Below are 57,092 nucleotides of genomic sequence, written 5' to 3' on the forward strand. Positions count from 1 at the left end.
ACTGGGTTGATAGGCCAGATATGGAAGCGCCGTAAGGTGTGGAGTTGACTGGTACTAATAGGCCGAGGGCTTGTCCTCAGTTGCTCGCGTCCACTGTGTGGTTCCCGGGTTGCGAACAGTCGCACCGGTTGAACCAAGTTTCACTTCAATTAACTGAAGAGTGTGCTTGTTCGCTCGAACCCGATAGGGTTTCGGTGGTCATAGCGTTAGGGAAACGCCCGGTTACATTCCGAACCCGGAAGCTAAGCCTTTCAGCGCCGATGGTACTGCAGGGGGGACCCTGTGGGAGAGTAGGACGCCGCCGAACAATCTTTCAGGACCCTTGGTCCCAGCGTGCATGCTGGGACCAAGGGTCCTTTTTGTTTTTGCCGAAGCGCGCCGAAGTGGTCGGTGCGCGAGAATGAATGCAGTACCGAAGACAGGAGTCACGTCGATGTCCACCAACTCTTCCGACGATCGTTCGGAGCGCCGGCCGCAGCGGCGCGACGACGGCGACCGCGGTGGTTTCCGGCGTGATGACCGGGGGGACCGGGGCGCCCGTGGCGACAACCGTGGCGGCGACCGTGGTGGTTTCCGGCGTGATGACCGTCCGTCCGGTGGTGACCGGGGCGGGTACCGCGGCGGTGACCGTCGTGACGATCGTGGTGGCGACCGTGGGGGGTTCCGCAGGGATGACCGTCCGTCCGGTGGTGACCGGGGCGGGTACCGCGGGGGCGACGGTTCCGCAGGGACGACCGTCCGTCGGGCGGCGATCGCGGGGGCTTCCGCAGGGACGACCGTGGCGGTGACCGTCGTGACGATCGTGGTGGCGACCGTGGGGGGTTCCGCAGGGATGACCGTCCGTCCGGTGGTGACCGGGGCGGGTACCGCGGGGGCGACGTGACGATCGTGGTGGCGACCGTGGGGGCTTCCGCAGGGATGACCGTCCGTCCGGTGGTGACCGCGGCGGGTACCGCGGGGGCGACCGTCGTGATGACCGCGGTGGCGACCGTGGCGGGTTCCGCAGGGACGACCGTCCGTCGGGCGGCGACCGTGGGGGCTTCCGCAGGGATGACCGCGGTGGTGACCGTCGGGACGACCGTGGTGGATTCCGCCGTGATGACCGTCCGTCCGGTGGTGACCGGGGCGGGTACCGCGGCGGCGACCGTCGGGACGATCGCGGTGGCGACCGTGGCGGGTTCCGCAGGGACGACCGTCCGTCGGGCGGCGACCGTGGGGGCTTCCGCAGGGACGACCGTGGCGGTGACCGCCGGGATGACCGGGGTGGATTCCGCGGTGGCGACCGTGGTGGGTTCCGCAGGGACGACGAGCGTGGCGGGCGTCGGCCGTACGGCGGTGGCCGTGGGCGGGACGACCGTCGGGACGACCGGCGTGACGACCGTCGGGACCGGGAGCCGATCAAGCGGCTGCCGATTCCGGACGACGTCACCGGTGACGAGATCGACAAGGACGTGCGGCAGGAGCTGCTGAGCCTGCCGAAGACGCTCGCCGAAGACGTCGCCAAGAACCTGGTGATGGTCGCCAAGCTGCTGGACGAGGAGCCGGAGAAGGCGTACGGGTACTCGCGGGTGGCGCTGCGGCTGGCGTCGCGGGTCGCCGCGGTGCGGGAGGCCGCGGGCTTCGCCGCGTACGCGGTCGGCAAGTACAGCGAGGCGCTGGGCGAGTTCCGGGCGGCGCGGCGGATGACCGGCGGCGTGGAGCTGTGGCCGGTGATGGCCGACTGCGAGCGCGGCATGGGCCGGCCGGAGAAGGCGCTGGCGATGGCCGGCGAGCCCGAGGTGCAGAAGCTGGACCGGGCCGGGCAGGTCGAGATGCGGCTGGTCGCGGCGGGTGCCCGTCGGGACATGGGGCAGGCGGACGCCGCGGTGGTGACGCTGCAGAGCCCCGAGCTGGCGTCCAGCGCCGTCCACCCGTGGACCGCGCGGCTGCGGTACGCGTACGCGGACGCGCTGCTGGAGGTCGGGCGTGCGGACGAGGCGCGTGACTGGTTCGCCCGGGCGCTGGAGGCCGACCAGGGCGGTACGACGGATGCGTCGGACCGGCTCGCGGAGCTGGACGGCGTCGAGTTCACCGATGTGCTGGAGGAGTCCGACGAGCCGGAGGAGAACGGCGACGCGGACGACGCGGACGGCGGTGAGCGGCCCGAGAAGGGCTGACGCGCGCTGAGCGAACGGTGAAGGGCGGGACCCCGTGCGGGGTCCCGCCCTTCGGCGTTTGTGGGGGTGGGTCAGGCGGTCGGTGCGTAGGGGGCGATGGGGTTCTGGAGGGTGCCGATGAGCTGGAGGGCGCCCGCGGGGTCCTGGAGGTCGACCATCTGCTGGTTGTTGCGCAGCTGGAGGCGGTTGAGGCAGGAGAGCGCGAACTCGTCGGTGAACATGTCGTACCGGGCGAACTTGTCGGCGAGCTGCGGGTTCGACTTCTGGTAGTCGGTGACGCAGGCGGCGACCGTGCGCCAGAAGGTGTCCTCGTCGAGGATGCCGCGGTCGGCGAGGGTGCCGGACAGGAAGCGGAAGAAGCAGTCGAAGACGTCGGTGAAGACGGACAGCAGCTTCTTGTCCTCGGGGACGTCGGCGCGGATGCGGGCGACGGCCGGCGGCAGGACCGCGTCCGGGTCCATGACCGCGATCTCCTCCGCGATGTCCTTGAAGATGACGCGGTCCACGGCGCCGTCCTGGAGGACCAGGATGGCGTTCTCGCCGTGCGGCATGAAGACCAGGTCGTAGGCGTAGAAGGCGTGCAGGACGGGGGTGAGGTAGCCGTCGAGGTAGCGGCGGAGCCAGACGGCCGGGTCGAGGCCGGATTCCTCGATCAGGGCGGCGGCGAAGGAGCCGCCGTCGCGGTCGGTGTGGAGCAGCGAGGCCATGGTGGCCAGGCGCCGGCCCGGTTCCAGGGTGGGGACGGGGCTTTCGCGCCAGAGGGCGGCCAGCATCTTGAGGTAGGGGGAGCCCTTTTCGGTGGCGGCCTCGTACTGGCGGTGGTGGTAGCCGATGGCGGCGCGCTCGCGGATGATCGAGAAGCGGGCGGCGCGGAAGGTGTCGTCGGCGTCGATCAGGCGGGCGAGCCAGTCGTTGATGGCCGGGGTGGCCTCCATGTACGAGGCGGACAGGCCGCGCATGAAGCCCATGTTGAGGACCGAGAGCGCCGTTTTGACGTAGTGCTTGGCGGGGTCGGTGGTGTTGAAGAAGGTGCGGATGGACTGCTGGGCGAGGTAGTCGTCGTCGCCGGGGCCCAGGCACACCAGGCGCTGCCGGGCGACCTCGGCGGCGAAGGTGACGGAGAGCTTGTTCCACCACTGCCAGGGGTGGACGGGGAAGAGGTAGTAGTCGTCGGGGGCGAGGCCGAGGCCGGTGAGGGTGGCGGCGAAGCGGGCGCGGGTGGCGTCGCCGAGCTCCTCGCGTATGAGGGTGTCGTAGTCGAGGCCGGCGCCGGCGGTGAAGGTGGCGTGGTCGCGGCGGGCGGCGAGCCAGATCAGCTTCAGGGGGCTGGCGGTCTCGGGCGCGTAGGCGTGGTACTCGTGGATGCCGAAGCCGAGGCGGCCGTTGTTGGCGACGAAGCAGGGGTGGCCCTCGGTCATGCCGGTCTCGACGGCCTGGAAGTCCGACGCGGCCAGCTCGGCGGCGGTGGGGGCCGGTCCGGCGAGTTTGTAGGCGGTGCCGGAGAGGGTGGAGCTGATCTCCTCCAGATAGACGGGGAGGATGCCGGCGGTCAGGCCCAGGGATTCGCGGAGTTCGATGAAGAACTCCAGTGCGTCCAGGGGGAGTTCGGCCTGGTCGCGGTGGCGGGTGAGGCTGTCGGGGTCGACCTGCCAGTGGTCGAGGGCCTGTCTGCGGGCGGTGAAGCGGTACTCGGTGGCGCCGTCGTCGCTGCGCACCACGTAGTGGCCGTCCTGCGGCAGGCGGGCGGGGGCGAGCAGCCGCTCATGGGCGAACTCGGCGAGGGCCTTGCGGATGAGCAGGCGGTTGGCGCGGGCCCACAGTTCGGGGGTGAGGTGGGCGACGGCGTCCTGGGCGGTGGGCCGGGTGGCGGCGGCGGTCATCGGTGGTCTCCTCGGGTGGCCAGGAACTGGTCGCGGGTGCAGGTGCTGAGGTGTGCCTCTTTGGAGGGGAGCGAGACGGTGCGCTGGACCTCGAAGCCGACGGCCTTGTTGAGGGCGTGGACGCCGGTGTTGCGGGCGTCCGGTTCGACGACGACGCGGTGGTTGGCCGGGTCGGCGAAGAGCATCTCCATGACGGTGGTGATCACCGCGCGGGTGAAGCCGTGTACGGGGGTGCCGGTGGGGGCGCACAGGAAGTGCATGCCGACGTCGCCGGGCTCGGCGGTGTGGATGCCGACCAGCTCGCGGTGGGCCGGGTCGTAGCGTTCCATCAGGAAGGCGGGGGTGCCGTTGTGCAGGCCGAGGAAGGCGTCGTGGAAGGGGTCGGCGGCGATCCGCGCGAACTCCTTCTCCACGGCGGCCAGGTCGCAGTCCTGCATCAGCCAGAAGACCGCTTTGGGGTGGGTGACCCAGGAGTGCAGGAGCGCGGCGTCCGCCGCGGGGTCCACCGGGCGGAGGGCGAACTCGCCCAGCGCGGGGTCGGTGCGGGTGAAGACGGGGGCGGTCATGCGGATATCTCCATGGGGTGGTGCGGGCCGGCCGGGGCGGCGAACTCCTGGAAGGCGATGGCCTTCTCGACCGGGTAGTACTCGCGGCCGAGCAGCTCGCGGATGATGCAGGAGTTGCGGTAGGCGGCCATGCCGAGGTCGGGGGTGACGAAGCCGTGGGTGTGCAGCTCGGCGTTCTGCACGTAGATGCCGTGGCCGGTGGTGTCGATGCTGTAGTTGCGGGCCACGTCGTAGCGGCCGGCGTCGTCCCAGGCGATGCGGTCGCGGACCGGCTCCAGGAAGTCCGGTACGCGGTAGCGGTAGCCGGTGGCGAGGATCAGGCCCTGGGTGTCCAGGGAGAAGTCGGTGCCCTGTTCCTCCTGGCGCAGGCCGAGGGTGTAGGTGCCGCTGGTCTCGTCGTAACGCGCCGTGTGCAGGGCGGTGTTGGTGAGGAGGCGGGTGGGCACGGGGCCGGCGAGGTTCTTCTGGTAGAGCAGATCGAAGATGTCGTTGATCAGCTCGGAGTCGATGCCCTTGTAGAGGTGCTTCTGGGTGGCGTTGAGCCGGTCGCGGGTGGCCGGGGGGAGGGCGTGGAAGTAGTCCACGTACTCCGGTGAGGTCATCTCCAGCGTCAGCTTGGTGTATTCGAGCGGGAAGAAGCGCGGGGAGCGGGTCGCCCAGGTCAGGTGGTAGCCGTGGCTGTCGATGTCCTGGAGGAGGTCGAAGTAGACCTCCGCGGCGCTCTGGCCGCTGCCGATGAGGGTGAGGGAGTCCTTGGCCTGGAGGGTGGCCTTGGCGTCCAGGTAGTCGGCGTTGTGCAGCAGGTCGCCGCCCAGGCCGCGGCAGGCGTCGGGGAGGTGCGGCGGGGTGCCGGTGCCCAGGACGAGCTTGCGGGTGCGGAAGGTGTGGCGGTCGCCGGTGGGGAGGTGCTCGGCGTGGACGACGTACACCTCGTCGCGCTCGTCGTACTCGACGGTGGTGACCTGGTGGGCGAAGCGGACGGAGTCGAGTTTGCCGGCCGCCCAGCGGCAGTAGTCGTTGAACTCGGCGCGCAGCGGATAGAAGTTCTCGCGGATGTAGAACGGGTAGAGCCGCCCGGATTCCTTGAGGTAGTTGAGGAAGGAGAACGGGGAGGTGGGGTCGGCGAGGGTGACCAGGTCTGCCATGAAGGGCACCTGGAGGTGGCTGCTCTCCAGCATCATGCCGGGGTGCCAGTCGAAGGACGCCTTGTTGTCCAGGAACAGGCCGTCGAGGCCGTCGATCGGCTCGGTCAGGCAGGCCAGACCCAGGTTGAACGGGCCCAGGCCGATGGCGATGAAGTCGTAAGGGGCGGACACAGGGGTCTCCGGGGTTCGGCTCAGGGGACGGGGAGGGGCGCGCTCGCGGACGCCGGTGCGGCGCGGGCGGCGGGCTGCGCGCGCGGGGTCAGTGCGCGCTGAGCGCCGGGCGGGGCTGCGCGGCGAGGAAGGTGCCGGCGTGCTCGGCGATCAGGTCGAGGACGGTGGCGATGTCCTCCAGCGTGGTCTCCGGGTTGAGCAGGGTGAACTTGAGGTAGTGGCGGCCGTCGACCTTGGTGCCCGCGACGATCGCGTCGCCGGAGGCGAACAGCGCCTCCCGGGCGTGCAGGTTGACCCGGTCGGCGAGCTCGGGGTCCGCGTCGCCGGCGGGGACGTAGCGGAAGACCAGGGTGCTCAGGCTGGGCTCGACGACGACGTCGAAGCGGGGGTCGTCGTGGAGGAGTTTCCAGGCGTCCGCGGCGCGGTCGATGACCTCGTCGAAGAGTTCGCCGACGGCGCGGGCGCCCATGATGCGCAGGGTGAGCCAGAGCTTGAGGGCGTCGAAGCGCCGGGTGGTCTGGATCGACTTGTCGACCTGGTTGGGGATGCGCTGCTCGGCCATCCGGCGCGGGTTGAGGTAGTCGGCGTGGTAGGTCACGTGCCGCAGGGTGGTCCGGTCGCGGACCAGGAAGGCGCTCGAACTGACCGGCTGGAAGAAGGACTTGTGGTAGTCGACGGTCACCGAGTCGGCGCGCTCGATGCCGTCGAGCAGGTGGCGTCGGCGGGAGACCAGCAGGCCGCAGCCGTAGGCGGCGTCGACGTGCATCCAGGCGCCGTACCGCGCGCACAGCTCGGCGGTCTCGGGCAGCGGGTCGATGGAGCCGAAGTCGGTGGTGCCGGCGGTGGCGACGACGGCCATGGGTATCAGGCCGTCGCGCCGGCAGCGGGCCAGTTCGTCGGCCAGGGCGTCGGCGCTCATCCGCTTGTGCTCGTCGGCTGACACGGTGATCACGGCCTCGGCGCCCATGCCGAGGAGGGTGGCGGCCTTGCGGATGCTGAAGTGGCTGCACTCGGAGGTGAGGATGCGCAGCCGGGGCAGCACGTCGGTGAGCCGGGCGTCGGAGGGGGTGCCCTCGCGGGTGAGTTCGCGGCGGCACGCCTCGTCCCGGGCGAGCAGCATGGCCTGGAGGTTGGACTGGCTGCCGCCGCTGGTGAAGATGCCGTCGGCGGATGCACCGAGGCCGATCCGGCCGGCCGTCCAGTCGATCAGCCGGCGCTCGATGAGGGTGCCGCCGGCGCTCTGGTCCCAGGTGTCCAGGGAGGAGTTGACGGCGGAGAGCACGGCCTCGCCGACGAGTGCGGGGATCACCACCGGGCAGTTGAGGTGCGCGAGGTAGCGCGGGTGGTGGAAGTAGACGGCGTCGCGGAGGTAGACCTCTTCGAGTTCGTCGAGCGCGGCGGCCGCGTCGTGCAGCGGTGCGTCGAGGTCGACGGCGTCGACGGTGGGGGTGAGGCCGTCGACGGAGATGCCGGTGAACGGGCGGGTGGTACCGGCGATTTTGGCGCTGACGCGGCTGACGCTCTCGGTGAGCGCGCGGTGGTAGCGCTGGGCCGTGCTGTTGTTGAGCAGATATGTCCGGCTGTCGGCCGGGTCCTCGGCGGCGTGCGCGAGGAGAGTCATGAAGGTGTCCTCCCTGGTGCGGACTTGACCACGTCCTGCGCAGGGTGAAATGTGCGCAGAGGCAGGGAGACCCGCCCGCATGACGTAGTGAGGTAAGCCTAACCTAACTATCGCCCTGAGGGTGAGAGTGGGGTGCCGTTCGGCGGCACCCCGGTTCAGTTGTCGTCGTCCAGGGTGCGCAGGACGAGGCCGGTGGCCGGCTTGGGGCCGAAGGACGTGGACTTGCGCGGCATCGTCACGCCCAGCTCGGCGAGTTGACGGACCGTCTCCTCCGACGTGGCGCGCATCAGCACCGCCGTCCCGCCGTGTCGGGCGGCCTGCTCCACGGCGGCCTCGGCGTGGTGCAGATAGCTGATGTCGGACGGGTGGTCAGGGATGTGCCAGACCTCGTCGAGCAGGACGGAATGCAGCACGGTGGCGTCCAGCCGGCGCCACTCCTCGGGGCGGTCCCGGCGGATCGTGCGGTCCAGCAGCCCGGGCTCGGGACGGTCCAGGAGGTGGAAGGTCTCCGGGCCGCCGGCGAGGACGAAGGCCGTACCGGGCGTCTCGTCCAGCGTCTCCAGGGCGGCGGACAGCCCCCCTTGGAGCGTACGGGCGCGGAAGGCGCCGGCCAGGTCCGCCAGTGCCTTGGCGGTCGGCAGGTGCGGCAGGACCCGGTGGATCGCCCGGACCTGGAGCGGGTAGCGGGCGGTGTCGACGAGCAGCACCAGGCCGGAGGCCCACGGCGAGGCGGCGGTGGCGCCGGGCTGCTGCTCGTACAGCCGCCGGTAGGTTGCCCAGCGGTGGTGGCCGTCGGCGATCAGGGCCTGCCGGCGGGAGAGGTCGTGGTTCACGGCCGCGAGGTCGCCGGGGTCGGTGACCGCCCACAGGCGGTGGGTGACGCCGTCCTCCGTGGTGGTGGCCAGCAGCGGGGGGCTCGCCACGGTGCGTTCGATGACCGTGGTCGCGCCGTTCCCGCCACGGTAGGAGAGCAGCAACGGCTCGAAGTTTGCGGCCGCCGCGCGCATCAGGGCCGCCCGGTCCTCGACGACCTCGGGGATCACGTCCTCGTGCGGCAGCACCGGCCCGTCCAGGCACAGCGCGCCGATCAGCCCCCGCTGCAGCACGGCGCCGACGCGCTGCTCGTAGACGTACAGCGCGGGCTCGGGGTCCTGGGTCAGCACGCCCTCGGCGCGCCAGTGGCGCAGGGTGTCGGCGGCCTGCCGGTGGCGGGTGGCGGGATCAGCGGCGTGCGGCAGGATCAGCCGGACGATGTTGTACGGATCGGCGGTCTCCAGATGGCGCACGCCCTCCGGCCGGACCACCACGTCGTACGGCGGTGAGGTCACGGCGGTCAGGCTGCCGACCCGTTCCGGGGCGTAGCGCAGTCCGCGGAACGGGAGGAGGCGGAGGCCCTCGGCACTGGTCATTGAAGAATGCTATGCCGCCGGGCCGATGAGGGAAGATCGGGGGACAGCCGGAGGTTGGCTGGAAATATCGGTAGGCGCGAGGTGGCGGCCGGGGAGCCCCGGCGGCACGGCGTGTGCGCCCCTGTGGTGTGCGCCGGAGCCTTCGTGCGACACAGGGACGCGAGGAGCGAGACGGCATGAACGAGCAGGTGCGCAGTCGGCCCGACGGGTGCCGGCGCCCGCTGAGCGAGGCGTACGACACGGCGCTGCTGGATCTGGACGGGGTCGTCTACGCCGGCGGGCAGGCCATCGCGCACGCCGTGGAGTCGCTGACCGCCGTCCGCGACGGCGGGATGCACCTGGCGTACGTCACGAACAACGCGGCCCGCACCCCGCAGGCCGTCGCCGACCAGCTGACCGGATTCGGGCTGCCGACCGGTGCGGACGACGTGATCACCTCGGCGCAGGCGGTGGCCCGGCTGATCGCCGAGCAGGTGCCGGCGGGCGCGCGGGTGCTGGCCGTCGGGGGTGAGGGGCTGGTGGTGGCGCTGCGTGAGCGGGGTCTGGAACCGGTCTTCTCCGCGGACGACGAACCGGCGGCCGTGGTGCAGGGCTTCGACCCGACGCTGGACTGGGAGCGGCTGGCCGAGGCCGCGTACGCGGTGCAGCGCGGGGTGCCGTGGTTCGCGTCCAACACCGATCTGACCATCCCCAAGGAGCGCGGGATCGCTCCCGGCAACGGGGCGCTGGTGGAGGTGGTGCGGACCGCCGCGGGCGGGACGCCGCAGGTGGCCGGCAAGCCGCTGCCGCCGATGCACCGCGAGACGGTGCTGCGCACCGGCGCCCGGCGGCCGCTGGTGATCGGTGACCGGCTCGACACGGACATCGAGGGCGCCTGCAACGGCGGGGTCGACTCGCTGCTGGTGCTCACCGGCGTCACCTCGCCCGCCGCGCTGCTCGCCGCCCCGCCGCAGCACCGCCCGGCGTACGTGGACGCCGATCTGCGCGGGCTGCTCGCGCCCCAGCCGGAGGTGACCGCGGACGACGGCGGTTTCCGGTGCGGCGGCTGGCGGGCCGAGGCGGCCGGGGACGCCCTCGTCGTGGACGGCGAGGGCGCGCCGCTGGACGGGCTGCGGGCGCTGTGCGCGGCGGCCTGGACGGCGGCGGGCACCGGCAGTTGCCGCGCGGACGCGGGGAAGGCGCTGGCGCGCCTCGGGATGTGAGGAGGGACCGGGGCCCCAGGCCGTACGGGGCCCCGGCGCGGGGGACCGCGGTGCGGTGCGGCGGTGGACGGCTCAGTCCTCGGCGGCCGCCGCCGCGCCGGCCGTCAGCTCCGCGAGCAGGTCCTCCTCGCAGGCGCCGCGGCGCCAGTAGCCGGTGAACTTCACCGCCCGGCGGTCGAATCCGCGCTCGCCGACCAGGTGCCGGCGCACCGCCTTGACGGTCCCGGCCTCCCCGGCGATCCAGGCGTAGGGCGTGCCCTCCGGCAGCTCGGCGGCGCGCACCGCGTCGAGCACCGGGGTGCGGTGTGCCGCGTCCGCCCCGTCCCGGACCAGCCAGGTGATGTCGGCGTCGGCGAAGGTCGGCAGCTGCTGGCGGTCGCCCTCGTGACCGGTCTCGATCCAGACCTTGGCCCGGGTGCCGGGGGAGAGCCAGGCCAGGATGCCGGCGATGGCGGGCAGCGCCGTCTCGTCACCGGTGATCAGGATCCAGTCGGTGCCGGGCGGCGGGCGGAAGTCGACGCCGCCGTTGTCCTCGACGGCCGGGGCGAGGACGGTCAGCCGGTCGCCGGGACGGGCCTGCGCCGCCCAGCGGGAGGCGGGCCCGCCGGTCGTCACGGCGGCCCCCGGCTCGGCGCCGTGCAGCGCGAAGTCCACGTCGAACTCGCCGAGGTGCGGGCGCTGTTCGCGGATCGTGTACGAGCGCATCACCGCGCGCTCGGCCGGGTCCTGGGCCCGCCAGGTGGTGTACCAGCCGTCGCCGGTGTCGTGGAAGACCGGCCGGTCCTGGTGGGGCTGCGGGAGGAACAGCTTGAACCGCTGGTCACGACCGCCGGACGCCAGCTCCGCCAGCCGTTCGCCGCCGAAGGTGACCCGCAGCATGGAGGGGCCGAGCCGTCGGGAGCGTACGACGTGCACATCGAAGAAGCGGAACGGTGCGGTGGCGGGGGCGGCGGTCGTGGTCATGCGGAGAACCTCCCGAGGCGGTGGTGGGGTCGGGGAGCCGCGGTGGGAGGCGTGGGCCCGCCCTCCGCCGCGGCCGTTGTGGCGTGTGTCAGTTGACCTTCTTGGCCGTCTCGACGGCCTTGGCCAGCGACTCCAGGAGCGGTGCGGCGCCCGCGTAGGAGAAGCGCGGCTCGCTCGACCAGGGGGTGATCTGGCCGGCCTTGACGGCGGGCAGCTTCGCCCAGGAGGGCTTGGCGGCCAGGTCCTTGGGCTGGAGGGTGGCGGTCCGGTTGTCCAGCAGGAGCACGTCGGCCTTGTACTTGTCGGCGTTCTCCCAGCTCAGGCTCTCGAAGTAGCCGCCCTTGTCCAGGTGGTCGGGGACGATCAGGTCGACGCCGAGCGACTTGTAGTACATGAGGTCGGCGTTGATGCCGGGGTTGGAGGCGTAGAAGAGGTCGGGGCTGCCGGAGCAGGCGAGCACCTTGACGGGGTGGGACTTGGCGGCCTTGCGCAGTGCCTCGGACGCCTTCTCGAAGCGGGCCTTGGCGTCGGTGACCTTCTTGGCCTTGAGGTCGGCGCCGAGTGCCTGCGCCAGCTCGGCGTAGCGCTCGATGATCCTGGCGAGCGGGACCCGGGAGGACGTGATCGCGACGGACTTGGCCAGTGCCGTGATCTTGTCCTTGCTGTCGTCCGGGACGAACCACAGGGCGCCCGGCTCGTACATGTTGGTGACGAGCAGGTCGGGGCGCAGCGCCGCGTACTTCTCCACGTTGAACTGGTTGTAGGCGTTGCCGATGACGGTGACCTTGTCGACGTCGAGGTCACCGGCCTGCGGGTCGGGCTTGCCGTTCTTGAGCTTGGTGGGGCCGAAGACGCCGACGATCTGGTCGTCGATGCCGAAGTCGTGCAGGGCGGCCGCGGTGCCCGTGAAGGCGACGATGCGCTGCGGGGTGCTCTTGAGGGAGACCTTCTCCTTGCGGTCGTCGGTGAAGGACCACGGGCCGCCCTTGGCACCGCCGTTGGCGCCTGCCGAGCCCTTGTCCCCACCGCACGCGGCGAGCAGTGCGCCGATGCCGAGGGCGCCGCCGGCGGCCAGGATGCCGCGACGGGAGGGGGATACGCTTCGGGAGGTGCTCATGGTGGATGCGCTTCTCTCTGGGAGGAGGGCCTGCGGTCGAATGTGAGGGTAGGCTAACCTAACCAACGTGTTGGTTGACAGTCCCCCCGAAGCAACAACTGCCCCGGCCCCTGCGGCACCCCGACGGCGGCACGTCCTGCGCTCCGCCGGACTGGTCGCCTCCGTGGCCGCACTGGCCGTCATCGCCGTCCTCGGCATCGCCGTCGGCGCCAAACAGATCCCCCTCGACCAGGTGTGGCACGGGGTGTTCCACTACTCCGGCAACGACACCGACGTGGTCGTCCACGACGTGCGCGTCCCCCGCACCCTGCTCGGGCTGCTCGCCGGCGCCGCGCTGGGACTGGCCGGCACGGTCATGCAGGCGCTGACCCGAAATCCCCTGGCCGACCCCGGAGTTCTCGGCATCAACGCCGGCGCCTCCGCCGCGGTGGTCTCCGCCATCAGCTTCTTCGGCGTCACCTCGCTGACCGGATACGTCTGGTTCGCGTTCGCCGGCGCCGCGGTCGTCTCCGTCGCGGTGTACGTCCTCGGCGGCACCCGCAGCGCCACCCCCGTGCGGCTCGCGCTGGCCGGCACCGCGCTGACCGCCGTCCTCGTCGGCTACATCAACGCGGTCAACCTGATGGACACCGCCGCGCTGGACAAGATGCGCTTCTGGACGGTCGGTTCGCTGGCCACCGCCACCATGCCGACGGTCGACCGGATCGCTCCGTTCCTGACCGTCGGCGGCGTCCTCGCGCTGCTGATCGCCCGTCCGCTGAACGCCATCGCGCTCGGCGACGACCAGGCGCGGGCCCTGGGCGCGCGGCTGACCCGCACCCGGGTGCTGGCCATGGTCGCCGTCACCCTGCTGTGCGGCGGGGCGACCGCCGCCTGCGGCCCGATCGTCTACGTCGGCCTGATGGTCCCGCACGTCGTACGGGCCGTCACCGGGCCCGACATGCGCTGGATCCTGCCGTACTCGGCGGTGCTCTCGCCGGTCCTGCTGCTCGGCGCGGACATCCTCGGCCGGATCGTGGCCCGGCCCGGCGAACTCCAGGTCGGCATCGTCACGGCCGTCGTCGGCGGCCCGGTCTTCATTCATCTCGTACGGCGTCGGAGGATGGCCCAGCTGTGAGTGAGCGGAACGAGCGCACCAACCAGAGGTACCTGGCGAGCGCATGCGAGGCGTCGGCATGAGGACGACCGTGAAGCCCGGGCAGGGCACGAAGCAGGCCGGGGCGCTGCGCACCCGAGGCGGACTCTCGCTGCGCCTGGACCGGCGCGCCGTCGTCGTCGGACTGGTGCTGCTGGCGCTCGCGCTGGCCGCCGGTGTCGCGCTGATCGGCTCCGGCGACTACCCGCTGACCCCGGCCGAGGTGCTCGCCACACTGACCGGCGGCGGCGACGCCGGACAGACCTTCATCGTGCAGGACCTGCGGCTGCCGCGGGTGCTGGTGGGGCTGCTGGTCGGCGCCGCGTTCGGCACCGCCGGAGCGGTCTTCCAGACCGTCTCCCGCAACCCGTTGGGCAGCCCGGACGTCCTCGGCTTCGCCCAGGGCTCGTCCGTCGGCGCGCTGGTCGCCATCGTCTACTTCCAGGCCGGGACCGTCGCGGTCGCCGCCGGGGCGGTCGTCGGCGGCCTGGCCACCGGCCTCGCCATCTTCCTGCTCGCCTGGCAGCGCGGCATCCACGGCTACCGCTTCGTACTCGTCGGCATCGGCGCCAGTGCGATGCTCTACGCGATGGTGCTCTACCTCATGACGAAGGCGAACATCGTCGAGGCGACCCGGGCCACCACCTGGATGACCGGCTCCCTCAACGGCCGCGACTGGGACCAGGTCTGGCCGCTGGCCGCGGTCTGCGCCGTCTGCCTGCCGCTGGTGCTGCTGAACGGGCGGCCGCTGCGCATGCTGGAGATGGGCGACGACGCCGCGTACGCGCTCGGCGTACGGGTCGACCGGGTGCGCGTGCTCGTCCTGCTGGCCGCGGTCGTGCTGGTCGCCGCCGCCACCGCGGCGGCCGGACCGATCTCCTTCGTCGCGCTCACCGCACCCCAGCTGGCCCGCCGGCTCACCCGCTCACCCGGCCCCAACCTGCTGCCCGCCGCCCTCATGGGGGCGCTCCTGCTGGTGGCCGCCGACTGGGCCTCGCAGCGGCTCTTCGGTGCCGACCAGCTGCCGGTGGGCGTCCTCACCGGCGTGCTCGGCGGCGGCTATCTGCTGTGGCTGCTGGCCACCGAGCGGAAGGCGGGCCGGGTATGACGGCGGCCCGCCGATGAACGGCGCGCCGCGGCGTCCGGCCGCCCGGCACCGGCCGGACCACACCGGCACCACCACAACCCCAGGAGTCCTTGAAGTGAGCCGTCTCACGGCCGAGAACGTCACCCTCGCCTACGACCAGCGGGTCATCGCCGAGAACCTCTCGGTCGCCGTCCCCGACCACTCCTTCACCGTCATCGTCGGCCCGAACGCCTGCGGCAAGTCGACGCTGCTGCGGGCCCTCTCGCGGATGCTCAAGCCGGCCGCCGGCTCGGTACTGCTGGACGGTGCCGCGATCTCCTCGCTGCCGGCCAAGAAGGTCGCCAGGACGCTGGGGCTGCTGCCGCAGTCCTCGATCGCCCCGGACGGCATCACCGTCGCCGACCTGGTGGCGCGCGGCCGCTATCCGCACCAGGGGCTGCTGCGGCAGTGGTCGGCCGACGACGAGCGGATCGTGCAGGAGTCGATGGCGGCGACCGGCGTCGGCGAGCTGGCCGACCGCTACGTCGACGAACTCTCCGGCGGCCAGCGGCAGCGGGTGTGGATCGCGATGGCGCTCGCCCAGCAGACCCCGCTGTTCCTCCTCGACGAACCGACGACATACCTGGACATCCAGCATCAGATCGAGGTGCTGGACCTGTGCGCGGACCTCCACGAGGAGCAGGGGCGCACGCTCGTCGCCGTGCTGCACGACCTCAACCACGCCGCCCGGTACGCCACCCACCTCATCGCCATGAAGGGCGGCGAGATCGTCGCGCAGGGCGCGCCCGGCGACATCGTCACGGCCGAGCTGGTGGAGCGGGTCTTCGGCCTGAAATGCCAGGTCATCGACGATCCGGAGACCGGGACGCCGCTCGTGGTGCCGGCCGCCCGGGCGCCGCGCGGCAGCCGGCGGCCGGCGGAGCGGACGGCCACCGCGGCGACCTGAGGCGTGGGGGAGCGGGCGGCTACAGCAGCGACCGGAGCCGCAGCAGGTCGCGCAGCCCGGCCTCCAGCTTGACCCGGCCGCCGCCCCAGGCCCGGGCGAAGTTCAGCTGCCCGTCGACCAGCGCGATCAGATCGTCGCCCGTCATCGTCAGCCGGATCTCGGCCTTGTGCGGCGGCGGCCCGGGGACCGAGGTCACCTCACGGAGGGTGCCCCCGGCCAGCCGCCCGAGGAACGTCACGTCGAGGTCCGTGATCCGGCAGCTGAGCGAACGGTCGAGGGCGGCGGCGCCGCGGGCCTCACCGTCGGCCGAGGACAGATTCTGGGCCAGCCGGTCGAGCGCGGCGCGGCACTGTTCGAGGGTTGCCATCGTGAGCGACGATACGCCAGGTCGCGGGCGGCTCGTTCGCGCCCGGTGCCGCCCGCCGGGGTAGCGTCGGGGACATGGAAGAGCCGACGTCCGGACCGGAGCCGGAGACCCCCGCGGAGCCCGGGCCCGGGCCCGCCGACGACCCGCGGTCCGCGGAGCGGGCCGGGCCCGACGAGCCGCGGCCGCTCGGGGTCGGGACGACGCCCACCGGACAGGCCGCGGTCGACGCCCGGCTGCGGCGCCTGGCCGATGCCGACCACCTCCCGTCGAGCGGCCACCTCCAGGTGTACGAGGATGTGCACCGGGGGCTGCGCGATGTGCTGGCCGGTCTCGACCAGCACCCCGGGCCGCCCGCCCCGTCCCCGACCCCGCAGACGCACGACAACAGGAGCTGAACCACAGGTGGCAGGTGTGGCACGACGCCGACTCGACGCGGAGCTGGTGCGCCGCAAGCTGGCCCGTTCGCGCGAGCACGCGAGCCAGCTGATCGCCGCGGGCCGGGTGACCGTCGGCGGCGCGACCGCGACCAAGCCGGCCACCCAGGTGGAGACCAGCGCGGCCGTGGTCGTCCGCGCGGACGAGAGCGACCCCGACTACGTCTCGCGCGGCGGCCACAAGCTCGCCGGGGCGCTCGCCGCGTTCGTCCCGCTCGGCCTGAAGGTCGAGGGCCGGCGGGCGCTGGACGCGGGCGCCTCCACCGGCGGCTTCACCGACGTCCTGCTGCGCGCCGGCGCGCAGCACGTGGTCGCCGTCGACGTCGGCTACGGGCAGCTCGCCTGGTCGCTGCAGAGCGACGAGCGGGTCACCGTGAAGGACCGCACCAACGTCCGCGAGTTGACGCTCGACCAGATCGACGGGCAGCCCGTCGACCTCGTCGTCGGCGACCTCTCCTTCATCCCGCTGGGCCTCGTGCTGCCCGCGCTGGCCGGCTGCACGGCCCCGGACGCGGACCTCGTCCTGATGGTCAAGCCGCAGTTCGAGGTCGGCAAGGAGCGGCTCGGCAGCGGCGGAGTGGTGCGCAGCGCGGCGCTGCGCGCCGAGGCGGTGCGCGCCGTCGCGAGCCGGGCGGCCGAACTGGGACTTGGCGTACTTGGAGTAGTTGCCAGTCCGCTGCCTGGACCTTCCGGGAATGTCGAGTACTTTCTGTGGCTGCGCGCCGGGGCGCCTGCACTCGACCCGGCGGATGTCGACCGTGCAGTGGCGGAGGGGCCTCGTTGACCACTAACCAGGCAGTTGAAGGCAGCGCAGCACACGAGAACACCGGTGCCGCGCGGACGGTTTTCCTGCTCGCACACACCGGCCGCCCCGCGGCCATCCGCAGCGCCGAACTCGTCGTCCAGGGCCTGCTGCGCAGCGGGATCGGGGTGCGGGTGCTGGCGGAGGAGGCCGCGGACCTTCCGCTGCCGTCGTCGGTCGAGCGCGTCGCGACCGAGCCGTGCGCCGCCGAGGGCTGCGAACTGCTCGTCGTCCTGGGCGGGGACGGCACGCTGCTGCGGGGCGCGGAGTTCGCCAGGACGTCCGGCGTCCCCATGCTCGGCGTCAACCTCGGCCGGGTCGGCTTCCTCGCCGAGGCCGAACGCGACGACCTCGACAAGGTGGTCGACCGCGTCGTCACCCGCGCCTACGAGGTCGAGGAGCGGATGACGCTGGACGTCCTCGTCCGCACCAACGGCAACGTCGTGCACACCGACTGGGCCCTCAACGAGGCGTCGGTGGAGAAGGCGGCGCGGGAGCGGCTGCTGGAGGTCGTCACCGAGGTCGACGGCCGGCCGGTCTCGCGCTTCGGCGGCGACGGCGTGGTCTGCGCGACGCCGACCGGGTCCACCGCGTACGCCTTCTCGGCCGGCGGCCCGGTCGTCTGGCCCGAGGTCGAGGCCCTGCTGATGGTCCCGATCAGCGCCCACGCCCTGTTCGCGAAGCCGCTGGTCACCTCGCCGCGCTCGGTCCTCGCGGTCGAGGTCCAGCCCAGTACCCCGCACGGGGTGCTGTGGTGCGACGGCCGCCGCACCGTCGAGCTGCCCGCCGGCGCCCGCGTCGAGGTCCGCCGCGGTGCCGTACCCGTACGGCTCGCCCGGCTGCACCACGCCTCCTTCACGGACCGGCTGGTCGCCAAGTTCGCCCTCCCGGTGGCGGGGTGGCGCGGGGCGCCGCACTAGGGGCCGTCCGCACCTCAGCGGTCCTGATCCGCGGTCGCCGCGCCGCGGGTCAGCAGGTCACGGGCGCGGGTGAGCGCGGAGTCGCGCCGGCCGGAGAGCTCCTCGTCGGTGAAGACGGGGGTGGCGACGGCCGGGGAGATGCCGGTGCCGTCGAAGGTGCGGCCCTCGGAGGTCAGGAACTCCTCGTTGGGCAGCCCGAAGGACCAGCCGTTGGGGAGGGCGCGGCCCAGGACGTCGGAGAACACGCCCTGGGTGTTCTCCCCGATCCGCAGGGGCGCGGGGGAGCGGCCCATCAGCGCCTGGGTGAAGGTCTCGCCCGCGCTGATGGTCAGCCGGCCGGTGAGCACCGCCACCGGCCCGGTGTAGACGGCGCCCCGGTGGGGGCGGACCGGGGCCGGCTGCGGCGTGGTGAAGGCGGCGGGGTCGCGGGGGTCGTTCCGCGCCTGCTTGCGGTACGCGGTGTAGGGGCGGCCGGTGAGCCGGGAGGCGATGCGCAGACCGAGCGGGTCGGCGCCGCCGCCGTTGAGCCGTACGTCGATGATCAGGCCGCGCAGCTTCGCCGGGCCCCGGGTGCGCGCCGTGGTGAACACGGAGTCCAGGGCGCGGTCCAGCGCGGCGACGTCCCCGGCGTAGTCGTCCTTCGCCGTGTAGTGGGCGAACTGCGTGACACGGAGGTAGCCGAGGCGGCCGGGCAGGTCGGCGTACGTCAGCTTGCCCTGGGCCCAGTGCCGCTGGACGGTGCCGCCGCCCAGGTTGGCGGCTATCGCTTTGTCGATACGGGCGGTCGATTGCGGGGTGGGCAGGACCGTGCCGGGGCGCTTGCCCGCGAACCAGCGGTCGGGGCCGGCGACGACCCGGGTGTGCGCGTCGTGCAGCGGCTCGATCATCTCGCGGAGCACCGTGAAGAGTTCGGCGTCGGTCGTGCGGGCCGTGATGCGGGGGCGGTAGCGGTCGCGGACCGCCGCCCAGTCGGTCTGCTTCGCGCGGAAGAAGGGGTAGTTCTCGGCAAAGGTCTGCCAGAACACGTCGAAGACGGCCCGGGGGTCGCGGGACGGACGCCGCCCGCAGCGGTCCGGCAGGGCGGCGACGCGGTGCAGGGTCCGCCGGCCGACGTTGTCGTCGAAGGCGAGCCGGGCCCGGTCGGCGCCGTCCGGGCGCACCGTGACCGGGGCCGAGTCGGGCACCGTGAAGCGGCTCGCGCCGTGTGCGTCGGGGGCGCCGGCGCGGGTGCCCGTGACGGCCCCGGGCAGGCAGCTGACGGCGGTGGTCTCGTACGTCCGCAGGCTGCGGCCCTTGATAGTGACGAGGGTGCCGTAGCCGTCCATCCGCCAGACGCCCGCCAGTGAGCCGCCGGGGGCGCCCGCGGTCCGGGACGGGCCGGCGCAGGCGGTGGCGGCGGTGAGCGTGGTGGCGGCGGCCACCGCGGCGAGCAGCAGGCGCGCGGCGCGCGGGCGGCGGCGCCCGCGGCGGGCACCGGGGTCGTTCCTGAGGTCTGCTGCCGCAGGCTGTCGCGACGGCACCCGTCGCAGCGCCGCACGCGCCGAATCGGACATGAGCCCACCTTTCGCTTTGTTCGGTGCTCAGCCTGACGGCCGGGCGGGACCGGGCACCATGAGGACTTCCTCCGTCCTGAGGTGGGGTTTTCCGCAGTTCCGCGCGGGGGTGGGGAGCAGCCCGGGGCGGGGGAGTCGGGGGAGGCCGTCGCGGGGCGGGCCCCGGACCTCGTAAGGTCTTATCCGTGTTGGAGGAGATGCGGATCCGGTCCCTGGGCGTCATTGACGACGCCGTAGTCGAGCTGTCCCCGGGCTTCACGGCGGTGACCGGCGAGACCGGCGCGGGCAAGACCATGGTCGTCACCAGCCTCGGCCTGCTGCTCGGCGGGCGCGCCGACCCCGCCCTGGTACGGCTCGGCGCCAAATCGGCGGTCGTGGAGGGCAGGATCAGCGTCGGCCCGCAGACCCCCGCCGCGGTTCGGGCCGAGGAGGCCGGCGCCGAGCTGGACGACGGTGCCCTCCTGATCAGCCGTACGCTCTCCGCCGAGGGGCGGTCCCGCGCCCACGTGGGCGGCCGCTCCGTACCGGTCGGCCTGCTCGCCGAGCTGGCCGACGACCTGGTCGCCGTGCACGGCCAGACCGACCAGCAGGGGCTGCTGCGGCCGGCCCGCCAGCGCCAGGCCCTGGACCGCTACGCCGGGGACGCGGTCGCCGTCCCGCTCGCCAAGTACACCGCCGCCCACCGCCGGCTGCGCGCCGTCGCCGCCGAGCTGGAGGAGCTGACCACCCTGGCCCGCGAGCGCTCCCAGGAAGCGGATCTGCTGCGCTTCGGCCTGGACGAGATCGCGGCGGCCGAGCCGCAGCCCGGCGAGGACACCGAACTCGCCGCCGAGGCGGAGCGGCTCGGCCATGCCGAGGCGCTGGCCTCCGCCGCGACCGCCGCGCACGCCGCGCTGGCCGGCAACCCCGAGGACCCCGAGGGCGTCGAGGCCACCACCCTGGTCGCCGGTGCGCACCGCGCGCTGGAGGCCGTGCGCAGCCACGACCAGGATCTCGCCGCGCTCGCCGAGCGGCTCGGCGAGATCGGCATCCTGATGGCGGACGTGGCGGGCGAGCTGGCCAGTTACGCCGACGGCCTGGACGCCGACCCGCTGCGGCTCGCCGCCGTCGAGGAGCGTCGCGCCGCCCTGAACCACCTCACCCGCAAGTACGGCGCGGACATCGCGGCGGTTCTCGCGTGGTCCGAGCAGAGCGCCGCCCGGCTCGCCGAACTGGACGGTGACGACGACCGGATCGGCGAGCTGACCGCCGAACGCGACGCGCTGCGCGCCGAACTGGGCGACCTGGCGCAGACCCTCACCGACGCCCGTACGGCCTCCGCCGAGCGGTTCGCGGACGCGGTCACCGCGGAGCTCGCCGAACTCGCCATGCCGCACGCCCGGGTCACCGTCGAGATCCGCCAGACCGAGGTCCCCGAGGACGCCGACGGCATCGTGGTCGGCGGCCGCACCGTGGCCTACGGGCCGGCCGGCGCCGACGAGGTCGAACTCCTGCTGGCCCCGCACCCGGGCGCCCCGCCGCGGCCGATCGCCAAGGGGGCCTCCGGCGGTGAGCTCTCCCGGGTGATGCTCGCCGTCGAGGTGGTCTTCGCCGGCTCCGACCCCGTACCGACGTACCTCTTCGACGAGGTCGACGCGGGGGTCGGCGGCAAGGCGGCGGTCGAGGTCGGCCGCCGGCTGGCCAGGCTCGCCAAGTCGGCCCAGGTCGTGGTCGTCACGCACCTCCCGCAGGTCGCGGCGTTCGCCGACCGGCAGCTGCTGGTGGCGAAGACGAACGACGGCTCGGTCACCAGGAGCGGCGTCACCGTGCTGGAGGGCGAGGAGCGGGTCCGCGAACTCTCCCGGATGCTGGCCGGCCAGGAGGATTCCGAAACGGCGCGCGCGCACGCGGAAGAGCTGCTGGAGACGGCGCGCACCGGACGGTAGGGCGCGCGCCGGCGGCCTCGTACGCCGTGGCGAAGGCGTGGCGCCCCGCGGGCCACACGGGCCGGCGGCGCCGGCGGTAACGGGACGGGAGCCGGGCACGCAGGGTGCCGGGCGCGGGGAGGACGTGATGACGGTGGCAGGCGGCACGGTGCGGGGACGGATCACGGCACTGCTCGGGGCGGCAGCGGCGACCCGCGCCGTGTACCGGGCGCTGACGAAGCGGCCGCCGGGCGGTGCCGTCCTGTGGGAGCGCAAGAACCACGCGGGGCGGACGGTGCATCTGCACGCGGGACTCGCCACCGCCACCGGTACCGCGCTGGCCGCCGCCGGCGCCCCGGGCCTGCCCGCCCGGGCCCGCACCGCGACCGCGCTGGCCGTGCTGGCCGCCGGCGGCTGCGGGGCGTACGACGACGTCTTCGGAGCCGACGACGCCCGGCGCGGATTCCGGGCGCACCTGTCGGCGCTGCGGGACCGGGAGGTCACCAGCGGCGCGGTGAAGCTGTTCGGGATCGGCGCGGCCGGGCTGGCCGCGGGGTCCCTCCTCAAGGAGCACCCGGCCGACAAGGTGCTGGCCGGCGTGGTCATCGCCGGTTCGGCGCACCTGGTGAACCTCCTGGACGTCCGGCCCGGCCGGGCCGCGGGCGCCGTACTGGCCCTCGGGGCGCCGGGGTTGCTGCGCGGCGGACCGGCCGGAGCGCTGGCGGCCGCGCCCGTGGGGGCCGCGGCCGCCGTCGTCGGGGACGACCTGGGGGAGCGCACGATGCTCGGCGACGCCGGGGCGCACGCGCTGGGCGCGGCCCTCGGGCTGGCCGTCGTCACCGCCTACGGCCGCCGTGGTCTGGCCGCGCACGCCGCCGTCCTGATCGCCGCCGCGGCCGCCGGGGACCACGTCAGCCGGGCGGCGGCGCGGGACCGGCGGGACGGGCGGAACTGAGGGCCCCGGGGGGGCCGGAGCCGCGGCGGCCCGGAACCGTTGTCCACGGCCGGAGTCCTGGACGGCGGGCACCTGGCGGATGGCGCCCCGGGGAGCGGCGTGCGCGCCCCGCGTCCCGGTGGCGGGTGTGCTCCGGGGGCCGGGTCACCCGAAGGAACCGTTGGCTCGCGCGGGCGGATTGTCGCCCATGTGGGTGATCCGGTGAGCGCTGGGGTGAGACTTCCCACCGGAACGGCGGTCCGACGGTGCCGAATTGGCGTCGCCGGGCTGGCATCCTGGGCGCGTGCCCGGTTCCGGGTGTACTCGCCGTGTGCCGCCCGTCACCGGGTGGGACGGTGGTCGCCCGCACCGTGCGCCGCAGTGCCCCGCAGCGGCGGACCGCGCCGCGGTGTCCCGCAGTAGCGGACCGACCTCCCGGTACGGTCCGTCCCGCCCCCGACCCAGGAGCTCCGACCACGTGATCTGCACCCCGGCCTCGACGCACGGGCTGTCGCCGCTGCGCACGGTCCAGGTGCTGGGGCACGGCAGCGCCGGCAGCGCGGCACACGTCCGCTCGCTGGCCGAAGGGCTGGTCGCGCGCGGCGTACGGGTCACCGTCTGCGCCACCCCGGAGCTTGAGGAGATCTACGACTTCACCGGCGCCGGCGCCCGGTTCGTCCATGTTCCGCCGCGTACGGACCCGGCGAGCGTGGCCGTGCTGCGCAGCGCCTGCTGGGACGCCGACCTGGTCCACGCGCACGGCCTGCGGGCCGGTCTGCGCGCCTCGACGGCGTTGCGCGGACTGCGCTCCCCCCGGGGCGGGCGCCGGGTCCCCCTGGTGATGACCTGGCACACCAAGACGCACACCGAGGGCGCCCGGGCCGGACTGGTGCACCTGATGGAGCGGCGGGTGGCCCGGGCCGCCGCCGTCGTGCTGGGTGCCTGCTCCGATCTTGTGGACCGGGCACGGGAGCGGGGTGCCCGCGACGCGCGGCTCGCGCCCGTCGCGATTCCCCGGCCCCGGGCCGCCGGCCCGCCCTCCGGGACCGAGGACGACGACCGGGCGCGCCACAAGGAGCGGGCCGAGCTGGGCGCCGTGGACCGCCCGCTGCTGCTCGCGGTCGGCCGCCTCCACCCCGCCCAGGGCCACGACCTGCTGCTGGACGCGGCGCACGCCTGGTGCGCGCTCGATCCGCGGCCGCTGGTCGCCATCGCGGGGGAGGGCGAGCAACGGGCCGCGCTGCAGCGGCGGATCGACACCGAGCGGCTGCCGGTCCAGCTGCTCGGCCGACGCGACGACGTGCCCGAACTGCTCGCCGCCGCCGATCTGGTGGTGCTGCCCAGCAGATGGGAGGCGCGTTCGCTGATCGCCCAGGAGGCGCTGCGGGCCGGCGTACCGCTGGTTGCCACCGACACCGGAGGCACCCGCGAACTGGTCGGCCACGCCGCGGAACTGGTCCGCTACGGCGACGCCGCCGCCCTGGCCCGTGCCGTGCTCGGGCTGCTCGCCGATCCGGTACGCCGGGACGCGCTCGCCGAGGCGGGCCGTCGCCAGGCGGCCGGCTGGCCGACCGAGAACGAGACCGTGGCGCAAGTCCTCAGCGTTTACGACGAGTTGACGCGCCCCGTCGAGTCGGTCCCGCCGCTGTAGCCACCGCGCCGGCCGCTCCGCGCGGGCCCGGCCCGGAGCACCCGGGCCCCGGGCGATACGTTTCCTGTCATCGGATCTCGGCCGACCGGAGACAGGAGTGTGCCATGACGGCTGCGGTAGCGGGCTTCGCGTTGTTCGCCCTGCTGGTGACGATGGCGCCCGGGCCGGACACCCTCCTCGTGCTGCGCAACTGCGTGCGTGGCGGCCGGCGTACGGGCGCGGCCACCGCCGTCGGTGCCGCCGTCGGCTCGCTGGCCTGGGCGGTGGCCGCGGCGTTCGGGCTGGCGGCGGCGCTCCAGCGCTGGGACGCGGCGTTCACGGCCGTACGACTGGTGGGCGCGGCGTATCTGGTGGTGCTCGGCGGGCAGGCGCTGTGGGCCCACCGGCGGTCCGCTCCCGCGGCGGCGAGCGGCCGGGTCGTGGGAGCCGACGACGCCGGGCACACCGCCCCGGTGCACGGGGAGGCCGGGCCGCTCGCGCCCGTACGGGCCTTCCGGCAGGGGCTGTTGAGCTGTCTGCTCAATCCCAAGGTCGGCATCTTCTTCGTGGCCGTGGTGCCGCAGTTCCTCCCCGAGGGGCACTCGGTGCTCGGCGCCACGCTGCTGCTGGGCGCCGTGGACGCACTGATCGCCGCCGGCTGGCTGCTGCTGGTCGTCGGCTGCGCGGGCCGGGTACTGCGCCGGCTCCGGCGGCCCCGGGTGCAGCGCAATCTGGAACGGGCGACGGGCGGGGTGCTGGTCGCGCTCGGGACGGTGACGGCGGCCGAGACGGTCTCGGCGTAGGCGTAGGTGTGGGCGGGGGCGGTCTTCGGGGCGGCCGGTCGGGCGGCCGGCCCGTGGGCGTTCGGCCCCTGGGCGGTCGGCCCGGGAAACCGGTCGGCCCATCCTGGTGGCCGGCGGCCCCGCGCGGGTCCGCTCCCTACGGCTTGTCCGTATGGCGCCTGGCGCGCAGGGCCAGCCGCAGGCCGAGGACCGTCTGGGGGTCGTCCAGGTCCGTGCCGAGGAGCTGGGCGATGCGGGCCAGCCGGTCGTAGAGCGTCTGGCGGTTGACGTTCAGATCGCGGGCGGTCTCGGCCTTGCGGCCCGCGCTGGCCAGATACGCCTCCAGTGTGGGCAGCAGCGGCTGCCGGGCGCCGCGGTCGTGGGCGAGCAGCGGCCCGATGGCGCGTTCCACGAAGTCGGTGAGCACCTCCTGCTCACCGTGTTCGCGCATCCGCCACAACAGCAGCTCGATGTCCAGCCGCCGCGCGTCGTACCAGGACTGCTCCGGCAGGCCCTGGGCCGCTGCCGCCGCCTCCGCCGCGTGCCGCAGACCGGGGCCGGCCGCCGCCCAGTCACCCGGCGCACCGACGACGACCACCGGGCGGTGCGCCGTCGGCCGGTCGAGCCCGGCCCGGACGACGCCGGCCCGCAGCGCCTCGGCGATCCGGTCGGCGAGCGCGGCCCGGTCCTGGCCGGCGCGCAGCGCGACCAGCAGCGGCACCCGGCCCTCCACGGGCCGTACGCCGAGGAGCACCGGCACCCCGGGGGCGGCGAGTTCCTCGCGCAGGGCCTGCGCGAGGAGGGCCCAGCTGCCGGGGGTGGGCAGGCCGGCGGGCAGCCGCATGACGACCGGGAGGACGGGTTCCGCGCCGGGGCGGAAGCCCAGCAGGCGGGCCTGGGCCGGTGCCTCGGCGGCGGAGATCCGCCCCTCCGCCAGGTCGGCGAGGAAGTCGCCGCGGCCGCGGGCGGCGAGCACCTCCTCCTGGCGCGACTGGAGCATCACGACGGCCAGCAGGTCGGCGGCGCGCTCGGCGGCGATCCGGTGCACCGGGGCGACGGGGGAGTTGACCGGCAGCAGGACGAGGCGGGCGCGGACCGCGTCCGGGCCGTGGCCGCCGCCGGGGACGTCGATGCGGACGCCGGTGTCGCGCAGGCCCTCCCAGGCGAGCAGCGGATCGGCGTCCGCGGGGCCCCCGTCGTCGTCGCTCTCCGGGCCCGCGGCGTACAGCGGGCTGCCGTCGGGGGCCTCCAGGCAGAGCGGGTTTCCGGTGAAGACCGCCAGCAGCCGCAGCACCTCGGGGGCGCCGCCGCCGCGCAGCAGCACGTCCGTACAGCGCCGCAGGATCTCGTCGGCCCGCCGCAGCAGCGCGTAGTGGCTGTTGATGATCTCGGTGTGGATCGCCTCGGTGACCGTGACGTACGGGACCTCGCGGTGCAGCTGGATCAGCGGCAGCCCGCAGTCCCGCGCGGCCTCGACCAGCGCGGAGGGCAGTGATTCGAAACGAGAGCCCAGCTCCACGACGAGAGCGGCGATCTCGCGGTCGGCGAGCTTACGGATGAAGGCACGCTGCTCCGACGGGCGGGTGCCCAGGCCGAGGCCGGTGGTCAGCAGCAGCTCGCCGCCCTTGAGCAGCGAAGCGATGTGCGGGACCTCACCCGCGTGCACCCAGCGCACCGTGCGGTCCAGCCGGTCCCCGCCGGCCAGCACCTCGGGCAGCCCACGCCGCAACGCCGGCAGCTCCAGCGCCCTGCGTACCGTGATCTCGGCTTCGATCTTTGCTTCCGGCCCCATGGCCAGGAACGGTACCCGTAGTCCGCTATCCGGAGCCGCACAGTCCGCCCCGCACCGGGAATGCCCACACGACGCGGGGCGCCCTCCGAGTCACGCCCCGCCCGCGCCGCTGACCGCCGAGCAACGACGACCTTCCCGCGCCGCAGCCCTCCCGACCCACGATCTTCGTCCGCGCGCCCCTCAGGTCGACTCCCGTACCACCAGCCGGGCCTCTGTGATCACCGGAGCCAGTTGCATCGGGTTCGGGTGGCGGGCGCCGGCCGTTCCCGCTGCCGCCGTGCCCCTGGCTCCGCCCGTGCCGGGGGCCGGTACCGGCACGGGTGTGCCGTCGGCTCGGCGTACCTCCAGCAGACGCAGCAGCAGCCGGGCCATCAGCCGCCCCATCTCCTCGACGTCCTGGCGTACCGTGGTCAGCGGGGGATCCGCCCAGGCGGCCGGCTCCAGATCGTCGTAGCCGACCACCGCCACCTCGTCGGGGACCCGGCGCCCGCGCGCCCGCAGTGTGCGCAGGGCGCCGCTGGCCATCAGGTCGGAACACGCGAAGACAGCGTCCAGGTCCGGTGCGGAGTCGAGGAGTCGGGCCATCGCCCGTTCACCGCCGGACGCCGTGAAGCCGCCGTCCGCGAGGAGTCGTGGGTCCGCCGCCGGGACGCCCAGCGCCTCGCGGTAGCCGTCGAGGCGGTCCAGCGCGGAGGTCTGGTCGAGCGGCCCGGTGATCACGGCGATCCGTCGGCGGCCGCGCCCGAGGAGATGGCGTACCGCCTGCCGGGCGCCGTCGCGGTTGTCCGTGTCCACGTACAGCGGCCGGGGCGCGCGGTCGGCGCCCGCCCAGCCGGGACGGCCACCGTAGACGGTGGGCAGTCCGGCGCGGTCGGCCATGGCCGGCAGCGGGTCGTCGCGGTGCAGCGAGAACATCAGCGCCCCGTCGACATGGCCGCCCGACAGATAGCGGCCTATCCGGTCGTAGTCGGCGCGGTGCTCGACGAACATCAGCAGGAGCTGGGTGTCGGCGGCGGCCAGTTCGCGGCTGATACCGCGCAGTTGGCGGCCGAAGAAGGGGTCGGTGAAGACCCGGGTCTCCGGCTCCGCGATGATCACGGCGACCGCTCCGGTGCGACGCGTCACCAGCGTGCGGGCCGCGCTGTTGGGTACGTAGCCCAGTTCGTGCACCGCCTGCCGCACCCGCTCCTGTACCGGCTCCCGTACGCCCCGGCCGCCGTTGACCACCCGGGACACCGTCGCACGGGAGACCCCGGCGAGGGCGGCGACCGCCTCCAGCGTCGGCCGGGGACCGCTCGGTTCAGACACCGCGAAACTCCTCCTCAGACACCGCGAACCCCTTCCTCAGACACCACGGAACTCCCCTTCACGCACCACGAATTCCCACCTCACGCGCCACGGAACTCCCTTCACCCGCGCCACGGAACTCCCCTCACCCGCGCCACGGAACTCCGCCTCGCGCGCCGCGAAACTCCCGCGCACACCGCGCGACGTTCCTCCACGGACGCCACCGGGCTCCCAACTGGTTCTCCGTCGCGATGACTTGACGGTGCGCCGTCGAGTCGGCAGGGTGCACGGAGCACGGTATGAGAGCGCTCTCAAGCCGGATACCCCCACGGAACTCCTCCTTACCCCCCACTGCGTTGAGGAGAGAATGTCATGAGCATGCGAATGCGGTCCGGCGATCGGGCCCGTTACCGCACGAGAGCGGTGCTCTTCGCCGCGAGCACCGCACTCATCACCACGTACGCCCTCACCTTCCCCGCGGCCTCCGCCCAGGAACCGGCCCCGGCCCCCACCGCGTCCACTGCCACCACCGCCCCCGCCACCCCCGCCGCCTTCCAGGAAGTCTGGCGTACGGACTTCGACGGCGCCGCCGGAGCACGGCCCTCCGGTGACGACTGGATCATCGACACCGGCACCGGCTACCCGGGAGGCCCGGCCAACTGGGGGACCGGTGAACGCGAGACGTACACCGACCGCCCCGAGAACCTCCAGCTCGACGGCGCCGGCCACCTGAAGATCACCGCGCTGAAGGACGGCGCCACCTGGACCTCGGGCCGCATCGAGACCCGGCGCACCGACTTCGCCGCCCCGGCCGGCGGCAAGCTCCGCATCGAGGCGAGCATCCGGATGCCCGACGTCTCCGGCGCCGACGCGCTCGGCTACTGGCCGGCCTTCTGGACGCTGGGCGCCGACTACCGCGGCAACTACGGGAACTGGCCGGGCATCGGCGAGTTCGACATCATGGAGAACGTCAACGGCCTCAACAAGGTCTGGGGCACCCTGCACTGCGGAGTCAACCCCGGCGGGCCGTGCAACGAGACCCAGGGCAAGGGCGCCTCCCGTGACTGCCCGGGCAGCGCCTGCCAGGCCGGCTTCCACACCTACGCGCTGGAGCTGGACCGCACCAACGGCGCCGCGGAGGCGCTGAACTGGTACGTCGACGGCCAGAAGTTCCACACCGTGACGGCGGCCGAGACGGACGCCGACACCTGGGCGAAGGCCACCCACCACGGCCACTTCCTGCTGCTCGACCTCGCGATGGGCGGCGGCTTCCCGGACGGCGTCGCGGGCGCCGCCACCCCCACCGACGCCACCCGCCCCGGCGGCGCGCTGCTCGTCGACCACGTCGCGGTCTCCGTGCAGCAGCCCGCGGCGGCCCGTAAGGGCCACGCCGCGGCCGACGCCGCCCGGCCCGCCGCCCCGCAAGGAGCCACCTCATGATCAGTCGTCGCAGTCTCCTCGGCGGGCTCGCCGCCGGTGCCGCCACCGCCTCCGGCATCGCCCTGGCCGGCCGCGCGACCGGTGTCACCGCCCCGGCGGGCGGAACCGCCGCCCGGTCCGCCCGCTCCGCCGCCGGCATGCCGCTGCACCTCGTCAACAACTCAGGCGCGTACGCCAATTCCGCGGTGTGGGTCTACATCGTCGGCAACGACGGCTCCCAGCAGGTACGCGTCACCCCGGACGGTGAACTGAAGCCCGTCGCGCTCGGCGACAACGGCCCGGACGGCTTCACCGACTACGCCATCCCGCTCGCCGCGAGCGGGACCACGACCCTCCAACTGCCCCGGATGTCGGGCCGGATCTACACCGCCCTCGGCAGCAAGCTCAGGTTCAAGGCGGTCAAGGACGGCAACGGCAAGCCCGCGCTGGCCTATCCGGCGGGCTGGGTCGCCGGCGACCCCAACTACGACGTCCTGCACGACTGCGCCGAGTTCACGTACAACGACGGCGGCATGTACTGCAACACCACCATGGTCGACATGTTCAGCGTGCCGCTCGCGATCAGGCTCACCGGGGCCAGGGACCAGACCACCGGCACGCTCAAGGACGGCGCCCGCGCGCGGATCTTCTCCGACGTCAAGGGCGCCGAGGGCTTCGACCGGCTGGTCATCGGCGACAAGCGGGTGATCGCCCCCGGCCACGGCCTGGACAGCGGACTGTTCGCCAAGGACTACTTCGCACCCGCCGTCGACGAGGCATGGTCCGCGTACGCCGGCAAGGACCTGTCCGTCACCACCGACGCGGGCACCTTCACCGGCCGGGTCAGCGGCGACCGGCTCACCTTCACCGGCCCCGGCACCGTCTCCTTCGCCAAGCCGTCCACCCGCGACGTGCTCTTCTGCGACGGCAACCTCGCCGCCCCCAACGACGGCACCACCGGCCCGGTGGCCGCCGTCCTGGGCGCGGCCCTCAACCGCTCCACGCTCACCTCGCAGGCCCGGCAGCCCGGCACCGACCCGGCCGCCTTCTACCAGCAGCGGCTCACCAACCACTACGCCAAGGCCATGCACGCCGCCACCAGGGACGGCAAGGCGTACGGCTTCGCGTTCGACGACGTCGCCGGCTTCGCCTCGTACATCGAGGACAGCGCCCCGAAGGAGATCATCCTTACCCTGACCCCCTTCTGACACACAGGTGCCGCCCCCGACACGCGGGGGCGGCAGGGGGGAAACGGCCGGCGCGTCAGCCCCCGTACGCCCCGCTGGCCGTCAGCCGCAGCGCCGTGTCGATCAACGGGACATGGCTGAACGCCTGCGGGAAGTTGCCCACCTGGCGCTTGAGCCGGGGGTCCCACTCCTCGGCCAGCAGCCCCAGGTCGTTGCGGAGCGACAGCAGCTTCTCGAAGAGCTTGCGGGCCTCGTCGACCCGGCCGATCATCGCCAGGTCGTCGGCGAGCCAGAACGAGCACGCCAGGAACGCGCCTTCGTCACCCTCCAGGCCGTCCACGCCCAGCCCGTCGCCGGACGTCGGATAGCGCAGGACGAAGCCGTCCTCGGTGCCCAGCTCCCGCTGGATCGCCTCGATGGTGCCGATGACGCGCTTGTCGTCCGGCGGCAGGAAGCCCATCTGCGGGATCAGCAGCAGCGAGGCGTCCAGCTCCTGCGAGCCGTACGACTGGGTGAAGGTGTTGCGCTCCTTGTCGTACCCCTTCTCGCAGACGTCGCGGTGGATCGTCTCGCGCAGGTCCTTCCAGCGCTCCAGCGGGCCGTCGACGTCCCCGGACTCGATCAGCTTGACCGTGCGGTCGACCGCGACCCAGGTCATCACCTTGGAGTGCACGAAGTGCCGGCGCGGACCGCGGACCTCCCAGATGCCCTCGTCCGGCTCGTCCCAGTGTTTCTCCACCCACTGGATCAGTTTGAGCTGGAGCAGCGAGGCGTAGTCGTTACGGGCCAGGCCCGTCATGTGCGCGAGGTGCAGCGCCTCGGTGACCTCGCCGTAGACGTCGAGCTGGAGCTGGCCCGCGGCGCCGTTGCCGACCCGTACCGGGCGTGAATTCTCGTATCCGGGAAGCCAGTTGAGCTCGTTCTCGCCCAGCTCCCGCTCACCGGCGATGCCGTACATGATCTGCAGGTTCTCCGGGTCGCCGGCCACCGCCCGCAGCAGCCACTCCCGCCAGGCCCGCGCCTCTTCGCGGTAGCCGGTGCGCAGCAGGGAGGAGAGGGTGATCGCGGCGTCCCGGAGCCAGGTGAAGCGGTAGTCCCAGTTGCGGATGCCGCCGATGCACTCCGGCAGCGAGGTCGTCGGCGCCGCCACGATCCCGCCGGTCGGCGCGTACGTCAGCGCCTTGAGCGTGATCAGCGAGCGCACCACCGCATCGCGGTAGGGGCCGTGGTACGTGCACTGCTCGACCCACTCGCGCCAGAACTCCTCGGTGGCCTCCAGCGCCCCTTCCGGGTCCGGCACGGCCGGCGGCTGGTGGTGCGAGGGCTGCCAGCTGATCGTGAAGGCGATCCGCTCGCCCGGCGAGACCGTGAAGTCGGAGAAGGTCGTCAGGTCCTTGCCGTACGTCTCCGCCTCGGTGTCCAGCCACACCGAGTCGGGGCCCGCGACCGCGACCGTCCGCTCGTCGATCTTGTGCACCCACGGCACGACCCAGCCGTACGCGAACCGCATCCGCAGCTCGGAGCGCATCGGGACGCGTCCGCTGACGCCCTCGACGATGCGGATCACCTGCGGCGCCCCGTCACGCGGCGGCATGAAGTCGATCACCCGGACGGTACCCCGCGGGGTGTCCCACTCGGATTCCAGCACCAGCGAATCGCCCCGGTAGCGCCGGCGGTCGGCCGGCTTGGCCTCGGCGCCGTTGACCGGCCCGATCCGCCAGAAACCGTGCTCCTCGGTGCCGAGCAGCCCCGCGAAGACCGCCGGCGAGTCGAACCGGGGCAGACACAGCCAGTCGACCGTCCCGTCTCTGCACACGAGAGCGGCGGTCTGCATATCGCCGATGAGTGCGTAGTCCTCGATGCGCCCGGCCACGTGCGTCTCCCGTCGAACTGGAGTCACGCCCCCCATGGGACGTTGTGTTTCTTGTCCGTCCTGCCCATGAAACGTCGCCGAGCAGCGGGACCGGAAATCGGGCTGGGGACACCACCCAGCGGTAGCTGGGGGAGAGTGGTGCCTTCCCGGACGGCTCGTAGCGAGTGTCCGAGCAGAATACGATGCACGCGGGTGATCCGCGCGACGCTCGCGACGAGTGAAGTGCTCCGAACGGGTGGCCTCCGTCACGTGACACTGTCAAGGCTAACCGTCACGCACGGTCATGCGGAACCGTCGTACGAGGTTCCGGTGCGTGGCCGGGCGCGACCATGCCGCGGCGCTGATAGCCTGGTACCCCGTGGACCGGTGGTCACGAGAACCCCCGAACCGCAGCGACGGCACCCCCTGAAAACCCGGGACGGCGCCGCTTCGCACCTCTCCACCTCGCGACCACGGGAGCTCCCTCTTGGCCATGCCGCCCAAATCCAGGACGACCAAGCACCTCTTCGTCACCGGGGGCGTCGCCTCCTCCCTCGGCAAGGGGCTCACCGCCTCCAGCCTGGGTGCCCTCCTCAAGGCGCGGGGCCTGCGGGTCACCATGCAGAAGCTCGACCCGTACCTGAACGTCGACCCCGGAACGATGAACCCGTTCCAGCACGGCGAGGTCTTCGTCACGAACGACGGCGCCGAGACCGACCTCGACATCGGCCACTACGAGCGGTTCCTCGACGTCGACCTCGACGGCTCGGCGAACGTCACCACCGGCCAGGTCTACAACACCGTGATCGCCAAGGAGCGCCGCGGCGAGTACCTCGGTGACACCGTGCAGGTCATCCCGCACATCACCAACGAGATCAAGCACCGCATCCGGCGGATGGCGACCGACGACGTCGACGTCGTCATCACCGAGGTCGGCGGCACGGTCGGTGACATCGAGTCGCTGCCGTTCCTGGAGACCGTCCGCCAGGTCCGCCACGAGGTCGGCCGGGACAACGTCTTCGTCGTGCACATCTCGCTGCTGCCCTACATCGGCCCGTCCGGTGAGCTGAAGACCAAGCCGACCCAGCACTCGGTCGCGGCACTGCGCAACATCGGCATCCAGCCCGACGCGATCGTGCTGCGCGCCGACCGCGAGGTGCCCACCGCGATCAAGCGCAAGATCTCGCTGATGTGCGACGTCGACGAGGCCGCGGTGGTTGCCGCCATCGACGCCCCGTCGATCTACGACATCCCCAAGGTGCTGCACGCCGAGGGCCTGGACGCCTACGTCGTCCGCAAGCTGGACCTGCCCTTCCGCGACGTGGACTGGACCCAGTGGGCCGACCTGCTGGACCGCGTCCACAACCCCGACCACGAGGTCAACGTCGCGCTGGTCGGCAAGTACATCGACCTGCCGGACGCCTACCTCTCGGTCACCGAGGCGCTGCGGGCCGGCGGCTTCGCCAACAAGGCCCGCGTCAAGATCAAGTGGGTCACCTCGGACGAGTGCAGGACCCCGGCCGGCGCCGCGGCGCAGCTCTCCGACTGCGACGCCATCTGCATCCCCGGCGGCTTCGGCGACCGCGGTGTGGACGGCAAGGTCGGTGCGATCACCTACGCCCGTGAGAACCGCGTCCCGCTGCTGGGCCTGTGCCTGGGCCTGCAGTGCGTGGTCATCGAGGCGGCCCGCAACCTGGCCGAGATCGAAGGCGCCAACTCCACCGAGTTCGACCCCGCGACCGCCCACCCGGTGATCTCCACGATGGCCGAGCAGCTGGACATCGTCGCGGGCGAGGGCGACATGGGCGGCACGATGCGGCTGGGCATGTACCCGGCCAAGCTCGCCGAGGGCTCCATCGTCCGCGAGGTCTACGGCGACGCCCCGTACGTCGAGGAGCGGCACCGCCACCGCTACGAGGTCAACAACGCCTACCGCGGTGAGCTGGAGAAGAAGGCCGGCCTGCTGTTCTCCGGCACCTCCCCGGACAACAAGCTCGTCGAGTACGTCGAGTACCCGCGCGAGGTGCACCCCTACCTCGTCGCCACCCAGGCGCACCCGGAGCTGCGCTCCCGCCCGACCCGCCCGCACCCGCTCTTCGCCGGACTGGTGAAGGCCGCGGTCGCGCGCAAGACGGGCACCGAGAAGTAGCCGACCGCCCGGCGGTTACGGTTGCCGGGGTACGGCCTCCTCGCGGAGGTCGTGCCCCGGTTTCCGCGTTGTACAGGCTCACAGCAGGAGGACGCACCATGGCGATCAAGGACACCCCGGAGGAGTGGACGGTCACCGCCTCCACGACGCCGTTCACCGGGAACAAGACCAGCGTGCGCACCGACACGGTCGTCATGCCGGACGGGCACACCGTCACCCGTGACTACCAGGTCCACCCCGGTTCCGTGGCCGTGCTCGCGCTCGACGACGAGGGCCGGGTGCTGGTGCTGCGCCAGTACCGCCACCCCGTACGCCAGCGGCTCTGGGAGATCCCCGCCGGGCTGCTGGACGTCCCCGGCGAGAACCCGCTGCACGCCGCGCAGCGCGAGCTGTACGAGGAGGCGCACGTCAAGGCGGAGGACTGGCGGGTGCTGACCGACGTCTACACCACGCCGGGCGGCTGCGACGAGGCCGTACGGATCTTCCTGGCCCGGGATCTCTCCGAGGCCGAGGGCGAGCGGTTCGAGGTCTCCGAGGAGGAGGCCGACATGGAGCTGGCGCGGGTGCCGCAGCAGGAGCTGGTGCGCGGCGCGCTCGCCGGCGAGCTGCACAACAACTGCCTGGTGGTAGGGGTGCTGGCGCTCACCGCGGCGCAGGCCGGCGAGGGCCTGGACGCGCTGCGGCCGGCCGACGCCCCCTGGCCGGCCCGTCCCTTCACTTCCTGATCCCCGGCGGAGGACCCCGCCGATTCCGGTCGGATGATCCGCCGATCCGATCGAGTGACCCGACCGCCGCGCTCCGCACGGAACGTGACGGCCCGTGAACTACGCTCGACAGCGACCCCGTGCGCACTCGCGGCGGGGTCGTACGCGCGGGTGGACGGGAGCGTGACCGGTGACGGAGCAGGCGGTGGGCGGGGGACACCTCCCGCCCGAGGCGGTGGCGGAGCCGGCCGCGGCGGCGCCGGAGCGGCAGGCCCCGCCGGCCCGCCGCACGGACGGGGGCGTCGCCCGCCCCGCCGTACCCGCGAGCGCCCCCGCACCGTCGGCCGGCGGGTTCGCCGGGCGCCGCCGCGAGCTGAAGGCGCTGCACGCCGACATCGCCCGGGCCGGGCTGGACACCCTCTCCGGCCGCAAGGGCCCCCGCAGCCGGGTGCTGCTGATCGCCGGCCGCCCCGGCTCCGGGCGTACCGCGCTGGCCGAGGAACTGCTGCGCGAGCTGGCCGGCGGCTACCCCGACGGGGTGCTGCGGGCCACCCTGACCGGGCCCGCCGGCGAGGTGGCCGGCACCGCCCGTACCGCGCGTGACCTGCTGACCGCGCTCGGCGAGCCGGTGGTGCCGGGCGCCCCCGAGGACCAGCTGACCGAGCGGCTGCGCGGTGCGCTCGCCGGGCGCCGGGCGCTGCTCTTCCTGGACGACGCCCCGGGCGCCGACGAGGTCGAACCGCTGCTCCCGGACGCCCCGGACTGCCTGGTCGTGGTGGTCTCCCAGGGCCCGCTGACCGGCATCCCGGACGTCCGGCCGTGCACCCTGGGCGGCCTCGACAGCGCGGCCTGCGTCGAGATCCTCGCCCGGTACGCCGGGCCGACCCGGATCACCGTCGACCCCCGCACCGCCGAGAGCGTCGCCGAGGAGTGCGGCGGCCAGCCCGCCGCGCTGGTCCTGGCCGGCGCCTGGCTCGCCGCCCGCCCCAAGTGTTCGGTGGCCGATCTGTGCCAGGCGCTGCGGGCCGTGCCGGTGCCGGCGGACGTCCCCGGCGGTGCCCGCCCGCTGTACCGCGCCTTCCACCTCGCCCACGCGGCGCTGCCGCCGTCCGCGGCCCGCATACTGCGGCTGACCGCCCTCGCGCCGGCCGGCCTCGTGGACGCCCACACCGCCTCCGCGCTGGCCGGCTGCTCGGTTGCCGCGGCCGGCACGGCGCTCGGTGACTTCGCCGCGCTCGGTCTGCTGCGGCCGGTCACCGAGGACGGGACGGCTCCCGGCGCCCCGTCGCCGGACGCGGCCCGGCAGCCGCAGTACCGGCTCCCCGGCTGCCTCGATCCGTTCGTGCGCGCACTGCTCCACGCGCACGAACGGCCGGCCGAGATCCAGCTGGCCCGTGCCCGGATGCTGGAGCGCACGGTGCGGCTGCTCCAGTCGTGCCGGGCGATGGGCGAGCCGGCCGACGCGCCGGCCCGGCAGAAGGTCGCCGGCCTGCCCCGCTCGCTGCGCTTCGGCTCCGAGGACGCCGCCGCGCACTGGCTGCGCAGCCGCCGCGGCGCACTGCTCGACGCCGCCAGGATCGCCGTCGCGGACGGTGAACTCGACACCCTGGACCGGCGGTTGATGGCCACGCTCACCCGGACGCTGCTGGTGCACCAGGGCGCCGAGGCCGCCGCGGCGGACCTGTACGCGCTGCACGGGCTGGTGCTCCAGGTCGCCGAGCGGCGCGGCCTGGCGCGCGAGAAGGCCGCCGCGCTGCTGAACCTCGCGGACCTGGACGGGCAGGCGGGCCGGACCGCCCAGGCCGCCACCCGCTACCGGGGCGCGCTGGAGGCGGCCCGCTCGGTGAAGGACCCGGTCGCCACCGGCCGGGCACTGGAATCGCTGGGAGGTACGTATGGCGAGCTGGGCGACTGGCAGCGGGCCGCCGACTGGTACGGGCGCGCGCTGGAGCTGCGGCTGGCCCGCGGCGAGGCGGCGGACGCGGCACGCCTGCACGGCCGGATCGGCGGCGCGCTCAGCTGCGCGGGCCGGTGGGACGAGGCGCTCCGGCAGTGGCGGGCCGCCGCCCGGACGTACCGCAGGCTCGGCGATCCGGCCGGCCAGGCCCGGGCGACGAGCGGGGTGGCCCGGGTCCAGGAGCAGGCGGGGCGGCCCGAGGAGGCGCTGCGGACCTGCCGGGAAGCCCTGGAGATGGCCCGCAAGGCGGGCGACGGACGACTGGAGGCAGCCCTCCAGCTGCGGATTGCGGACACCCTCGACCGGCTCGGCGATCCAGCAGCGGCACGGCTCCACCGGTCGGTCGGGGAGCAGCTCCTCGAAGATAACCCTCTGTGACCTACGAAATCGGTAGCGTCTCTCGCAGAAATTAATGCTTTGCAAGGCTAGACAAGAAACGCTCCTTCAATAGACTGGCTGGGCCGCGTACGGCGCGGTCAGTTCCGTCATGCATCGCATGAGGGGATAATTCCTCCTGCACCCTCTCTTTCAAGGACCGTGATCGACGTGAAGGTCGGCATCCCCCGCGAGGTCAAGAACAACGAGTTCCGCGTGGCCATCACGCCCGCCGGAGTGAACGAACTCGTCCGCCACGGCCACCAGGTGTTCATCGAGAAGGACGCCGGTCTCGGCTCCTCCATCACGAACGAGGAGTACGTCTCCGCCGGCGCCACCATCCTCGGCACCGCCGACGAGGTCTGGGGCACCGCTGACCTGCTGCTCAAGGTCAAGGAGCCGATCGCGGAGGAGTACCACCGTCTCCGCAAGGACCAGACGCTCTTCACCTACCTGCACCTGGCCGCTTCCCGTGAGTGCACGGACGCCCTGCTGGAGTCCGGCACCACCGCCATCGCCTACGAGACCGTCGAGACGGCCGGCCGCCAGCTGCCGCTGCTCGCCCCGATGTCCGAGGTCGCGGGCCGGCTCGCCCCGCAGGTCGGTGCGTACCACCTGATGCGCCAGGCCGGCGGCCGCGGCGTGCTGCCCGGTGGCGTCCCCGGCGTGCAGGCGGGCAAGGCCGTCGTCATCGGCGGTGGCGTCTCCGGCTGGAACGCCGTCCAGATCGCCGTGGGCCTCGGCTTCCACGTCACCCTGCTCGACAAGGACATCAACAAGCTCCGCGAGGCCGACAAGATCTTCGGCACCAAGGTGCAGACGATCGTCTCCAACGCCTACGAGCTGGAGAAGGCCGTCGTCGAGGCCGACCTCGTCGTCGGTGCCGTCCTGATCCCGGGTGCCAAGGCCCCCAAGCTGGTCACCAACGAGCTCGTCGCCAAGATGAAGCCCGGAAGTGTCCTTGTCGACATCGCGATCGACCAGGGCGGCTGCTTCGAGGACTCCCGTCCCACCACGCACGCCGAGCCGACCTTCACCGTCCACAACTCGGTCTTCTACTGCGTCGCCAACATGCCCGGCGCGGTGCCGAACACCTCCACCCACGCCCTCACCAACGCCACGCTGCCCTACATCGTGGAGCTGGCGAACCGCGGCTGGGTCGAGGCGCTGCGCCGTGACCCGGCGCTGGCGAAGGGTCTGAACACGCACGACGGCAAGGTGGTTTACCCCTCCGTCGCCGAGGCCCTCGGTCTCGAGTGCACCGAACTGCGCACCCTCCTCGGCTGAGACGTCAACGAAGCGCGTCAACGCTGCACATCCGGCCGGGCCTTGGCGACAGGGCCCGGCCGGTCGCATGTGCGACCGCCGGTACGGGCCGTTCCGGAACGGCGGCTCTCAACTCGCCGTGAACGTAACCCTTTAACCGATTCGCGCACCCCCGAAACATCGGTCCGATACCGCCTGCGCCCTTGACATCGGGGGGTCCGGTTACCGACACATCGTGCCGGGTCCGGTGGATTGTGTTGCTGCGGACGCCCGACACGCCATAGAGTCGCCAACCGTCGGCATGGTGCCACGCTGACCTATCGATAAAGTTTCCTGGTCACGTCCAAGGAGGTAAGACGACTTGTGAATGAGTCGACATTTTCTCCCGGAGGCGGTCACCCAGGAGCGGTTGCACGGGGCCAGGGTCCCTCGGGGCTCGAGGCTGTCGGCTCCGTCGCGGTCCGCACCTTCGCAGCCCATCACAGCATTTCCACGACAGCCCACCAGAGCATGGACGGCCATCACGTGAACGCCATGGCCGGCGACCGGGGCAGTGGAGAACCCGCCCGTCTCGCCGACTACGACGACCTGCCCGAGGGGCACTTCTACGATCCGGACGCGGAGTACGAGCCGGACCCCGAATACGCCGCGACGCTCGCGCCGGACGCCGCGCGCCAGCGCCGCGAACGCGTCGGCCCGACCGGACGCCCGCTCCCTTACTTCCCCATTCCCGGCCCGCTGTCGGACCACGGCCCGGCGAAAATCATCGCGATGTGCAACCAGAAGGGCGGGGTCGGCAAGACCACCTCGACCATCAACCTGGGCGCCGCACTCGCCGAATACGGACGACGGGTGCTGCTCGTCGACTTCGACCCGCAGGGCGCCCTGTCGGTCGGACTCGGCGTCAACCCGATGGAACTCGACCTGACGGTCTACAACCTGCTCATGGAGCGGGGCATGTCGGCCGACGAGGTGCTGCTCAAGACCGCGGTCCCCAACATGGACCTGCTGCCCAGCAATATCGATTTGTCAGCGGCAGAGGTGCAGTTGGTCAGCGAGGTCGCGCGCGAGTCGACCCTCCAGCGCGCCCTGAAGCCGCTGCTGGCCGACTACGACTACATCGTCATCGACTGCCAGCCCTCGCTGGGCCTGCTCACCGTCAACGCCCTGACGGCCGCTCACAAGGTCATCGTGCCGCTGGAGTGCGAGTTCTTCGCGCTGCGCGGTGTCGCGCTGCTCACCGAGACCATCGAGAAGGTCCAGGAGCGGCTCAACCCCGAGCTGGAGCTGGACGGCATCCTGGCCACGATGTACGACTCCCGTACCGTGCACAGCCGCGAGGTGCTGGCGCGCGTGGTCGAAGCCTTCGACGACCACGTCTACCACACCGTCATCGGCCGTACGGTCCGCTTCCCGGAGACCACGGTCGCGGGCGAGCCGATCACCACGTACGCCTCCAACTCCGTCGGTGCCGCCGCCTATCGCCAGCTCGCCAGGGAGGTGCTCGCCCGGTGTCACGCCGAGTGAGTCTGCCGGGAGCCGACGAGTTGTTCCGTACCACCGGGGGAGGGGGGCTGCAGCCTTCCAGCCCCCGTCGCACGGCGAACGGCGCGGCGGCCGCGGCGAACGGCGAGGCGCCCCGGGTGCCCGCGCCGGCGGGGGAGGCCGACCCGGGCGCGGAGGCCCCGGAGGCGGCCGCCGCGGCACGGCAGCGGAGACCCGGGAACGGCAGCTCGGACACCCCGGCGACGGCGACGGCCGGGGACGGTGGCCCGGCCACCCCGCCCCGGGTGCCGGCGGTCGCGGCCCCGGCAGAGCACAGCGGACGCGAGACGGACGGCGACGGGGCCAAGGGGCACCGCACGCAGGCAGCAGGGCAGCCGGGGCAGTCCGGCCAGGCCGGCCCGGACGCCGCCCAGGCGGGCGGCCAGGGCCGCCGCCGCGGCTCCGCCCGCGGCGCCAACCGCCGCCCCAGCGGCCGGGAACGGCACGACGAGAAGATCACCGTCTATGTCTCCGCCGAGGAGCTCATGGACCTCGAACACGCGCGCCTGGTCCTGCGCGGCGAACACGGCCTCGCCGTCGACCGTGGCCGCATCGTCCGCGAGGCGGTCGCCGTGGTCCTCGCCGACCTGGAGTCCCGCGGCGACGCCAGCATCCTGGTACGGCGGCTCCGAGGCCGCTGAGCCCCGCCGCGCGGCCTGGAGCCCGTCCTGGCCGGGTACGGGATAGCCTGCCCCTCCGGCGGGTGTTCCGCCCGTGACCAGCCCGTCGCCCCCGGCACGGGACCGCAGCACCATGGACCGCGATGCCGACGACCAACGACGACGCCCCCGCCCCCCGCGCCCGCCGACGACTCGGGCGCGGGCCGAGCGCGGGAACGCCGGAACCGGAGACGCCGGTAGCGCCGGAGGCCACCGAGGAGCCGGCGGCCCCAGAGGCCCTGGTGGAGCCCGAGCCCGTCGAGGTGCCGAAGAGCCCGGAAGCCTCCGGGACTCCGGTCGTCACCGAGACCTCGGAGATCGCGCAGGCCCCGGAGACCCCCCAGACCCCCCAGACCCCGCAGGTCCCGAGTGCGGCGGCCGGCGCCGGTGAGACCTCCGGGGAGGCCGGTGACGGGAGGTTCACCCTCCGGCTCGAGAACTTCGAGGGGCCTTTCGATCTCCTCCTCCAGCTGATCTCCAAACACAAGCTGGACGTCACCGAGGTCGCGCTGTCCAAGGTGACCGACGACTTCATGGCGCACATCCGGGCCATGGGGCCGGACTGGGACCTGGACCAGACCACCGAGTTCCTGGTGGTCGCGGCCACGCTGCTGGACCTGAAGGCGGCCCGGCTGCTGCCCGTGGCCGAGGTGGAGGACGAGGCGGATCTCGCGCTCCTGGAGGCCCGCGACCTGCTCTTCGCCAGGCTGCTCCAGTACCGCGCGTACAAGCGCATCGCGGACATCTTCAGCGACCGGCTGGCGGACGAGGCACGGCGCCACCCCCGTACCGTCGGGCTGGAGCCGCAGTACGCCGAGCTGCTGCCCGAGGTCGTCATCAGCATCGGTGCCGAGGGGTTCGCCCGGCTCGCGGTCAAGGCGATGCAGCCCAAGCCCAGGCCGCAGGTCTACGTCGACCACATTCACGCCCCGTTGGTGAGCGTGCGGGAGCAGGCCGGGGTGGTGATGGCCAGGCTGCGGGAGGTGGGCGAGACCACCTTCCAGGAACTGGTCGCGGACGCGGCGGACACCCTCACCGTCGTGGCGCGCTTCCTGGCCCTCCTGGAGCTCTACCGCGAGCGGGTGGTGGACCTGGACCAGGCGGAGGCTCTTGGAGCGCTGACGGTGCGCTGGACGGGCGCGGAGGGGGCCGCGCCGCGGGTCACGGACGAGTTCGACCGTGATCCGCAGGAGCGGGCCGCCGCGGAACAGTCCTCCGGGACGGCACGGTCCGCAGAAGCGGCACAGGACGGGCGAGCGGAAGAGGAGAGGACATGAGTGGCGCGGCCGGTGGCGGAGCGCACGACACCGCCGAGGCGTACGACATCACGGAGGCCGGTGCGGACGGTGGCGTCCCCGGGCAGCGTCCCGGGGCGCCGGCCGGGGCGCTGGGCGTCGCCGAGCTGGAGCTGAAGCCCGCGCTGGAGGCCGTGCTGATGGTCGTCGACGAGCCGGCGACCGAGGAGCACCTGGCCAGAGTGCTGGAGCGGCCCCGGCGCGCGGTCGCGCTGGCACTGCGCGAGCTGTCCGACGACTACGCGCGCCAGGGCCGTGGTTTCGATCTCCGTCTGGTCGCCGGCGGCTGGCGTTTCTACTCCCGCGCCGAGTACGCGGACGCCGTGGAGAGCTTCGTCCTCGACGGCCAGCAGGCCCGGCTCACCCAGGCCGCATTGGAGACTCTGGCCGTGGTCGCGTACCGTCAGCCGATCAGCCGTTCCCGCGTCTCGGCCGTTCGCGGGGTGAATTGTGACGGCGTGATGCGCACGCTCCTCCAGCGCGGCCTGGTGGAGGAGGCGGGGACGGAACCCGAAACAGGTGCGATCCTGTACAGGACGACGACTTACTTTCTGGAGCGGATGGGCCTGCGCGGCCTGGACGAGCTCCCCGAGCTCGCACCGTTCCTTCCGGAGGCGGACGCGGTCGAGGGCGACTCCGCGGAAGGTATCCCGTCGTTCGACGTAGACGACAGCGGCGACTCTCAGACGGATCATTGATGCGAAGCAGCGGCAGGAACAACAGGGACAGCGGGCGGGGCAACTACCGCGGCGCGGGCAACCAGCGGGACGAGAAGCAGCAGCGCGCTGGCCGCCCCCGTCCTGAGGAGCGCCGCTACGACGTCGGCGGAACCAGCGGTTCCGGTGGCTCGTCGGACCGCAAGGACGAGCGCAGGGGCGGCGGCCCCAAGAGCGGCGCCCCGAAGAGCGGTGCCCCCAAGTCCGGCGGCAGCCGGGGCGCGGCCGCCCGTGGCGGTGCCAAGGGTGGTCCCCGTACGGGCGCCGCTTCCAAGGGAGGCCCCGGCGGCAAGAGCGGCGGCCCCCAGCGCGGCCGCGGTCAGGCGCCGGCGCGCCCCCGTGAGTACGACGCCCAGATCGAGGAGCGCAACCGCGCGCGGCACAGCAAGCCACAGGTCAAGACGCCCAAGACGTTCGGCGAGCAGGAGGGCGAGCGGCTCCAGAAGGTGCTGGCCCGGGCCGGCATGGGCTCGCGGCGGGCCTGTGAGGAGCTGATCGACCAGGCGCGCGTCGAGGTCAACGGCAAGGTCGTCATGGAGCAGGGCGTCCGGGTCGACCCGGAGAAGGACGAGATCAAGGTCGACGGCCTGACCGTCGCCACCCAGTCGTACCTCTTCTTCGCGCTGAACAAGCCGGCCGGCGTCGTCTCCACGATGGAGGACCCTGACGGCCGCCAGTGCCTCGGTGACTACGTCACCAACCGCGAGACCCGGCTCTTCCACGTCGGCCGGCTCGACACCGAGACCGAGGGCATCATCCTGCTCACCAACCACGGTGAGCTGGCGCACCGGCTGACGCACCCGCGCTACGGCGTCAAGAAGACCTACCTGGCCGCCATCCAGGGCCCGCTCCCGCGCGACCTGGGGAAGCAGCTCAAGGACGGCATCCAGCTGGAGGACGGCTACGCGCGCGCGGACCACTTCCGGGTCGTCGAGAACACCGGCAAGAACTACCTCGTCGAGGTGAGCCTCCACGAGGGCCGCAAGCACATCGTGCGCCGGATGCTCGCCGAGGCCGGCTTCCCGGTCGACAAGCTGGTGCGGACGGCGTTCGGCCCGATCTCCCTGGGCGACCAGAAGTCGGGCTGGCTGCGCCGGATGACCAACACCGAGGTCGGCATGCTGATGCGCGAGGTCGAGCTGTAGGCGAGGTTCGCGCGCGGGGTCCCCTCCTGTACCCGCCCGCCCCCCGAAGGGGGGTGGGTGGAGGGGAAACCCCGGGAAGCCGACCTCTGGCCCGAACTCCGGCGGCCACGCCGTCCCGGCCGGCCGCGCCCCTCCGAAAACCCTTGCAGCACCCCCTCCCCACCCCTTAACGTCACCATGACGATTAAGGGGTGGTTTTTCATGGGGTCCACGGGGGCGACGCGTTCCGCCGCGACCGGCGCGCTGATCGGACTGGCGCTCGGTGACGCGCTGGGCTTTCCGACCGAGTTCCAGGACGTGCCGTCCATCGTGGCCGGATACGGGCCGTGGCGGCAGCTGGCGCTGCCCGATCCGGCCCTGGTGACCGACGACACCCAGATGACGCTGGCGCTGGGACGTGCGCTGCGGACGGCGGCGCAGAGCGGCGAGCTCACCGCGGGCCGCCTGGTCCCGCCGGCCCGGGAGGAGTTCGTCGCCTGGTGGCGCTCGCCCGACAACAACCGGGCGCCGGGCGCCACCTGCCTGCACGCCTGCGAGCTGCTCAGCGACCGCGACCTGCCCTGGGCCCGGGCGAGCCGGACCGGGTCGAAGGGCTGCGGCGCCAACATGCGGGTCGCGCCGGTCGGGCTCGTGCCGGGCCTGACCCCGCAGCAGCGCTCCGGCGCCGCCCAGCTGCAGTCCGCGCTCACCCACGGGCACCCCACCGCGCTCGCCGCCGCCGACCTGACCGCGTACGCGGTGCGCGCCCTCGCCGACGGCGCCCGGCCCGGCGCACTGCCCGCCCTGCTGCGCGCGTACGCCCGCGAACAGCGCACCGTCTACCGGAAGGACTGGCTCGGCGACCTGTGGCAGCACGCCCAGGACCCGTCCGCGACGGCCTTCATCACCCGCGGCTGGGACGACTGCCTGGGCGTCCTGGACCGGCTGGACGCCGCCCTCGCCGCCCCGGACCCCGAGGCCGACCCCTGCCTGGCCACCGGCGCCGGATGGATCGCGGAGGAGGCGCTGGCCACCGGGCTGCTGTGCTTCCTGCTCTTCCCCGGCGAGCCGCTCACCGCGCTGCGCCGGGCCGCCTGCACCTCCGGCGACTCCGATTCGATCGCCTGCCTCACCGGCGCCTTCGCGGGCGCCCACCTGGGGCCGGCGGCCTGGCCCGAGGAGTGGGCCGCCCGGATCGAGTACCGCGAGGAACTGCTGGCCCTCGGGGCGGCATGGGATGCCTGAGCGCACAGGGGCGGGGGAGCGGGACGCCGTCCTCCGGGCGGCCGGGCTGCCCGCCGTCGACCTCGCGGCCGTGGTCGCCGAGCAGGACGACCCGCTGGTCTTCGCGACCGTCTCCGGAGCCCACCTGTAGGACCCGGTCTCGCACGACCTGCGGAAGTTCGCCCGGCTTCTCCTGCGCCGCAACGGTTACGTACTGGAGCAGCTGCTGTCCCCGCTGGTCGTCCACACCACCGACCTGCACCGGGAGCTGATCGCGCTCGCCCCGGACCTGCTGACGTCCCACCACGCCCACCACTACCGCGGCTTCGCGCTGACCCGGTGGCGGCTCTTCGAGAAGACCGGCGAGCTGAAGCCGCTGCTGTACACCCTGCGGGTGCTGCTCACCGGTATCCACCTGATGGACAGCGGCCGGGTGCTGCCCCATCTGCCCACCCTGGTGGCGGAGTTGGCCGCGCCCGCCTACGTACCGGAGCTGATCGCGGCCAAGGCGGCGGCCGAACACGGCCCGGCCGGGGACGTGGTGGACCCCGGCCGGCTGCGTACGGACATCGAGGCGCTGCACGCCCGGCTGGACGCCGCGCAGGCCGCGACCGCACTGCCGGACGCCCCGGCGGCCCGTGACGCGCTGCACGACCTGATCGTGCGGGCCCGTCCGGACGGTGCCGTCGCGCCCACCGGCCGCCGGGCCGCGGCCTCAGCGGAGCGCTGACGCCCGCCGGGCCCGGAAGAGGAAGTCCGCCACCCGGGCCCGGTCCGGCTCGGCCGGCAGCGGCGAACCGGACACCGCCGCGTCGGCCTCCTCGGACAGCTGCGCCATCCGCCGCTCGACCGCGTCCCAGGCCACCTCGCCCCGCTTCACCGCGAGCAGCTCCTCGCGTGCCGGACCGACGTCCAGCGTGAGGACGCCCGTCCGCAGCAGGTCGCGGGCGCAGGCCAGCAGGCGCAGCAGATGCATGGCGTGCTTCCAGCGGGGCGCGCCGTGCTGCCGTACGTCGGCCCGGAGCTGCTTGAGCTGGCCGACGGCGTACCCGGAGAAGGTGCGATGGGCCTGCCGGGACAGGAAGGCGCCGCGCAGGGTGACCAGCTCCGTGCCGGTGGCGTCGATGCGTTCCACGAAGGGGGAGTGCAGGCATTCCAGGACCGTGGGGTTGGCCCGCAGCGCCAGCTGGCAGAACCGTTCCAGCTCCCAGGAGAACTCCTCCTCGCGGGGCCCCTCCACATGCGTCGGCGGTTTGTCGAACCCCCAGAAGAGGCGGGTCGGCGCGAGGAACACCCCGCGCCGGTCGGTGTCGCTGCTCTCCGTCGCCAGGCCGAAGGCCCGTGAGCCCATCACACAGCCGTAGACGGTGTGCTCGGCGACCAGCGAATGACCTGCGGCGGCTTCGGACATGGCGGCGATTGTGGCTGGTGGGCCGGGCGTGTGTCACCAGGTTTCGGCCGGCGGATTGTGCCGGCGCGGGCGGCCCGGTCGCCGTCGGTGGGCGCTGCGTCACCGTCCGCGCCGCGACCGTTCCGGCTCGTCCCGCGGTCACCCGTCGCGTACGGAATGTCAGTGCGGCTCGTTACGCTGATCAGTGCGCGCACAGGTGCGTGACGCGGCACACAACGCAAGGGGAGCAGTGACGTGGCGGTACGAGCGGTCCGCGGGGCCGTCCAGCTGGAGCGGGACGACGCGGAGCACATGCAGGAGCAGGTCGGCGAGCTGCTGACCGCCATCCTGGAGCGCAACGGGCTGCTCGCGGACGACCTGATCAGCGTCTGGTTCACCGCCACCCCGGACCTGCACAGCGACTTCCCGGCCGCCGCCGCCCGCGCGCTGGGGATCACGGACGTCCCGCTGATCTGCGCCCAGGAGCTCGCCGTCGCCGGCGCCATGGAGCGGGTGGTGCGGGTGCTCGCCCATGTCGAGACCGGACTGTCGAAGGCCGGGATCGCCCATGTCTACCTCGGCGCGGCCGCAGGTCTGCGAAAGGACATCGCCCAGTGAGGACCGCACTCGTCATCGGAACGGGCCTGATCGGCACCTCCGCCGCGCTCGCGCTCCACGCCCGCGGCGTCCAGGTCTACCTGGAGGACCACGACCAGGCGCAGGCCCTGACGGCCGCGGCGCTGGGCGCCGGCATCGCCGAGGCGCCCCCTGAGCCGGTCGACCTGGCCATCGTGGCCGTCCCCCCGGCCCATGTCGCCGCCGCGCTGGCCGGTGCCATCCGGCGCGGGGCGGCCCGGGCGTACATCGACGTCGCCAGCGTCAAGGGCGGCCCGCGCCGCGAGCTGGAGGAGCTGGGCTGCGACCTGAGCGGCTACCTCGGGACGCACCCGATGGCCGGCAAGGAGCGCTCCGGCCCGCTGGCCGCCACCGCCGACCTCTTCGAGGGCCGCCCCTGGGTCCTCACCCCGACGCCCGGCGGCGACACCGAGGTGCTCAATCTCGCACTGGAGCTGGTCGCGCTGTGCCGGGCCGTCCCCGTGGTGATGGACGCGGACGCCCACGACCGGGCCGTCGCGCTGGTCTCGCACACCCCGCAGCTGCTCTCCAGCCTCGTCGCGGCCCGCCTCAAGGGCGCCGACGAGACCGCGGTACGCCTCTGCGGCCAGGGCATACGGGATGTGACGCGGATCGCCGCCTCCGATCCCGGCATGTGGATCGACATCCTCTCCGCCAACCCCGGCCCGGTCGCCGACGTGCTGGCCGAGATCGCCGCCGATCTCGACGAGACGGTACGGTCCCTGCGCGCCCTGGAGTCCGCCGACGAGGACAAGCGCGGCGGCGGCGCGACCGGCATCGAGGACGTGCTGCGGCGCGGGAACGCCGGCCGCGAGCGGGTCCCCGGCAAGCACGGCGCCGCCCCCGCCTCCTACGAGATCGTCGCGGTGTACATCGGCGACCAGCCCGGCGAGCTGGCCCGGATCTTCGCCGACGCCGGCCGGGCCGGGGTCAACATCGAGGACGTCCGCATCGAGCACGCCACCGGCCAGCAGGCGGGCTTCATCCAGCTCATGGTCGAGCCGCAGACGGTGCCGGCGCTCACCGCGGAGCTGCGGGAGCGGGGCTGGTCGATCCGGCAGTGACACCGTGGACGGCGCCGTCCGGGTGAGCCAGTAACCTTGTGCGAGGCCCTTATGGCCCTTGGACCCCCGCCCCGTGTACAAGAAAGGTGTTCGTCACCGTGGAAACCGCCGCTCGGACCGCCCCGGCTGCAGTGATTGTCGCCATCGACGGTCCCGCAGGCACGGGCAAGTCCAGCACGTCCAAGGCCGTGGCCGCCAAGCTGGGCCTCGGCTACCTCGACACCGGTGCCCAGTACCGCGCGATCACGTGGTGGATGCTGAACAACGGCATCGACATCAAGGACGCGACGGCCGTCGCCGACGCCGCCGCCAAGCCCGTGATCGTCTCCGGCACCGACCCGGCCGGCCCGACCATCACGGTCGACGGGCTGGACGCCGCGGGCCCGATCCGCACCCAGGAGGTCACCGCCGCGGTCAGCGCCGTCAGCGCGGTCCCCGAGGTGCGGGCCCTGATCACCGACCTGCAGCGCTCCATCGCCGCCTCGGCGCCGCGCGGCATCGTCGTCGAGGGCCGGGACATCGGCATCACGGTCCTGCCGGACGCCGACCTCAAGGTCTTCCTCACCGCCTCCGCCGAGGCGCGGGCGGCCCGCCGCAGCGGCGAGCTCAAGGGCAAGGAGGCCACCGACCTGGCCGCCACCCGCGAGGCGCTGATCAAGCGGGACGCCGCCGACTCCTCCCGGAAGACCTCCCCGCTGGCCAAGGCGGACGACGCCGTCGAGGTGGACACCACCGACCTGACGCTGGAGCAGGTCATCGAGTGCGTGGTCACCCTCATCGAGGGCGTCAGCGCCGAAAAGGCGGGACTCGCGCGGTGACCGGCGCCGGCGGGGTGCCGTCCGAGGCCGGCGCCGCGGTCGGCCGGCGGATCGGCATCGGTCTGATGTACGGGCTGTGGCGGCCGCGGGTGCTGGGCGCCTGGCGGGTGCCGTCGGCCGGGCCGGTGATCCTTGCCGTCAACCACTCGCACGGCATCGACGGCCCGATGCTGATGGGCACCGCGCCCCGGCCGGTGCACTTCCTGATCAAGAAAGAAGCCTTCGTCGGCCCGCTGGACCCGTTCCTGCGGGGCATCGGGCAGCTGAAGGTGGACCGCAGCGCCGCCGACCGCAAGGCGATCACCGACGCGCTCGGGGTGCTGGCGCAGGGCGGGGTGCTGGGTATCTTCCCCGAGGGCACCCGGGGCGAGGGCGACTTCGCCTCCCTGCGGGCGGGCCTGGCGTACTTCGCGGTGCGCTCCGGCGCCCCCGTCGTGCCGGTGGCGGTGCTCGGCGGCAAGGACCGGCGCAGCCGGCTGTCGCCCGCCGTACCGCCGCTGCGCACCCGCATCGACGTGGTCTTCGGCGACGCCTTCGAGGCGGGCGACGGGAGCGGCCGGCGCACCCGTAAGGCGCTCGACGAGGCGACCGTACGGATCCAGGAGCGGCTGACCGCCCACCTGGCGGAGGCCAGGCGCCTGACCGGGCGCTGACCGACACTTGAGTAGTGGGCCGCGGACGAGCGGCCCACCGATGATGATGAACGAGGAACGGACTTCATGAACGACCAGATCCCCACCGGCGACGAGCACGGTGCGCTTGGCGACGCCGAGTACGCGGAGTTCATGGAGCTCGCCGCGGAGGAGGGCTTCGACCTGGAGGAGGTCGAGGGCGACATCGCCGCGGCCGGCCACGGTCCGCTGCCCGTCCTCGCCGTCATCGGCCGCCCCAATGTCGGCAAGTCGACTCTGGTGAACCGCATCATCGGCCGCCGTGAGGCGGTCGTCGAGGACAAGCCGGGCGTCACCCGCGACCGCGTCACCTACGAGGCCGACTGGAACGGCCGCCGCTTCAAGGTCGTCGACACCGGCGGCTGGGAGCAGGACGTCCTCGGCATCGACGCCTCCGTCGCGATGCAGGCCGAGTTCGCCATCGAGGCGGCCGACGCGGTGGTCTTCGTCGTCGACGCCAAGGTCGGCGCGACCGACACCGACGAGGCCGTCGTCAAGCTGCTGCGCCGGGCCGGCAAGCCGGTGGTGCTGGTGGCCAACAAGGTCGACGGCCCCTCGGGCGAGGCCGACGCCGCCATGCTGTGGTCGCTGGGCCTCGGTGAGCCGCACCCCATCTCCGCGCTGCACGGCCGCGGCACCGGCGACATGCTGGACGCCGCCCTGGAGGCACTGCCCGAGGCGCCCGCGCAGACCTTCGGCCAGACCGTCGGCGGCCCCCGCCGGATCGCGCTGATCGGCCGCCCCAACGTCGGCAAGTCCTCGCTGCTGAACAAGGTCGCCGGCGAGGAGCGGGTGGTCGTCAACGAGATCGCCGGTACCACGCGCGACCCGGTCGACGAGATGATCGAACTGGGCGGCAAGACCTGGAAGTTCGTGGACACCGCCGGCATCCGCCGCCGGGTGCACCTCCAGGAGGGCGCCGACTACTACGCCTCGCTGCGCACCGCGGCGGCCGTGGAGAAGGCCGAGGTCGCCGTCGTCCTGATCGACGCGTCCGAGTCCATCAGCGTCCAGGACCAGCGCATCATCACGATGGCCGTGGAGGCGGGACGCGCCCTGGTCATCGCCTACAACAAGTGGGACACCCTCGACGAGGAGCGCCGCTTCTACCTGGAGCGGGAGATCGAGCGGGACCTCGTCCAGATCCCGTGGGCGATGCGGGTCAACGTCTCCGCGCGCACCGGCCGCCACATGGAGAAGCTGGTGCCGGCGATCGAGACCGCGCTGTCCGGCTGGGAGACGCGTATCCCCACCGGGCGGCTGAACGCCTTCCTCGGCGAGATCGTCGCCTCTCACCCGCACCCGATCCGCGGCGGCAAGCAGCCCCGCATCCTCTTCGGCACCCAGGCCGGCACCAAGCCCCCGCGCTTCGTCCTCTTCGCCTCCGGCTTCCTGGAGGCCGGCTACCGCCGCTTCGTCGAGCGCCGTCTGCGTGAGGAGTTCGGTTTCGACGGGACGCCGATTCACATCTCGGTGCGGGTGCGGGAGAAGCGCAGCAAGAAGAAGTAGCGGCCGCGGGCCCGGGGCCCCGGGCGGGGTCCGGAGTTCGTCGGTTCCGGCTGTGGGTCAGCGACTGTGCGGGCGGGCGTCGCGCTGGCCCGGGGGGAGGGCCGGCAGGTGGCCCCGGGCGTGGTACGGCTGGCGGCCGATGACCTCCCAGTGCCCCGCGGCCGCCGGCGTACGGCTCCAGCCCCCGGTGCCGCGCAGCACCTCCGAGGTCTCCGGCTCGTCCGTACGGTCCCCGGGCAGGGCCCGGAAGGAGCGCCGGTACTCGGCGTACAGCTCGTCGTAGATCGGGGTGGCCGAGCCGCGGTCCGTCGTGTGCGACGGTCCGCGCTCGTGCGACGGGCGCATGCCGGGGATCGGGTGGGTGTACGGGGCGCGGGAGGAGGGGTCGTATGCGTGCACGTATGTGCCAACGACCCCGATCCCCGTGGGATGCGGCTTTCGTGCGGAAATGGCCGATCGCGAGGGCATGACCGGCCGGATCGGCGGCCCTGCCCCCGCGATCGGGTGCTGTGTGACTGTCAGGTGCCGGCGAGCGGCATCGTCGCGGCGACCAGGGCGCCCTTGGCGGCGGCCTCCTCCAGCGCCTGCCGCATCAGGTCCTCGCGGGGCTGGTGGCCGATGGTGCCGGCGGGGGCGGCGTACATCAGTACGGTGTGGGCCTTGTTGGCCGCGGCGCGCCAGCCGTCGGAGACCGCCAGCGGCTGGTGGGCCTGCCACCAGGCCGCTTGGCTGCCGGGCGTGCCCGGCTGGAGGACGGCGTGCAGCTTGCCCATCGCCAGCAGGGCGGACCAGCCCGGGTTGAGGGCGGGGAGCTGGTTCATGTCCGTCACCGGGTGGAAGCCCTGCTCCAGGAGAAGCGGCAGGAAGTCGTCGTCCAGGCTGGTCGAGCCGGGGCGGGCGATCGGGCCGTCCGGCTCGACCACCAGGGCCGGGCGCAGATCGCCCTCGACCAGCACCAGACCGCAGGTGATCCCCAGGGTCGCCTGGCGCTCGCTGGTGGGGGCCGGGGTGGCCGGCGAGGGGTTCGATCCGGGCGTACGGGGGGCGGCGCCCTCACCGGTGATGGAGCGCACGGCTCCTTGGAGCTGCTCCTCCGATACCGGAACGACCTGCGAGGGGATGCACGTGGCGTGGGCGAACGCGAGCACCGCGGTCTCCTCGCCCACGAACAGGACGGTGCTGGTGCGCTCCTGCTCGCTGTCACCGGGGGTCCGGCAGGAGGTGCAGTCGTAGCTGCCGGGGGCGTCGCCACCGGCCAGCAGGCGGTCGGCTTCTTCGTCGCCGATCTCGGCGCGAACGTCGTCGCTGACGTCGAGCATGCGCGGCACGGGTGGCTCCTCGATCTCTGTGCGTCTGCCGGGGGGTCTCCCGACTCGTACCAGGACAACGGGTGACCTGCGGCAGGAGTCACGCGACGACGGGAACAGAATCGAACCAATCCGCGCACAGTGGGAAACTACGGAAAGGCGCTCAACAAGCGGTCACCTACCGTCAGCTTTCGCGCAGAAAATGGCGCAGTTGGCGGCGTTCCATACACCGGAGCGGGTGGGACGGGGGCTTGAAGGGCGTGGCGCGCTGGCCCACGGCGGGCTGCTGCTTACCGTCACCGGCTATGTCGGACACATCTTCGGCGCCACGGCGCTTCGTGGGATCCGTCGGGCTGCTCACCGCCGCGGCCGCCGCCCTGGTCCTCTCCCTGCCGGGTGGCGCGGCCGCCGACGGGCCGAAGGGGGACGGCGCGCCCCCTGCCGGCGACAACAGGGCGCGGCACGCCTGCGCCGGTGAGCTGTGGCCCTGGGGCTGCCTCGCCGAGTGCGAGAGCAGCGGCGACTGGCACATCAACACCGGCAACTCCTTCTACGGCGGTCTGCAGTTCTGGCAGCCCACCTGGGAGGCGTTCGGGGGTCTCGCCTTCGCCCGGCGGGCCGATCTCGCCAGCCGTGACGAGCAGATCGAGATCGCCAAGAGGGTGCAGGCCGCCCAGGGGTGGGGCGCCTGGCCGGTGTGCGCCAGACGCTACGGCCTGACCGGCGACACCGATGAAGGCAAGGACGGTGGGAAGTTCAGTGCCAAGGGCAGCGGGAAGAGCAGCGGCAAGGGGAGCGAAAAGGCCCCCGGGAGCGGCGGCGGCAGTCACAGCGGCCGCACATACCGCGTCCGGCACGGGGACACGCTGGGCAGCATCGCCCACAGATTGCACCTCAAGGGCGGCTGGCGGACCCTGTACAAGGCCAACAGGCATGCGCTCGGCGGGAACCCGCACCGCCTGGTGGCCGGCATGAGACTGACGCTCCCTCAGGGGCGCACGGGCGGCGGCAAGGTGGCCGCCAAGGTCGTGATCGTCGGCAAGGACCTCGCGAAGGACGCCGGCACGGGCGCTGGGGTGAGCACCGACAAGCCGGCGGAGAAGCCGGCCGAGAAGAAGCCCGACGCTCCGGTGGAGAAGCCGGCCGAGAAGAAGCCCGACGCTCCGGTGGAGAAGCCGGCCGACAAGGTGCCTGACGTACCGGCGACCAAGGCGCCCGATGCGGCGTCCGCCGCGCCCGCGGACAAGGCCCCCGACAAGAAACCCGACGTACCGGTGGTCCAGCCGGCCGACAAGGCGCCCGACGTACCGGCGACCAAGGCGCCCGATGCGGCGTCCGTCACGTCCGCCGACAAGGCTCCCGACAAGGCGCCTGAGAAGGTCCCCGACAAGCCTGCGCCCGTGGGTACTTAGGCGGCCCGGACGGGGAATCGGGGGTTCAGGTTCCCTGCTTCTGTTACCGATGTCCTCACTCTTTCGGAACATCTTGGCGAAAGCCCCCAACCCGGAACCGCGGGGCGAGGTCTTTGCGTTCAGTGAGTGGGGCCTGTCGTGCGGACGGGGAGTGCGATGTGGTTCCCAGGGGCGCTGGAAAGACCGGGAGACCAGGGGACACGGGGACGGATGCACATCTCATTCCTGATTCACAATGCCTACGGCATCGGGGGGACGATCCGGACCACGTTCAACCTGGCCGGGACGCTCGCCGAGCGGCACGACGTCGAGATCGTGTCCGTGCTGCGCCACCGCGACGCCCCGGTCTTCGACCTCGGCCCCCGCGTCGCGCTGCGGCATCTCGTGGACCTCAGGGAGTCCGGCCCGTCCGGTGACGGCGCCGACCCGGCGCACGCCCGGCCCGCCAAGGTGTTCCCCGCCGCCGAGGGCCGCTACGGGCAGTACAGCGAGCTCACCGACCGCCGGATCGCCCAGCACCTGCGCCGGACGGAGGCCGATGTGGTGGTCGGCACCCGGCCGGGGCTGAACGTCCACATCGCCCGGCAGACGCGCCGCGGGCCGGTCCGGGTCGGGCAGGAGCACCTGACCCTGGACAGCCACAGCCGGGCGCTCAAGCTGGCGCTGCGCGGCGCCTATCCGCGGCTGGACGCGGTCACGACCGTCACCGAGGCCGACGCCCTCGCCTACCGCCGGACGCTCCGGCTGCCCGGCGTACGCGTCGAGGCGGTGCCCAACAGCGTTCCCGCCCCCGGCCTGCCGCCCGCCGACGGCAGCGGCAAGTGGGTCGTCGCGGCCGGCCGGCTCGCCCGCGTCAAGCGCTACGACGTGCTCATACAAGCCTTCGCGCAGGTCGTCGCCGAGCGCCCCGACTGGCGGCTGCGGATCTACGGCGGCGGCGCGGAGAAGGCTGACCTGCGCGCCCTGATAACCGAACTCGGCCTGTACAACCACGTCTTCCTGATGGGTCCGGCCAGCCCCCTGGAGTCCGAGTGGGCCAAGGGCTCGATCGCCGCGGTCTCCTCCAGCCTGGAGTCCTTCGGGATGACGATCGTCGAGGCGATGCGGTGCGGGCTGCCGGTGGTGGCCACGGACTGTCCGCACGGGCCGGGCGAGATCATCACCGACGGGGTGGACGGCACGCTGGTGCCGGTCGGCGACCCCGGCGCGCTGGCCGGTGGGCTGCTCACGCTCATCAACGACGACGCGGCCCGGACACGGATGGGCGCCGCCGCGCTGGCCTCGTCCGCCCGCTTCGACCCCGGCCGGATCGCCGGCCGCTACGAGGCGCTCTTCGGTGAGCTGCTCGCGCGCCGCCGCGCCAGCCGGCTGCGCGGCAGCCTGCACCGCGCCCGGGGCGCCCTGCTCAGCGGCGCCTACGCCACCAAGGACGCGGCCCGCGCCGCACTGAGAGGGGTGCGGACGGCATGACCGCGTCGAGCGAGTTGACCATGACCGGAGAAGAGATGAAGGAGTCGGCCGCCATCGAGCAGGAATCCGCGGCGGGAGCGGAGCCCGGCGGCGCCGGGCTCCGGGCGGTGCCCGGGAGCGAGAAGGACGGACGCGCGGACGGAAGCGGGACGGACGGGGCGGCGCCCGGTGAGCTGCGCGCCGACTGCATAGCGGACTCCGCCGGCGGCCTCACCTTCGACCTGACCGCCCCTCAGGGCACCGCCGTCGCCTGGAGCGCGGCGTTGGTGCTGCGGCTGCGTGGCGGCGACGGCGCGGACGACGAGGTGCGGCTGCCGCTCGGACCGAACGGCGCCGGCCGGCTGCGCGCCGTGCTGCCCAGCACCGTCGCGCTCGCCGAGGGCCGCTGGAACGCCTACGCCGACCTCGGCGACGGCCGCGATCCGCGCCGGCTGCTGCCGGGCGTCAACGACCTGCGGTCGCTGGTGGACCGCCGTCCGCTGGCGGGCGTCGGGCGGCTCGGCGTACGGATCCCGTACGCGACCAAGTTCGGCAATCTCGCGCTGCGCAGCTGGCTGCGCGGGCCGCATGCGGAGGCGGGCGACCTGCTGGTGGCGCCGGACGGGGTGACCGTCACCGGCCGTCTCTACGGCGCCGTGCCGGCCGCCGGAGCCCGCGCCGAGGCACGTGCCCGGCGCACCCCCGGGCCGGACGGCGAGCCGGATACCGTCAGTGTGCCGCTGACCGTCGAGGGGCCGGACTTCACCTTCACCCTGCCCTACGAGGAGCTGGCCGGCCGCTGGGAGAGCGGCAGCGAGCCCTGGGACCTGTGGCTGCGGCCCGCCGAGGGTGCCCGGCCGGTCCGGATCGCCCGCCTCCTGGACGACGTCGCGGACAAGAAGCAGGTCTTCAGCTATCCGGCGCTGGCGGTGCCGTGCGGGGCGACGCAGGTCAGGGTCGGTCCGTACTACACGCTCGACAACGACCTGGCCGTACGGGTCGCCGGGCCCGCCGGGGACTGACGCCCCGGCGGAGTCCCGTTGCGCCCCGAGGACCGGAGCGCCCTCACAGGGCGGGGGCATCGAGGACCGTAGCTGTCCGCGAGGGCTGCGAGACTCGGGGCATGTTGGAGACCTCGGCACGTCTGCTGCGCCTGCTCTCGCTCCTGCAGGCCCATCGGGAGTGGTCCGGCGCGGAACTCGCCGACCGCCTCGCCGTCACCCCGCGCACGGTCCGCCGGGACGTCGACCGGCTGCGCGAGCTGGGCTACCCCGTCCACTCGGCACCCGGCACGGCCGGCGGCTACCGGCTCGGCGCCGGGGCCGAGCTGCCGCCGCTGCTGCTCGACGACGAGGAAGCGGTCGCGGTCGCCGTGGGGCTGCGCACCGCCGCGGGCGGCGGCGTCGAGGGCATCGAGGAGACGTCCGTACGGGCGCTGGCCAAGCTGGAGCAGGTGCTGCCGCACCGGCTGCGGCGCCGTGTCGGGGCGCTCACCGCCTTCACCGTGCCGATGCCCAGCGGCGGCCCCCGCGTCGACGCGGAGGTGCTCACCGAGCTGGCG

General features: G+C 73.2%; 48 protein-coding genes, 1 rRNA gene and 1 pseudogene (1 of these 50 running past the window's edge). 35 read left to right on the forward strand and 15 right to left on the reverse strand.

Annotated elements, in window-relative coordinates; translation table 11 throughout:
* Window positions 1–190 precede the first annotated feature (190 nt).
* Both rrf and OO62_RS40175 read left to right on the forward strand, forming a co-directional pair.
* Window positions 191–307: ribosomal RNA gene (rrf, locus tag OO62_RS10955) — 5S ribosomal RNA — on the forward strand.
* A 1,090-nt stretch (window positions 308–1,397) separates the two neighbouring features.
* Complete coding sequence (locus OO62_RS40175; protein ID WP_206738515.1) at window positions 1,398–2,156, forward strand: tetratricopeptide repeat protein; 759 nt, start codon at window positions 1,398–1,400, stop codon at window positions 2,154–2,156.
* 71 nt (window positions 2,157–2,227) lie between these two features.
* Here the strand turns inward: OO62_RS40175 and OO62_RS10970 are convergent, their stop codons facing one another.
* From OO62_RS10970 to OO62_RS10990, 5 genes are all read right to left on the reverse strand, one after another.
* Window positions 2,228–4,036 (reverse strand): IucA/IucC family protein, encoded by a 1,809-nt coding sequence (locus OO62_RS10970; RefSeq protein ID WP_033267134.1) that lies wholly within the window; start codon window positions 4,034–4,036, stop codon window positions 2,228–2,230.
* A complete protein-coding gene (locus OO62_RS10975; protein ID WP_033267135.1) occupies window positions 4,033–4,602 on the reverse strand; it encodes a GNAT family N-acetyltransferase in 570 nt (189 codons plus the stop codon). Before OO62_RS10975 ends, OO62_RS10970 begins: the two co-directional genes overlap by 4 nt.
* On the reverse strand, window positions 4,599–5,918 hold the full coding sequence (locus tag OO62_RS10980) for a lysine N(6)-hydroxylase/L-ornithine N(5)-oxygenase family protein (RefSeq protein WP_033267136.1): 1,320 nt from the start codon (window positions 5,916–5,918) through the stop codon (window positions 4,599–4,601). Before OO62_RS10980 ends, OO62_RS10975 begins: the two co-directional genes overlap by 4 nt.
* 88 nt (window positions 5,919–6,006) lie before the next feature.
* Entirely contained in the window at window positions 6,007–7,539 is a 1,533-nt protein-coding gene (locus tag OO62_RS10985) for a pyridoxal phosphate-dependent decarboxylase family protein (protein ID WP_033267137.1), read from the reverse strand.
* Window positions 7,540–7,694: 155 nt separating this feature from the next.
* Window positions 7,695–8,948, reverse strand: a complete 1,254-nt coding sequence (locus tag OO62_RS10990; RefSeq protein ID WP_033267138.1) for a DUF1015 family protein — start codon at window positions 8,946–8,948, stop codon at window positions 7,695–7,697.
* A gap of 176 nt (window positions 8,949–9,124) precedes the next feature.
* Between OO62_RS10990 and OO62_RS10995 the strand changes: the two genes are divergently transcribed.
* Window positions 9,125–10,150, forward strand: coding sequence for an HAD-IIA family hydrolase (locus tag OO62_RS10995; RefSeq protein ID WP_033267139.1), 1,026 nt, complete (start codon window positions 9,125–9,127; stop codon window positions 10,148–10,150).
* Between the two features lie 72 nt (window positions 10,151–10,222).
* On the opposite strand, the gene OO62_RS11000 is transcribed toward OO62_RS10995, so the two are convergent.
* Both OO62_RS11000 and OO62_RS11005 read right to left on the reverse strand, forming a co-directional pair.
* The gene (locus OO62_RS11000) at window positions 10,223–11,113 is read right to left on the reverse strand and encodes a siderophore-interacting protein (RefSeq protein ID WP_033267140.1); all 891 of its coding nucleotides are present in this window, start codon (window positions 11,111–11,113) and stop codon (window positions 10,223–10,225) included.
* Window positions 11,114–11,201: 88 nt separating this feature from the next.
* Window positions 11,202–12,230, reverse strand: a complete 1,029-nt coding sequence (locus OO62_RS11005; protein WP_033267141.1) for an ABC transporter substrate-binding protein — start codon at window positions 12,228–12,230, stop codon at window positions 11,202–11,204.
* A gap of 67 nt (window positions 12,231–12,297) precedes the next feature.
* Here OO62_RS11005 and OO62_RS11010 point away from each other — a divergent pair, with 67 nt between their 5' ends.
* The 3 genes from OO62_RS11010 to OO62_RS11020 all read left to right on the forward strand — a co-directional run bounded on the left by OO62_RS11010 (window position 12,298) and on the right by OO62_RS11020 (window position 15,398).
* Window positions 12,298–13,347 (forward strand): FecCD family ABC transporter permease, encoded by a 1,050-nt coding sequence (locus OO62_RS11010; RefSeq protein WP_033267142.1) that lies wholly within the window; start codon window positions 12,298–12,300, stop codon window positions 13,345–13,347.
* 58 nt (window positions 13,348–13,405) lie between these two features.
* On the forward strand, window positions 13,406–14,473 hold the full coding sequence (locus OO62_RS11015) for a FecCD family ABC transporter permease (protein WP_033267270.1): 1,068 nt from the start codon (window positions 13,406–13,408) through the stop codon (window positions 14,471–14,473).
* Between the two features lie 94 nt (window positions 14,474–14,567).
* Window positions 14,568–15,398, forward strand: a complete 831-nt coding sequence (locus tag OO62_RS11020) for an ABC transporter ATP-binding protein (RefSeq protein WP_033267143.1) — start codon at window positions 14,568–14,570, stop codon at window positions 15,396–15,398.
* A 19-nt stretch (window positions 15,399–15,417) separates the two neighbouring features.
* Here the strand turns inward: OO62_RS11020 and OO62_RS11025 are convergent, their stop codons facing one another.
* Entirely contained in the window at window positions 15,418–15,765 is a 348-nt protein-coding gene (locus tag OO62_RS11025) for a sterol-binding protein (protein WP_033267144.1), read from the reverse strand.
* Window positions 15,766–15,839: 74 nt separating this feature from the next.
* Between OO62_RS11025 and OO62_RS11030 the strand changes: the two genes are divergently transcribed.
* Genes OO62_RS11030 through OO62_RS11040 form a run of 3 tightly spaced genes read left to right on the forward strand, consistent with a single transcriptional unit; the run spans window position 15,840 to window position 17,921 of the window.
* Complete coding sequence (locus OO62_RS11030; RefSeq protein ID WP_033267145.1) at window positions 15,840–16,160, forward strand: hypothetical protein; 321 nt, start codon at window positions 15,840–15,842, stop codon at window positions 16,158–16,160.
* A 7-nt stretch (window positions 16,161–16,167) separates the two neighbouring features.
* Window positions 16,168–16,983, forward strand: a complete 816-nt coding sequence (locus OO62_RS11035) for a TlyA family RNA methyltransferase (RefSeq protein WP_033267146.1) — start codon at window positions 16,168–16,170, stop codon at window positions 16,981–16,983.
* Window positions 16,980–17,921: an NAD kinase gene (locus OO62_RS11040; RefSeq protein WP_077192083.1), complete on the forward strand. Its 942-nt coding sequence runs from the start codon at window positions 16,980–16,982 to the stop codon at window positions 17,919–17,921. Before OO62_RS11035 ends, OO62_RS11040 begins: the two co-directional genes overlap by 4 nt.
* A 14-nt stretch (window positions 17,922–17,935) precedes the next feature.
* Here the strand turns inward: OO62_RS11040 and OO62_RS11045 are convergent, their stop codons facing one another.
* Window positions 17,936–19,474, reverse strand: coding sequence for a S41 family peptidase (locus OO62_RS11045; protein WP_078617113.1), 1,539 nt, complete (start codon window positions 19,472–19,474; stop codon window positions 17,936–17,938).
* Window positions 19,475–19,671: 197 nt separating this feature from the next.
* On the opposite strand from OO62_RS11045, the gene recN reads away from it, so the two are divergent.
* The 4 genes from recN to OO62_RS11065 all read left to right on the forward strand — a co-directional run bounded on the left by recN (window position 19,672) and on the right by OO62_RS11065 (window position 24,745).
* Window positions 19,672–21,399 carry a DNA repair protein RecN gene (gene recN / locus OO62_RS11050; protein WP_033267147.1) on the forward strand — a complete coding sequence of 576 codons (1,728 nt, stop codon included), beginning with the start codon at window positions 19,672–19,674 and terminating at the stop codon, window positions 21,397–21,399.
* A 127-nt stretch (window positions 21,400–21,526) separates the two neighbouring features.
* Window positions 21,527–22,333, forward strand: a complete 807-nt coding sequence (locus tag OO62_RS11055; RefSeq protein WP_033267148.1) for a hypothetical protein — start codon at window positions 21,527–21,529, stop codon at window positions 22,331–22,333.
* 457 nt (window positions 22,334–22,790) lie between these two features.
* A complete protein-coding gene (locus tag OO62_RS11060) occupies window positions 22,791–23,963 on the forward strand; it encodes a glycosyltransferase family 4 protein (RefSeq protein WP_033267149.1) in 1,173 nt (390 codons plus the stop codon).
* A 104-nt stretch (window positions 23,964–24,067) separates the two neighbouring features.
* Entirely contained in the window at window positions 24,068–24,745 is a 678-nt protein-coding gene (locus OO62_RS11065) for a LysE family translocator (RefSeq protein ID WP_033267150.1), read from the forward strand.
* Between the two features lie 136 nt (window positions 24,746–24,881).
* Here OO62_RS11065 and OO62_RS11070 read toward each other — a convergent pair whose 3' ends face one another.
* The gene (locus tag OO62_RS11070) at window positions 24,882–26,516 is read right to left on the reverse strand and encodes a PucR family transcriptional regulator (protein WP_033267151.1); all 1,635 of its coding nucleotides are present in this window, start codon (window positions 26,514–26,516) and stop codon (window positions 24,882–24,884) included.
* Window positions 26,517–26,696: 180 nt separating this feature from the next.
* Entirely contained in the window at window positions 26,697–27,824 is a 1,128-nt protein-coding gene (locus OO62_RS11075; RefSeq protein WP_033267152.1) for a LacI family DNA-binding transcriptional regulator, read from the reverse strand.
* 351 nt (window positions 27,825–28,175) lie between these two features.
* Here OO62_RS11075 and OO62_RS11080 point away from each other — a divergent pair, with 351 nt between their 5' ends.
* Window positions 28,176–29,243, forward strand: a complete 1,068-nt coding sequence (locus tag OO62_RS11080; protein ID WP_051732993.1) for a glycoside hydrolase family 16 protein — start codon at window positions 28,176–28,178, stop codon at window positions 29,241–29,243.
* Window positions 29,240–30,430 carry a beta-1,3-glucanase family protein gene (locus OO62_RS11085; RefSeq protein WP_033267153.1) on the forward strand — a complete coding sequence of 397 codons (1,191 nt, stop codon included), beginning with the start codon at window positions 29,240–29,242 and terminating at the stop codon, window positions 30,428–30,430. The genes OO62_RS11080 and OO62_RS11085 overlap by 4 nt, the downstream gene beginning before the upstream one ends.
* A 55-nt stretch (window positions 30,431–30,485) precedes the next feature.
* Here OO62_RS11085 and OO62_RS11090 read toward each other — a convergent pair whose 3' ends face one another.
* Window positions 30,486–32,318 (reverse strand): glycoside hydrolase family 15 protein, encoded by a 1,833-nt coding sequence (locus OO62_RS11090; RefSeq protein ID WP_051732995.1) that lies wholly within the window; start codon window positions 32,316–32,318, stop codon window positions 30,486–30,488.
* A 436-nt stretch (window positions 32,319–32,754) separates the two neighbouring features.
* On the opposite strand from OO62_RS11090, the gene pyrG reads away from it, so the two are divergent.
* The 11 genes and pseudogenes from pyrG to OO62_RS36400 all read left to right on the forward strand — a co-directional run bounded on the left by pyrG (window position 32,755) and on the right by OO62_RS36400 (window position 46,005).
* Complete coding sequence (gene pyrG / locus OO62_RS11095; protein WP_033267155.1) at window positions 32,755–34,410, forward strand: CTP synthase; 1,656 nt, start codon at window positions 32,755–32,757, stop codon at window positions 34,408–34,410.
* Window positions 34,411–34,508: 98 nt separating this feature from the next.
* Window positions 34,509–35,135: an NUDIX domain-containing protein gene (locus tag OO62_RS11100; RefSeq protein ID WP_033267156.1), complete on the forward strand. Its 627-nt coding sequence runs from the start codon at window positions 34,509–34,511 to the stop codon at window positions 35,133–35,135.
* A gap of 169 nt (window positions 35,136–35,304) precedes the next feature.
* Window positions 35,305–37,449 carry a tetratricopeptide repeat protein gene (locus tag OO62_RS11105; RefSeq protein ID WP_033267157.1) on the forward strand — a complete coding sequence of 715 codons (2,145 nt, stop codon included), beginning with the start codon at window positions 35,305–35,307 and terminating at the stop codon, window positions 37,447–37,449.
* 168 nt (window positions 37,450–37,617) lie between these two features.
* Window positions 37,618–38,733, forward strand: a complete 1,116-nt coding sequence (gene ald / locus OO62_RS11110) for an alanine dehydrogenase (RefSeq protein WP_033267274.1) — start codon at window positions 37,618–37,620, stop codon at window positions 38,731–38,733.
* A 489-nt stretch (window positions 38,734–39,222) separates the two neighbouring features.
* Window positions 39,223–40,239 (forward strand): ParA family protein, encoded by a 1,017-nt coding sequence (locus tag OO62_RS11115; RefSeq protein ID WP_018087947.1) that lies wholly within the window; start codon window positions 39,223–39,225, stop codon window positions 40,237–40,239.
* Window positions 40,224–40,898 (forward strand): hypothetical protein, encoded by a 675-nt coding sequence (locus OO62_RS11120; RefSeq protein WP_228332414.1) that lies wholly within the window; start codon window positions 40,224–40,226, stop codon window positions 40,896–40,898. Before OO62_RS11115 ends, OO62_RS11120 begins: the two co-directional genes overlap by 16 nt.
* A gap of 122 nt (window positions 40,899–41,020) precedes the next feature.
* Window positions 41,021–42,193: a segregation and condensation protein A gene (locus tag OO62_RS11125; RefSeq protein ID WP_033267159.1), complete on the forward strand. Its 1,173-nt coding sequence runs from the start codon at window positions 41,021–41,023 to the stop codon at window positions 42,191–42,193.
* The gene (gene scpB, locus OO62_RS11130) at window positions 42,190–42,909 is read left to right on the forward strand and encodes an SMC-Scp complex subunit ScpB (RefSeq protein WP_033267160.1); all 720 of its coding nucleotides are present in this window, start codon (window positions 42,190–42,192) and stop codon (window positions 42,907–42,909) included. The genes OO62_RS11125 and scpB overlap by 4 nt, the downstream gene beginning before the upstream one ends.
* Entirely contained in the window at window positions 42,909–44,072 is a 1,164-nt protein-coding gene (locus tag OO62_RS11135; RefSeq protein WP_033267161.1) for a pseudouridine synthase, read from the forward strand. The genes scpB and OO62_RS11135 overlap by 1 nt, the downstream gene beginning before the upstream one ends.
* Window positions 44,073–44,273: 201 nt before the next feature.
* Window positions 44,274–45,296, forward strand: coding sequence for an ADP-ribosylglycohydrolase family protein (locus OO62_RS11140; RefSeq protein WP_033267162.1), 1,023 nt, complete (start codon window positions 44,274–44,276; stop codon window positions 45,294–45,296).
* Window positions 45,289–46,005, forward strand: a pseudogene (locus tag OO62_RS36400) (nucleotidyltransferase domain-containing protein). Before OO62_RS11140 ends, OO62_RS36400 begins: the two are co-directional and overlap by 8 nt.
* On the opposite strand, the gene OO62_RS11150 reads toward OO62_RS36400, so the two are convergent.
* The gene (locus OO62_RS11150; RefSeq protein ID WP_033267163.1) at window positions 45,991–46,686 is read right to left on the reverse strand and encodes a nucleotidyltransferase domain-containing protein; all 696 of its coding nucleotides are present in this window, start codon (window positions 46,684–46,686) and stop codon (window positions 45,991–45,993) included. The pseudogene OO62_RS36400 and the gene OO62_RS11150 sit on opposite strands and share 15 nt — an antisense overlap.
* A 234-nt stretch (window positions 46,687–46,920) precedes the next feature.
* Here OO62_RS11150 and aroH point away from each other — a divergent pair, with 234 nt between their 5' ends.
* From aroH to der, 5 genes are all read left to right on the forward strand, one after another.
* Window positions 46,921–47,283: a chorismate mutase gene (aroH, locus tag OO62_RS11155; protein WP_033267164.1), complete on the forward strand. Its 363-nt coding sequence runs from the start codon at window positions 46,921–46,923 to the stop codon at window positions 47,281–47,283.
* A complete protein-coding gene (locus tag OO62_RS11160; protein WP_033267165.1) occupies window positions 47,280–48,365 on the forward strand; it encodes a prephenate dehydrogenase in 1,086 nt (361 codons plus the stop codon). The genes aroH and OO62_RS11160 overlap by 4 nt, the downstream gene beginning before the upstream one ends.
* Window positions 48,366–48,451: 86 nt before the next feature.
* The gene (cmk, locus tag OO62_RS11165; RefSeq protein WP_033267166.1) at window positions 48,452–49,183 is read left to right on the forward strand and encodes a (d)CMP kinase; all 732 of its coding nucleotides are present in this window, start codon (window positions 48,452–48,454) and stop codon (window positions 49,181–49,183) included.
* The gene (locus OO62_RS11170) at window positions 49,180–49,836 is read left to right on the forward strand and encodes a lysophospholipid acyltransferase family protein (protein WP_033267167.1); all 657 of its coding nucleotides are present in this window, start codon (window positions 49,180–49,182) and stop codon (window positions 49,834–49,836) included. The genes cmk and OO62_RS11170 overlap by 4 nt, the downstream gene beginning before the upstream one ends.
* A 66-nt stretch (window positions 49,837–49,902) precedes the next feature.
* On the forward strand, window positions 49,903–51,363 hold the full coding sequence (der, locus tag OO62_RS11175) for a ribosome biogenesis GTPase Der (RefSeq protein WP_033267168.1): 1,461 nt from the start codon (window positions 49,903–49,905) through the stop codon (window positions 51,361–51,363).
* 57 nt (window positions 51,364–51,420) lie between these two features.
* Here der and OO62_RS11180 read toward each other — a convergent pair whose 3' ends face one another.
* Together OO62_RS11180 and OO62_RS11185 are read right to left on the reverse strand one after the other, a co-directional pair.
* On the reverse strand, window positions 51,421–51,762 hold the full coding sequence (locus OO62_RS11180; protein ID WP_033267169.1) for a hypothetical protein: 342 nt from the start codon (window positions 51,760–51,762) through the stop codon (window positions 51,421–51,423).
* Window positions 51,763–51,881: 119 nt separating this feature from the next.
* Window positions 51,882–52,691 (reverse strand): hypothetical protein, encoded by an 810-nt coding sequence (locus tag OO62_RS11185; protein WP_033267170.1) that lies wholly within the window; start codon window positions 52,689–52,691, stop codon window positions 51,882–51,884.
* A 284-nt stretch (window positions 52,692–52,975) separates the two neighbouring features.
* On the opposite strand from OO62_RS11185, the gene OO62_RS41675 reads away from it, so the two are divergent.
* The 4 genes from OO62_RS41675 to OO62_RS11205 all read left to right on the forward strand — a co-directional run.
* Complete coding sequence (locus tag OO62_RS41675) at window positions 52,976–54,082, forward strand: transglycosylase family protein (RefSeq protein ID WP_164993291.1); 1,107 nt, start codon at window positions 52,976–52,978, stop codon at window positions 54,080–54,082.
* 210 nt (window positions 54,083–54,292) lie between these two features.
* Window positions 54,293–55,552, forward strand: coding sequence for a glycosyltransferase family 4 protein (locus OO62_RS11195; RefSeq protein WP_033267171.1), 1,260 nt, complete (start codon window positions 54,293–54,295; stop codon window positions 55,550–55,552).
* Window positions 55,549–56,553: a hypothetical protein gene (locus OO62_RS11200; RefSeq protein WP_033267172.1), complete on the forward strand. Its 1,005-nt coding sequence runs from the start codon at window positions 55,549–55,551 to the stop codon at window positions 56,551–56,553. The genes OO62_RS11195 and OO62_RS11200 overlap by 4 nt, the downstream gene beginning before the upstream one ends.
* Before the next feature lie 101 nt (window positions 56,554–56,654).
* Window positions 56,655–57,092, forward strand: the beginning of a protein-coding gene (locus tag OO62_RS11205) for a helix-turn-helix transcriptional regulator (protein ID WP_033267173.1). It continues 516 nt past the right edge of the window; only the first 438 of its 954 coding nucleotides appear in the window; its start codon is at window positions 56,655–56,657; its stop codon lies beyond the right edge, outside the window.

The sequence above is a fragment of the Streptomyces lydicus genome (genome assembly GCF_000717345.1).
GTDB classification, from domain to species: Bacteria; Actinomycetota; Actinomycetes; order Streptomycetales; family Streptomycetaceae; genus Streptomyces; species Streptomyces lydicus.

Excerpts from the sequence above, each read along its gene's own strand:
- pyrG (WP_033267155.1), top strand. The coding sequence starts at position 32,755 with ATGCCGCCCAAATCCAGGACGACCAAGCACCTCTTCGTCACCGGGGGC.
- der (WP_033267168.1), top strand. The coding sequence starts at position 49,903 with ATGAACGACCAGATCCCCACCGGCGACGAGCACGGTGCGCTTGGCGAC.
- OO62_RS11030 (WP_033267145.1), top strand. The coding sequence starts at position 15,840 with ATGGAAGAGCCGACGTCCGGACCGGAGCCGGAGACCCCCGCGGAGCCC.
- OO62_RS10975 (WP_033267135.1), bottom strand. The coding sequence starts at position 4,602 with ATGACCGCCCCCGTCTTCACCCGCACCGACCCCGCGCTGGGCGAGTTC.
- OO62_RS10990 (WP_033267138.1), bottom strand. The coding sequence starts at position 8,948 with ATGACCAGTGCCGAGGGCCTCCGCCTCCTCCCGTTCCGCGGACTGCGC.
- OO62_RS41675 (WP_164993291.1), top strand. The coding sequence starts at position 52,976 with ATGTCGGACACATCTTCGGCGCCACGGCGCTTCGTGGGATCCGTCGGG.
- OO62_RS11000 (WP_033267140.1), bottom strand. The coding sequence starts at position 11,113 with ATGACCACGACCGCCGCCCCCGCCACCGCACCGTTCCGCTTCTTCGAT.
- OO62_RS11055 (WP_033267148.1), top strand. The coding sequence starts at position 21,527 with ATGACGGTGGCAGGCGGCACGGTGCGGGGACGGATCACGGCACTGCTC.
- OO62_RS11085 (WP_033267153.1), top strand. The coding sequence starts at position 29,240 with ATGATCAGTCGTCGCAGTCTCCTCGGCGGGCTCGCCGCCGGTGCCGCC.
- OO62_RS11070 (WP_033267151.1), bottom strand. The coding sequence starts at position 26,516 with ATGGGGCCGGAAGCAAAGATCGAAGCCGAGATCACGGTACGCAGGGCG.
- recN (WP_033267147.1), top strand. The coding sequence starts at position 19,672 with ATGCGGATCCGGTCCCTGGGCGTCATTGACGACGCCGTAGTCGAGCTG.
- OO62_RS11005 (WP_033267141.1), bottom strand. The coding sequence starts at position 12,230 with ATGAGCACCTCCCGAAGCGTATCCCCCTCCCGTCGCGGCATCCTGGCC.
- OO62_RS11140 (WP_033267162.1), top strand. The coding sequence starts at position 44,274 with ATGGGGTCCACGGGGGCGACGCGTTCCGCCGCGACCGGCGCGCTGATC.
- OO62_RS10995 (WP_033267139.1), top strand. The coding sequence starts at position 9,125 with ATGAACGAGCAGGTGCGCAGTCGGCCCGACGGGTGCCGGCGCCCGCTG.
- OO62_RS11080 (WP_051732993.1), top strand. The coding sequence starts at position 28,176 with ATGAGCATGCGAATGCGGTCCGGCGATCGGGCCCGTTACCGCACGAGA.
- OO62_RS11135 (WP_033267161.1), top strand. The coding sequence starts at position 42,909 with ATGCGAAGCAGCGGCAGGAACAACAGGGACAGCGGGCGGGGCAACTAC.
- scpB (WP_033267160.1), top strand. The coding sequence starts at position 42,190 with ATGAGTGGCGCGGCCGGTGGCGGAGCGCACGACACCGCCGAGGCGTAC.
- OO62_RS11125 (WP_033267159.1), top strand. The coding sequence starts at position 41,021 with ATGCCGACGACCAACGACGACGCCCCCGCCCCCCGCGCCCGCCGACGA.
- OO62_RS11090 (WP_051732995.1), bottom strand. The coding sequence starts at position 32,318 with ATGGGGGGCGTGACTCCAGTTCGACGGGAGACGCACGTGGCCGGGCGC.
- OO62_RS10970 (WP_033267134.1), bottom strand. The coding sequence starts at position 4,036 with ATGACCGCCGCCGCCACCCGGCCCACCGCCCAGGACGCCGTCGCCCAC.
- OO62_RS11115 (WP_018087947.1), top strand. The coding sequence starts at position 39,223 with ATGGACGGCCATCACGTGAACGCCATGGCCGGCGACCGGGGCAGTGGA.
- OO62_RS11045 (WP_078617113.1), bottom strand. The coding sequence starts at position 19,474 with ATGTCCGATTCGGCGCGTGCGGCGCTGCGACGGGTGCCGTCGCGACAG.
- OO62_RS10985 (WP_033267137.1), bottom strand. The coding sequence starts at position 7,539 with ATGACTCTCCTCGCGCACGCCGCCGAGGACCCGGCCGACAGCCGGACA.
- OO62_RS11100 (WP_033267156.1), top strand. The coding sequence starts at position 34,509 with ATGGCGATCAAGGACACCCCGGAGGAGTGGACGGTCACCGCCTCCACG.
- OO62_RS11065 (WP_033267150.1), top strand. The coding sequence starts at position 24,068 with ATGACGGCTGCGGTAGCGGGCTTCGCGTTGTTCGCCCTGCTGGTGACG.
- OO62_RS11150 (WP_033267163.1), bottom strand. The coding sequence starts at position 46,686 with ATGTCCGAAGCCGCCGCAGGTCATTCGCTGGTCGCCGAGCACACCGTC.
- OO62_RS11015 (WP_033267270.1), top strand. The coding sequence starts at position 13,406 with ATGAGGACGACCGTGAAGCCCGGGCAGGGCACGAAGCAGGCCGGGGCG.
- OO62_RS11025 (WP_033267144.1), bottom strand. The coding sequence starts at position 15,765 with ATGGCAACCCTCGAACAGTGCCGCGCCGCGCTCGACCGGCTGGCCCAG.
- OO62_RS11200 (WP_033267172.1), top strand. The coding sequence starts at position 55,549 with ATGACCGCGTCGAGCGAGTTGACCATGACCGGAGAAGAGATGAAGGAG.
- OO62_RS11195 (WP_033267171.1), top strand. The coding sequence starts at position 54,293 with ATGCACATCTCATTCCTGATTCACAATGCCTACGGCATCGGGGGGACG.